This window comes from Streptomyces sp. CY-1 (assembly GCF_047218265.1).
Taxonomy (GTDB): Bacteria; Actinomycetota; Actinomycetes; order Streptomycetales; family Streptomycetaceae; genus Streptomyces; species Streptomyces niphimycinicus.
This window is the reverse complement of the sequence record NZ_CP178393.1, coordinates 11,256,013-11,313,683: the sequence shown is the minus strand read 5'-3', so window position 1 is coordinate 11,313,683 and position 57,671 is coordinate 11,256,013. Positions and strand designations below refer to the sequence as shown.

General features: G+C 67.4%; 41 protein-coding genes and 12 pseudogenes (2 of these 53 only partly in view). 28 read left to right on the top strand and 25 right to left on the bottom strand.

Annotation, left to right across the window (positions count from 1 at the left end; translation table 11 throughout):
* The 3 genes from ACK1X7_RS47560 to ACK1X7_RS47550 form a co-directional block, all read right to left on the bottom strand.
* Nucleotides 1-1,361, bottom strand: the 5' portion of a protein-coding gene (locus tag ACK1X7_RS47560; protein ID WP_385156431.1) for a sugar ABC transporter substrate-binding protein. The gene continues 301 nt to the left of window position 1, outside the view; only the first 1,361 of its 1,662 coding nucleotides appear in the window; its start codon is at nucleotides 1,359-1,361; the stop codon falls past the left edge of the window.
* Between the two features lie 201 nt (nucleotides 1,362-1,562).
* Nucleotides 1,563-2,426, bottom strand: a complete 864-nt coding sequence (locus ACK1X7_RS47555) for a carbohydrate ABC transporter permease (RefSeq protein WP_078646907.1) — start codon at nucleotides 2,424-2,426, stop codon at nucleotides 1,563-1,565.
* 62 nt (nucleotides 2,427-2,488) lie between these two features.
* Nucleotides 2,489-3,388, bottom strand: a complete 900-nt coding sequence (locus ACK1X7_RS47550; protein ID WP_398158873.1) for an ABC transporter permease — start codon at nucleotides 3,386-3,388, stop codon at nucleotides 2,489-2,491.
* A 327-nt stretch (nucleotides 3,389-3,715) separates the two neighbouring features.
* Here ACK1X7_RS47550 and ACK1X7_RS47545 point away from each other — a divergent pair.
* Nucleotides 3,716-3,881, top strand: a pseudogene (locus ACK1X7_RS47545) (IS5/IS1182 family transposase); the annotation flags it as partial.
* Between the two features lie 14 nt (nucleotides 3,882-3,895).
* Here ACK1X7_RS47545 and ACK1X7_RS47540 read toward each other — a convergent pair.
* The 4 genes and pseudogenes from ACK1X7_RS47540 to ACK1X7_RS47520 form a co-directional block, all read right to left on the bottom strand.
* The gene (locus ACK1X7_RS47540) at nucleotides 3,896-4,738 is read right to left on the bottom strand and encodes a maleylpyruvate isomerase family mycothiol-dependent enzyme (protein WP_390792442.1); all 843 of its coding nucleotides are present in this window, start codon (nucleotides 4,736-4,738) and stop codon (nucleotides 3,896-3,898) included.
* Between the two features lie 77 nt (nucleotides 4,739-4,815).
* Nucleotides 4,816-5,690, bottom strand: a pseudogene (locus tag ACK1X7_RS48325) (transposase).
* 71 nt (nucleotides 5,691-5,761) lie between these two features.
* A pseudogene (locus ACK1X7_RS47525) lies at nucleotides 5,762-6,616 on the bottom strand (transposase); the annotation flags it as partial.
* A gap of 79 nt (nucleotides 6,617-6,695) precedes the next feature.
* A complete protein-coding gene (locus tag ACK1X7_RS47520; protein WP_385148726.1) occupies nucleotides 6,696-7,574 on the bottom strand; it encodes an AraC family transcriptional regulator in 879 nt (292 codons plus the stop codon).
* A gap of 372 nt (nucleotides 7,575-7,946) precedes the next feature.
* Between ACK1X7_RS47520 and ACK1X7_RS47515 the strand changes: the two genes are divergently transcribed.
* The 6 genes and pseudogenes from ACK1X7_RS47515 to ACK1X7_RS47490 all read left to right on the top strand — a co-directional run bounded on the left by ACK1X7_RS47515 (nucleotide 7,947) and on the right by ACK1X7_RS47490 (nucleotide 15,640).
* Entirely contained in the window at nucleotides 7,947-8,930 is a 984-nt protein-coding gene (locus ACK1X7_RS47515; protein ID WP_390792439.1) for a hydroxyacid dehydrogenase, read from the top strand.
* Nucleotides 8,927-10,888, top strand: coding sequence for a DUF2264 domain-containing protein (locus tag ACK1X7_RS47510; protein WP_390792438.1), 1,962 nt, complete (start codon nucleotides 8,927-8,929; stop codon nucleotides 10,886-10,888). The genes ACK1X7_RS47515 and ACK1X7_RS47510 overlap by 4 nt, the downstream gene beginning before the upstream one ends.
* A gap of 85 nt (nucleotides 10,889-10,973) precedes the next feature.
* Nucleotides 10,974-11,381, top strand: a pseudogene (locus ACK1X7_RS47505) (transposase family protein); the annotation flags it as partial.
* A 440-nt stretch (nucleotides 11,382-11,821) separates the two neighbouring features.
* On the top strand, nucleotides 11,822-13,564 hold the full coding sequence (locus ACK1X7_RS47500) for a hypothetical protein (protein ID WP_413116777.1): 1,743 nt from the start codon (nucleotides 11,822-11,824) through the stop codon (nucleotides 13,562-13,564).
* Nucleotides 13,565-14,050: 486 nt separating this feature from the next.
* Nucleotides 14,051-15,214, top strand: coding sequence for an SGNH/GDSL hydrolase family protein (locus tag ACK1X7_RS47495; RefSeq protein ID WP_413116776.1), 1,164 nt, complete (start codon nucleotides 14,051-14,053; stop codon nucleotides 15,212-15,214).
* 288 nt (nucleotides 15,215-15,502) lie between these two features.
* Entirely contained in the window at nucleotides 15,503-15,640 is a 138-nt protein-coding gene (locus ACK1X7_RS47490; RefSeq protein ID WP_385148712.1) for a hypothetical protein, read from the top strand.
* Nucleotides 15,641-15,937: 297 nt separating this feature from the next.
* Here ACK1X7_RS47490 and ACK1X7_RS47485 read toward each other — a convergent pair.
* The 5 genes and pseudogenes from ACK1X7_RS47485 to ACK1X7_RS47465 all read right to left on the bottom strand — a co-directional run bounded on the left by ACK1X7_RS47485 (nucleotide 15,938) and on the right by ACK1X7_RS47465 (nucleotide 19,635).
* Nucleotides 15,938-16,602: pseudogene (locus tag ACK1X7_RS47485) on the bottom strand (phytanoyl-CoA dioxygenase family protein).
* 1 nt (nucleotide 16,603) lies between these two features.
* Entirely contained in the window at nucleotides 16,604-17,149 is a 546-nt protein-coding gene (locus ACK1X7_RS47480) for a helix-turn-helix domain-containing protein (RefSeq protein WP_413116968.1), read from the bottom strand.
* A gap of 291 nt (nucleotides 17,150-17,440) precedes the next feature.
* Nucleotides 17,441-17,602, bottom strand: coding sequence for a hypothetical protein (locus tag ACK1X7_RS47475; protein ID WP_385148706.1), 162 nt, complete (start codon nucleotides 17,600-17,602; stop codon nucleotides 17,441-17,443).
* Nucleotides 17,599-19,107: an arabinose isomerase gene (locus ACK1X7_RS47470; protein WP_413116775.1), complete on the bottom strand. Its 1,509-nt coding sequence runs from the start codon at nucleotides 19,105-19,107 to the stop codon at nucleotides 17,599-17,601. The genes ACK1X7_RS47475 and ACK1X7_RS47470 overlap by 4 nt, the downstream gene beginning before the upstream one ends.
* A gap of 120 nt (nucleotides 19,108-19,227) precedes the next feature.
* Entirely contained in the window at nucleotides 19,228-19,635 is a 408-nt protein-coding gene (locus tag ACK1X7_RS47465) for a hypothetical protein (RefSeq protein ID WP_390792433.1), read from the bottom strand.
* Nucleotides 19,636-19,898: 263 nt separating this feature from the next.
* On the opposite strand from ACK1X7_RS47465, the gene ACK1X7_RS47460 reads away from it, so the two are divergent.
* Together ACK1X7_RS47460 and ACK1X7_RS47455 are read left to right on the top strand one after the other, a co-directional pair.
* Nucleotides 19,899-23,924 (top strand): glycosyl hydrolase, encoded by a 4,026-nt coding sequence (locus ACK1X7_RS47460; RefSeq protein WP_413116774.1) that lies wholly within the window; start codon nucleotides 19,899-19,901, stop codon nucleotides 23,922-23,924.
* Nucleotides 23,925-23,929: 5 nt separating this feature from the next.
* Nucleotides 23,930-24,940: a LacI family DNA-binding transcriptional regulator gene (locus tag ACK1X7_RS47455; protein WP_385148697.1), complete on the top strand. Its 1,011-nt coding sequence runs from the start codon at nucleotides 23,930-23,932 to the stop codon at nucleotides 24,938-24,940.
* Between the two features lie 213 nt (nucleotides 24,941-25,153).
* Here the strand turns inward: ACK1X7_RS47455 and ACK1X7_RS47450 are convergent.
* Nucleotides 25,154-25,360, bottom strand: a pseudogene (locus ACK1X7_RS47450) (transposase); the annotation flags it as partial.
* A 344-nt stretch (nucleotides 25,361-25,704) separates the two neighbouring features.
* Between ACK1X7_RS47450 and ACK1X7_RS47445 the strand changes: the two are divergent.
* The 11 genes and pseudogenes from ACK1X7_RS47445 to ACK1X7_RS47395 form a co-directional block, all read left to right on the top strand.
* Nucleotides 25,705-26,099: pseudogene (locus tag ACK1X7_RS47445) on the top strand (site-specific integrase); the annotation flags it as partial.
* Between the two features lie 441 nt (nucleotides 26,100-26,540).
* Nucleotides 26,541-27,413, top strand: coding sequence for a carbohydrate ABC transporter permease (locus ACK1X7_RS47440; RefSeq protein WP_385148691.1), 873 nt, complete (start codon nucleotides 26,541-26,543; stop codon nucleotides 27,411-27,413).
* Nucleotides 27,414-27,529: 116 nt separating this feature from the next.
* The gene (locus ACK1X7_RS47435) at nucleotides 27,530-28,288 is read left to right on the top strand and encodes a carbohydrate ABC transporter permease (protein WP_385148688.1); all 759 of its coding nucleotides are present in this window, start codon (nucleotides 27,530-27,532) and stop codon (nucleotides 28,286-28,288) included.
* Between the two features lie 33 nt (nucleotides 28,289-28,321).
* The gene (locus tag ACK1X7_RS47430; protein WP_413116773.1) at nucleotides 28,322-29,617 is read left to right on the top strand and encodes an ABC transporter substrate-binding protein; all 1,296 of its coding nucleotides are present in this window, start codon (nucleotides 28,322-28,324) and stop codon (nucleotides 29,615-29,617) included.
* An 11-nt stretch (nucleotides 29,618-29,628) separates the two neighbouring features.
* Nucleotides 29,629-30,756, top strand: a complete 1,128-nt coding sequence (locus tag ACK1X7_RS47425) for an ABC transporter ATP-binding protein (protein WP_390792430.1) — start codon at nucleotides 29,629-29,631, stop codon at nucleotides 30,754-30,756.
* 11 nt (nucleotides 30,757-30,767) lie between these two features.
* Nucleotides 30,768-31,526, top strand: a complete 759-nt coding sequence (locus ACK1X7_RS47420; RefSeq protein WP_385153338.1) for a GntR family transcriptional regulator — start codon at nucleotides 30,768-30,770, stop codon at nucleotides 31,524-31,526.
* 1 nt (nucleotide 31,527) lies between these two features.
* Nucleotides 31,528-32,466: a TauD/TfdA family dioxygenase gene (locus ACK1X7_RS47415; protein ID WP_385153341.1), complete on the top strand. Its 939-nt coding sequence runs from the start codon at nucleotides 31,528-31,530 to the stop codon at nucleotides 32,464-32,466.
* A gap of 439 nt (nucleotides 32,467-32,905) precedes the next feature.
* The gene (locus tag ACK1X7_RS47410; protein ID WP_390792429.1) at nucleotides 32,906-33,520 is read left to right on the top strand and encodes an O-methyltransferase; all 615 of its coding nucleotides are present in this window, start codon (nucleotides 32,906-32,908) and stop codon (nucleotides 33,518-33,520) included.
* Nucleotides 33,513-34,337 carry a 2-phosphosulfolactate phosphatase gene (locus ACK1X7_RS47405; RefSeq protein ID WP_385153347.1) on the top strand — a complete coding sequence of 275 codons (825 nt, stop codon included), beginning with the start codon at nucleotides 33,513-33,515 and terminating at the stop codon, nucleotides 34,335-34,337. The genes ACK1X7_RS47410 and ACK1X7_RS47405 overlap by 8 nt, the downstream gene beginning before the upstream one ends.
* Before the next feature lie 106 nt (nucleotides 34,338-34,443).
* A pseudogene (locus ACK1X7_RS47400) lies at nucleotides 34,444-34,673 on the top strand (glutamate-ammonia-ligase adenylyltransferase); the annotation flags it as partial.
* A gap of 322 nt (nucleotides 34,674-34,995) precedes the next feature.
* Complete coding sequence (locus tag ACK1X7_RS47395; protein ID WP_385153350.1) at nucleotides 34,996-35,628, top strand: hypothetical protein; 633 nt, start codon at nucleotides 34,996-34,998, stop codon at nucleotides 35,626-35,628.
* Here the strand turns inward: ACK1X7_RS47395 and ACK1X7_RS47390 are convergent.
* Nucleotides 35,562-35,942, bottom strand: a pseudogene (locus tag ACK1X7_RS47390) (aromatic amino acid lyase); the annotation flags it as partial. The gene ACK1X7_RS47395 and the pseudogene ACK1X7_RS47390 sit on opposite strands and share 67 nt — an antisense overlap.
* Nucleotides 35,943-35,979: 37 nt before the next feature.
* Between ACK1X7_RS47390 and ACK1X7_RS47385 the strand changes: the two are divergent.
* Complete coding sequence (locus tag ACK1X7_RS47385) at nucleotides 35,980-36,129, top strand: hypothetical protein (RefSeq protein ID WP_385153353.1); 150 nt, start codon at nucleotides 35,980-35,982, stop codon at nucleotides 36,127-36,129.
* 243 nt (nucleotides 36,130-36,372) lie between these two features.
* Nucleotides 36,373-37,247, top strand: a pseudogene (locus ACK1X7_RS47380) (ISAzo13 family transposase); the annotation flags it as partial.
* A 525-nt stretch (nucleotides 37,248-37,772) separates the two neighbouring features.
* Here ACK1X7_RS47380 and ACK1X7_RS47375 read toward each other — a convergent pair.
* From ACK1X7_RS47375 to ACK1X7_RS47340, 8 genes and pseudogenes are all read right to left on the bottom strand, one after another.
* Nucleotides 37,773-40,472: a SpoIIE family protein phosphatase gene (locus ACK1X7_RS47375; RefSeq protein WP_413116967.1), complete on the bottom strand. Its 2,700-nt coding sequence runs from the start codon at nucleotides 40,470-40,472 to the stop codon at nucleotides 37,773-37,775.
* 557 nt (nucleotides 40,473-41,029) lie between these two features.
* A pseudogene (locus ACK1X7_RS47370) lies at nucleotides 41,030-42,255 on the bottom strand (cytochrome P450); the annotation flags it as partial.
* Nucleotides 42,256-42,538: 283 nt separating this feature from the next.
* Nucleotides 42,539-43,093, bottom strand: a complete 555-nt coding sequence (gene ssuE / locus ACK1X7_RS47365; RefSeq protein ID WP_385153356.1) for an NADPH-dependent FMN reductase — start codon at nucleotides 43,091-43,093, stop codon at nucleotides 42,539-42,541.
* Between the two features lie 28 nt (nucleotides 43,094-43,121).
* Nucleotides 43,122-43,583 carry an OsmC family protein gene (locus tag ACK1X7_RS47360; protein ID WP_078646894.1) on the bottom strand — a complete coding sequence of 154 codons (462 nt, stop codon included), beginning with the start codon at nucleotides 43,581-43,583 and terminating at the stop codon, nucleotides 43,122-43,124.
* 79 nt (nucleotides 43,584-43,662) lie between these two features.
* Nucleotides 43,663-45,027, bottom strand: a complete 1,365-nt coding sequence (locus tag ACK1X7_RS47355) for an LLM class flavin-dependent oxidoreductase (RefSeq protein ID WP_390792427.1) — start codon at nucleotides 45,025-45,027, stop codon at nucleotides 43,663-43,665.
* Nucleotides 45,028-45,085: 58 nt separating this feature from the next.
* Nucleotides 45,086-46,210, bottom strand: a complete 1,125-nt coding sequence (locus ACK1X7_RS47350; protein ID WP_390792426.1) for an NrtA/SsuA/CpmA family ABC transporter substrate-binding protein — start codon at nucleotides 46,208-46,210, stop codon at nucleotides 45,086-45,088.
* Between the two features lie 91 nt (nucleotides 46,211-46,301).
* On the bottom strand, nucleotides 46,302-47,051 hold the full coding sequence (locus tag ACK1X7_RS47345) for an ABC transporter ATP-binding protein (protein WP_385158230.1): 750 nt from the start codon (nucleotides 47,049-47,051) through the stop codon (nucleotides 46,302-46,304).
* Complete coding sequence (locus ACK1X7_RS47340) at nucleotides 47,048-47,959, bottom strand: ABC transporter permease (protein WP_398158752.1); 912 nt, start codon at nucleotides 47,957-47,959, stop codon at nucleotides 47,048-47,050. The genes ACK1X7_RS47345 and ACK1X7_RS47340 overlap by 4 nt, the downstream gene beginning before the upstream one ends.
* 497 nt (nucleotides 47,960-48,456) lie before the next feature.
* On the opposite strand from ACK1X7_RS47340, the gene ACK1X7_RS47335 reads away from it, so the two are divergent.
* Nucleotides 48,457-49,122: a GntR family transcriptional regulator gene (locus ACK1X7_RS47335; protein WP_385158226.1), complete on the top strand. Its 666-nt coding sequence runs from the start codon at nucleotides 48,457-48,459 to the stop codon at nucleotides 49,120-49,122.
* Nucleotides 49,123-49,189: 67 nt separating this feature from the next.
* Here the strand turns inward: ACK1X7_RS47335 and ACK1X7_RS47330 are convergent, their stop codons facing one another.
* Both ACK1X7_RS47330 and ACK1X7_RS47325 read right to left on the bottom strand, forming a co-directional pair.
* On the bottom strand, nucleotides 49,190-49,837 hold the full coding sequence (locus tag ACK1X7_RS47330) for an HAD family hydrolase (protein WP_078646889.1): 648 nt from the start codon (nucleotides 49,835-49,837) through the stop codon (nucleotides 49,190-49,192).
* 39 nt (nucleotides 49,838-49,876) lie between these two features.
* On the bottom strand, nucleotides 49,877-50,761 hold the full coding sequence (locus tag ACK1X7_RS47325) for a MurR/RpiR family transcriptional regulator (protein WP_385156614.1): 885 nt from the start codon (nucleotides 50,759-50,761) through the stop codon (nucleotides 49,877-49,879).
* 393 nt (nucleotides 50,762-51,154) lie between these two features.
* On the opposite strand from ACK1X7_RS47325, the gene ACK1X7_RS47320 reads away from it, so the two are divergent.
* The 5 genes from ACK1X7_RS47320 to ACK1X7_RS47300 all read left to right on the top strand — a co-directional run bounded on the left by ACK1X7_RS47320 (nucleotide 51,155) and on the right by ACK1X7_RS47300 (nucleotide 56,674).
* Nucleotides 51,155-52,276, top strand: coding sequence for a pyridoxal phosphate-dependent aminotransferase (locus tag ACK1X7_RS47320; protein ID WP_385156623.1), 1,122 nt, complete (start codon nucleotides 51,155-51,157; stop codon nucleotides 52,274-52,276).
* Between the two features lie 106 nt (nucleotides 52,277-52,382).
* Nucleotides 52,383-53,354, top strand: a complete 972-nt coding sequence (locus ACK1X7_RS47315; protein ID WP_078646886.1) for an amino acid ABC transporter permease — start codon at nucleotides 52,383-52,385, stop codon at nucleotides 53,352-53,354.
* A gap of 59 nt (nucleotides 53,355-53,413) precedes the next feature.
* A complete protein-coding gene (locus ACK1X7_RS47310) occupies nucleotides 53,414-54,169 on the top strand; it encodes an amino acid ABC transporter ATP-binding protein (RefSeq protein WP_078647936.1) in 756 nt (251 codons plus the stop codon).
* A gap of 29 nt (nucleotides 54,170-54,198) precedes the next feature.
* Nucleotides 54,199-55,170, top strand: a complete 972-nt coding sequence (locus ACK1X7_RS47305) for an ABC transporter substrate-binding protein (protein WP_385156617.1) — start codon at nucleotides 54,199-54,201, stop codon at nucleotides 55,168-55,170.
* Between the two features lie 55 nt (nucleotides 55,171-55,225).
* Nucleotides 55,226-56,674, top strand: coding sequence for an alkaline phosphatase family protein (locus ACK1X7_RS47300; RefSeq protein WP_390792423.1), 1,449 nt, complete (start codon nucleotides 55,226-55,228; stop codon nucleotides 56,672-56,674).
* Here ACK1X7_RS47300 and ACK1X7_RS47295 read toward each other — a convergent pair.
* Nucleotides 56,604-57,671 (bottom strand): annotated as a pseudogene (locus ACK1X7_RS47295) (serine hydrolase domain-containing protein) (it continues 52 nt past the right edge of the window). The gene ACK1X7_RS47300 and the pseudogene ACK1X7_RS47295 sit on opposite strands and share 71 nt — an antisense overlap.

The window sequence follows — 57,671 nt, the reverse complement described above, 5'->3', positions numbered from 1 at the left end:
CACATGGAATAGAACGGCAGGTTGACGACGTTCTCGGTCTTGCCAAGGGCCGTCGGTATCGGGTCGCCATTCTTGTTGTAAGTGAAATGCACGCCCTCCACGCCATACATGAGGAGCTGGTACTCCTCGGTCCCGAAGGGTGAGGCCAGAAAATCGAGCACCTTGAGGACCATCTTGATCTTCGACTTCGACAGCTTCTTGTTGATGACGGTGTAACCGGCGTACCCCGGGCCCGCCCATGGAGTGGAGTCGACTCCGTTCGCCGAGTAGGAAATCATCGGGGTCGCCTTGAAACCCCGCACCTGACCGAGGGTTGTCGGTAGGGCACCGAAGCTATCCGTGTAGGACTGCACAGTTCCATTGTAGAACTGCGTCTTGAGGTCGACTGTCGCGGTCGAGGCGGAGTCAGGGTAGTACTGCCTCTGCTTCCACAGAGTGTGCAGGTAGGCCAGCATCTCCTTGAAGTGAGGGCTCTCGTAGTAGGTATTGAACTTTCCGTCCGAGACCGACCATGCGTTAGGCACCCCGTGGAATTGCGCGTGGGCGCCAAACCAGTTCAGGCCGTTGTCCTTCGCCGCACCGATGCCGTACTGCCTGCCGTGGGTGAGTTCCTGGAGGAGGCGCGTGAAGTCCTCGCGACTGTAGCTACTGTTGTCGGGGCGGAAGCCCTGCTTTTCGAAGTTGGTGCTGTTGATCCACAGCGCCAAGCCCGGCCTGGCTCGCGGAACGGGGACACCGTAGATGCCGCCGTGAAAGCGACCTGCTGCCTTCCAGGAAGCGGTCGGGATGTTTGCGAGGTTGGGATAGTCCTTGACGGCGTCGCCAGAGACGAAATCCGAAATGTTGGCCATCGTCTTGAGGACAAAAGGAGCCTCGTGCGGGAGCGTGGCGCCGCTGCCGATGTTCAGGATGTCCGGCAGGTCGTCGCCGGCCATCAGGGTAGCCATCTTTGCCATGAAGTCCGCGGCCGGCACCGGGGTGAAGTCGATCTTCACGCCAAGTGCCTTCTCCATGGCTTGCCAATACTTGTTCTGGCCACGGGGGGTGGGAGCAGTGCCATAGGTGATGGTCATGACCTTGAGCGTGGAGCGGTCGCCCGGGGTCTCAGAGGTCCCCTTGGTGAGCTTGGTGGGGTACTTCAGGTAGGTGTCCTGGATGCCGGTGACGCCGTCACCCTTGAGGTCGGGGGTGATGGTGGCCTTGGGTACGTAGGTTGGCCACGGCGCCAGTTCCACCCCTCTGTTGGTGGCGTTGCCCGAGGAATTGGAGGTGCTGCAGGAGCTCAAAAGGGGAGGTACGGCGATCGCGGCGGAGGCGATGCCGATGGAGCGCAGCACGGAGCGGCGGGAGGGGGTGTGCATGGTCGTACATTCCCTTCACGAGGAGCGTTTGATGCCTGAACAGCCCATGAGTTCTGCAGCCGCCTTGTGGTGGGTGAAGCCCGGCGGACCCTGTCTCCACTTGGCGTTCTTCGCTACGGTGACCACCCCGGAGGCCAGCTTTCGAGGGTGCGGCGGTGCGGCCGCATGCCCGGGCACCAGGGATGGGGGCTCGGCTTGTATTCAGCTCTTGATGGCGCCGGAAAGCACGCCCTTGGCGAAGTACTTCTGCAGGAACGGGTACACCAGCAGGATCGGCACCGTTGCCACGACCAGGACAGCCATCTGGATGGTTTGCGGGGCGGCCATGGCCGCGTCGCCGGCACCGGTGGAGCTGGCGATCTGACCGCCGCTCAGGACATATGTGCGGAGCACCTGTTGCAGCGGCCAGTGGTCGTCGTCCATGTAGATCGACGCCTGGAACCATGAGTTCCAGTAGGTCACGGCATAGAAGAGAGAGACCATCGCGAGCGCAGCCTTGGAGAGCGGCAATACCACGGCTACCAGAACCCTGAAATTGCCGGCGCCGTCCAGCCGGGCTGCCTCGTAAAGCTCCTCCGGAACGGACTGGAAGAACCCCCGCAGGACCACCAGGTTGAAGACACTGATCAGCACCGGGAGGATGAGCGCGGCATAGCTGTTCAGCAGCCCAAGGTTCTTGACCATCAGATAGGTCGGGATCATCCCGGGCGGAAAGAGGAAGGTGAAAAGTACGAGCAGGAGCATGGGTTTGCCGCCGAAGACCTTAGGGCGGGCGAGCGCGTAGGCCAACATGACCGTACACACCATGCTGGCTGCCGTTCCGACGATCGTGACCCCGATACTCACCCACAGTGCATGGGTGACGATGCCACCACTGAAGATTTGCCGATAGGCCTTCAGGGACGGGTCACTGGGCCACACCACCCAGCCGCCGTTTTCAACGACGGACTCCGTGGAAGACAGCGAGGTGGCGATGACCACCAGGAAGGGCATGAGCACCAGGAGGACGATCACCACAAGGGCGGTACCTTTTGCGGCCAGCGTGATCTTTCGGGGCTTCTCCATCCAGATCGGGCGCACCTGCTTGGCCGGCCGACGGCTTCTGGAATGAGTCTGACTGAAGGCGCTCACTTGTAGACTCCCTGTTCCCCGAGGCGGTGCGAAATCTTGTTTGCGGCGTAGACGAGGATCGCCCCCACCACCCCCTTGAAGAGGCCGGCTGCGGCGCCGTAGCCGAAGTTTCCGCCGATGATGCCCTTGTAGTACACAAAGGTGTCGATGATTTCCGCCGCGTCGGGTCCCACAGTTGTGCGTTGGAGCAGGATCTGCTCAAAGCCAATGGACAGGATCTCCCCGATCCGCATGATGAGAAGAAGGATGATGATGGGCCGGATCGTTGGCAGGGTGATGTGCCAGAACCTCCGCCATGGGCCTGCCCCGTCGATGGCCGAGGCCTCGTAGAGCTGATCGTCGACTTGGGTCAGTGCAGCAAGGAAGATGATCGTCCCCCAGCCGCAATCCTTCCAAATGACCTGCAGCACAGTCAGTGGCTTGAACAGTTCCGGATTGCCGATGATGTCGACCGTGTGCAGCCCGGCTCCCGACAGGGCGGAGTTGAAAAGACCGGTACTGCCCAGCATCTGCTGGGCCATCGCGACCACGATCACCCAGGACATGAAGTGCGGCAGGTACACCACCGACTGCACAAACCGTCGAAGAGTGTGGGACGTGAGGCTGTGCAACAGCAGAGCCAAGGCCAGCGGGGCGGGGAAGTAGAAGATCAGCTGCAACCCGGCGATCTCGAGGGTATTGAGAGTCGCATGCCAAAAGCCGGGGTCGCCGAGAAGGTCCTTGAAATTCTGGACGCCAACCCAGGCGCTCCCCCAGAATCCATCGAAAGGAATGTAGTCCTTGAAGGCAATTACGTTGCCAAAGAGAACTGCATAGTGGAATACCAGAAAGTAGGCCAGCCCCGGGAGCATGAGGATGACGAACAACCGGTCACGTCGAAGGCGGCCGGGCCCCATGAATCGCCGTCGTGTCTGCCGACGGGGAGGTTCGTTCGGAGCGGCCGCGCGTTGAGGCTCGTCGCGCCCGGCCTCGCGGCCCGTCGAGCCGATCTCGGCGAGCCCCGCCTCCGGCCCGCTCATGCCGAGAATCCCGAGTGCCGAGATCTTCCGGCGGAGTTCACATGGGAGTAACGCTGCTCTGTCACGGACGCGACACTATTGGCCAAACTTGGCTGTCACCATGGCCTGAATTGGGCGAGAGTCGGACAGAGTTGTCCTGACGTGTCCTTGCAGAATGATCTTCATGTGGCACGGTGGAAGGGTAAGTGATCTCGTTCCTCGGGGGTGAGGATGACAGGCCGAAGCCGTGGGTTCCTGCCGCAGGAACTGGGGTTCGGGGCCCACCTGCTGGCGGCGGCCGGCCGAGTGGCAGGCGGCCGGTGTCTGGGATGAGCTTCAGCGGCTGGACGGCCGCGGAGAACGGGCGGAACTCAGGCACGGTGGAAGCCGGTGCGGCCAGCGTCGTCAGTAGATGATGGACACAATCTGGCACGCGGCTTCGGCGAGCTGACGATCTCCTTGCACATGGGCGCGGGACAGGGCATCCGCAGGATCGATGTTCCGCGTAGACAATCGCCAGACGGTTTCTGTGTCCAGCAGCACGGCTGCGGTTGGTCGGCCGCTCGGCGCTTCGGCCAACGACCATCGGTCCGCAGTGGCAGTCGCCGTCCAAGTGCCGCCGGCAGGGCCCTCGGCGATCACCTGGACCTGCGCCCCGATTGGTGCTGACGTGCGCCGGAGCGTGTGGGGCAGGGCCCGCATGAAGGTATCGAGGACCACGGTCAGGGCACGCGGCTCCGGGTCGGTGTTGCGGCCGATGGCGTGGCGGATCTGCTGGCGGTGAGTCCAGTGCTCGGTGAACTCCCGGGCGATGTCCAGCCATGCCGGTGCGGGGTCGACGCCTGCCCACGACACGCCCAGGACGGCCGCGTCAAGGTGGGATGTGGCGAATCGCTGGGCGAGCTGGGTGCCTGCCGCTGCCAGGGCGTCGATGAGCGAAGCAGGGCTGTCGTCCGCGTGCAGTTCGACCCATTCCTGGTTCGTGCGGTGGATGAACGCCTCGAGCGTCTCGCCATCGGCGAAGCCGTTCCGGTAGTCGTGGCCGAGGCGGCCGTAGTAGTCACCGAGGAGGTGGGCGGCAACGTCGTGCACCGTCCAGTGCCCGGCTGCCGTCCTGCTCCAGTCGGAGGGAGCCAGGCCACGCAGGGTATCGAGCAGCGACCTGAGCTCCGGACCGAACAGTGCACGCGCGTCGATCGGGCTACCCAGCCAGGAACTGCCGGACATGCCGTTGGACTCGGGACTCATGGCCACAGCCTGTCAGCAGGAACCGTGGTCTGCCATCGAATACTCCCCGCCCGGGAGCGTCCGGGTGGCCCACTGCGTCAGCCGTCCGCGATCAGTCCGGTGGCGGCCAGGCAGGCGTCTACCAGATCGGGGCGGTACCGGATCTGCTTGAGCTACCGGATCTGCTTGAGCTACCGGATCTGCTTGAGCCGACGCTTGACGGCCTTGGCGATCTGGGCGAGGTCAGCGGCGGCGAGGTTCCCGATCCCGCGGTTGACCAGTGACCAGATGCCCCCCTGCGGTTGATGTCCGGCGCGTAGGCCGGCATCTGGAAGACGGTGAGCCAGTGTGCGTTCGCGGCGATGAACGCCCGTATGCCGGCAGTCAGGTGCAGGCGTACGTTGTCCCACACCAGCACGATCGGCCCGCCGAGCTGGATGCGGGCGCGCACCAGCAGGTTGCGCAGATCCTTCCAGCCGAAGCGCTTCGGCTCGTCCTTGCGGCCGTGGTACTCGCGTGCCGCGTAGATCAGCCTGGAGCGCTTGCCGGGTTTGTAGCAGACCATCCCGGCCATCGACACCCGGCCGGAGCCCCGGCCGCGCACCCGCACCACCGGCGTCCGGCCGACCCGGCCCCAGGTCCTGGCGCGTGGCGGCGTCATCGACTGCCCGGCCTCGTCCTGGAAGACGATCCAGGCGCCCCGAGTGCCGCCGTGGTGCTCTTACCCGCAACCAGACCTCCTTCTTCCCCAGGTCCACCGCCGCATCGGCGCTCGATCGCCCACCGAGCAGGCTGCTGCCAGGACCGGCCAGGCCCGGCGCCGCCGCTCCACCGACCGCTCGCTCACCCGCAACGCGGTCGCGACCTCGCGGTTCTTCTCCTCGCGCTCGAAGCGTTCCACGGCCTGCAGCCTGATCCGCTCTCGCACGGCCCTCACGGCGTCCGTCAACCCGCCGCCCTGCGCATACCTCACGCCCAGAGGGCTACCGACACCGACCACCCCGCGTCAGGCGAACCGGCCCGACATCACCCGATCAAGTTCAGTAGCAGGTCGAGAGCAATCTGGACGATCTCCAGCCAGACCTTGTTCTGCGCGGAGTCGTGCAGGGGAAGGTTGCGCAGCCCGGTGGCCCGGGCGGCCCGGCGCCGGTCCTCCACCCGGCGCGCAGCCGGTGACGGAACTCCAGCTCGGCGATCGGACAGTCGGCGGCGTTCGTGGCGAAACACGTGATCCGCATGCCGTCCGCGTCCCTGATCCTCAACTGGGCACCGGGGTACGGCCGTTCCTTGCGAACGATCAACCGCATCCCCTTCGGCCAGCCGTCGAGGACGTCACCGGTCAGTTCGGCGACCCAGGCACCGTCCCGGACCTCGTTGATCACCAAGCCGACCGAGTAGGACAGCCATCGGCCGCGCTGCGCGAGCCAGGACAACAAGCCGTGGGTGCCGCCGGCGGAGTCCGTGCGGATGAGCGTCTGTCTTCCTCGCCGGTACTTCTTCGGCAACTGGGTCAAGGCGAGTGGGGCGGTGGTGATGTGGTCGGCGGCCGTGTTCGAGCCCGCGTCGCCCGGTCTGAGGAGGGCGGCGACCGGCCCTCCCGTTCCGCCTGGGCCGTGGTCGACGAAGGCCATGCGTGGGTGATGGCCGTAGGTCTTCTTCCAGGTCGCGGCCGCGTCCTCCTTGTCGGAGTGCGCGATCACCAGGACGCCGTAGAGGAGGATCTTGCCGGGTCGTGGACGGCCCGCGGCTTCCGCACGGAGCCAGAGCCGCGGATACGACGTGGTCAAGACCGGCCTTGCGGACTGGTTCGACGGGCAGGACCGACCCAGCCTGGGAGACGACCTGACGGCCGTCGCCCTGAACGCGGACACGGGGGTAGGACCCGATAGGGCGCGTCACCTGGGAAGTGCCTCTTCCAGCGGGAACAAGGACCTCGACAACATTCATTCTTGCTGCTCAGAGGCGCTTTCTCTCTTGGTTACTGCTCTGTGGACTCCGAGCCGGTCGGATAGTGGTCCCAGTCCTGGCCCTTGAGGGCGCGCCTGCGGTAGGCAGAGGGCGTCAGCCCGTAGGCAGCTTTGAATCGACGCGCGAAGTAGCCGGCGTCTCCCCAACCAAGCTGCGCGCCGATCTTTGCGACTGCCTGATCCGTTTGCACCAGAAGCCGGGCCGCGGCCTGCTCCCGCAGTTGGTTGAGGTAGGCGATCGGCGAGACTCCGAGATCGCGCTGAAACAACCGGACGAGGTACGTACGCTCCATCGAGGTCAGAGCACCCAGTTCCGCAAGGGTCCACGAGCGACCTGGGTCTTCCTCCATCGCCTTGACAGCGCATGACACCGCAGGGTGGAGCTTGGCTCGCCGACGACACCCCACAGAGCCCTCCGCGACCCACGAGCGACTCAGAAGATCGAGGTAGATCAAGAGGTGCCCGATGATCTGGACACGGGAGCGCGGCCCAGAGGTGATGTCGCTCATGCTGTACAGCTCTGCGATCGCCGCGCTCAGCGCGCCCGAACCAAGCTGCACCCGCTGGGGAAGCGGCAGGGTCGAGGCGTGCAGTCCGGCCATCAAAGGCAACTCGGCATCGAGGAATGGCAGTGTGGCGTGTACCAACTCCGGCGCCACGAAACAGTCGAAGACCACCAGATCCTCACACTCTCGGTAGGCGTGCCACTGATTCGGCGGGATCACTACGACGCTCCCTGGGCGAACGGGGTGGTCGCCGTCGACGGAGACATGGAGGGCACGCCCCTGGGTGACGAGGGCAATCTCCAAGAAGTCGTGGTCATGGGCGGCCACGTCAGCGGTGATCTCATGACGATCGGCCCAGACAGGCAGCCCGTCCGAGCGGAACACGGTTGCACGCTCATATCTGTATCGCGACCCACGAGGCAACTTCGTCCTACTTCCGCACAATCCAGCCCTGTATGACATCTACACCCACTTCAATAACATCACATTCGTGACAGAGCAATGGCCCAGGTTCATATACCAAATTCCACACCCAGTACCCGTGATGAGCAGTGTCACCGAGAGGCGCTCCTTCCAACGGGAAATCGGAGTCCTCCCCAATCCGCCATCCGAAGCTCTCGGGCCGCCCACCACTTCAGGTCCGCTTCCGCCTGCGACGGCCACGTCCTTGGGCAGGGGGCTGTGATGCACAAACATCCAGCGCACGAACCTGTCGTGGGTGAGCCCCATGGACGCCGCCCGGAAACGCTGTTGGCCATGGCGCGCGACTCCCTGCACCTTCAGTTCGGTGAACCCGAGCTCATACGTCTTCGTGCTGCGGCAACGGTTGCCGAGCCCCTGGCGACCGACGAGTTGACATCTGCTGACGTTCGCTCCCGGCTGGCGAAGGTGGAGGTGCTGATCACCTCGTGGGGATGCCCGCCGCTCGACGCCGACGTGCTCAATGCCGCGCCGCGGCTGCGTGCCGTCTTCCACGCCGCCGGCAGTGTGCGGGGGCACGTCGACGAACGGGTCCTCGACCGCGGAATCGTGGTCACCACTGCTGCCGATGCCAACGCCGAGCCGGTCGCCCGATACACGCTGGCCGCCGTGTTGTGGTCCTTCAAGAAGGTTCCCTTCCTGGCCCAAGACGCTCGCAAGTACCGGGAAGACGTGGCCTACCGGGATCGCCGGGGCGAGCTGAGCGGGCACAACCGCACGGTCGTGATCGTGGGCTTCTCCAGGATCGGACGCCGCGTAGCAGCCCTCCTGCGGACGCTGCACGAGGGACCGATCCTCGTGGTGGATCCGTTCGCGGATCCCGCGGAGGTGCACGCAGCAGGTGCCGAACTGCTCGACATGGCCGAGGCGTTGCCGCGCGCCGACGTCCTGTCACTGCACGCCCCGTTGCTGCCTGAGACCCGGCACATGATCGGCGCGGCGGAACTGGCGAAGCTTCGGCCGGGTACCACTTTGATCAACACAGCCCGCGGGGCGCTGGTGGACACCATGGCACTCGAGCATGCCTGCGCGTCGGGCCGGTTGGACGCCATTCTCGATGTCACCGATCCCGAGCCGCTTCCCGCAGGCTCCCCCCTCTACGATCTGCCCAATGTCTTGTTGACCCCGCACATAGCAGGATCCCAGGGGACAGAGACACACATCATGGCGCGTACGGCACTCACCGAACTCGAGCGGTATGCGGCGGGACTTCCCCCGTTGCACCCCGTCACCCGACAGAGCCTGGCGGTACAAGCATGACGAGTCCACCCGACTTCACCCTCTCCCCGTACACCGGATGGACACGGAAACACTGGGAGCTGCTGGCGGACCGTATGCTGACCGCCATCGAGCCCTACCGCTCCCCCGGCGGCGCCCGGATAGACCTTCCCGGCCCGGCCAGCGGAGCCGGCCCCACCTCCGACGGGTTGGAGGGGTTCGCCCGCACCTTTCTGATCGCGGGCTTCCTCGTGGCCGGCCGTGGCGGCGACGATCCACGGAACTACCTTGAGAGATACGCCAGGGGTCTGGCCGCGGGCACGGATCCGGCGTCGCCAGAAGCCTGGCCACGTCCCGACGACGGGTTGCACCAGGCGAAGGTGGAGGCCGCTTCCATCGCGCTGACCCTGCAGGCGACCCGCCCCTGGCTCTGGGACCGCCTGGACGAACGCGTTCGCGAGCAGACCGTCAACTGGCTGTCCGCCGTACTCGGACAGTGGTACCCGGAGAGCAACTGGACATGGTTCCGCATCATCGTGGAATCGTTCCTCCGCGAGGTCGGGGGCCCTTGGTCCGCCACAGAGATCGAGGAGAGCCTCGCCGTTCACGCCTCACTACGGCGAGGCAACGGCTGGCTGGCCGACGGGCACGGACGGGGGTTCGACCACTACAACGGCTGGGCGCTGCACCTCTACCCGATGTTGTGGACGCGCATGTTCGACGTCACCGGAACGCTGTGCCCACGGCCGCTCCGTGATCAGTGGGCCGCCGATCTGGGTCGCTACACCGATGACGTACTGCGCCTCATCGGCGCCGACGGCTCACCCCTGCTGCAGGGCCGCAGCCTCACCTATCGCTTCGCCGCAGCCGCCCCGCTGTGGGTGTCCGCGATCACCGGTTCAGGTCAGTACCCGCCGGGGCTGCTCCGACGTGCGGCCAGCGGAATCATCTCGCATTTCGTGAAGCACGGCGCGCTCGAGCCGGACGGCCTGCTCAGCCTCGGATGGCACGGCCCCTGGCCCCGGATACGCCAGTCCTATTCAGGGCCGGGCTCTCCGTACTGGGCGGCGAAAGGCATGCTCGGCCTGCTCCTTCCGTCCGACCACGCGGTGTGGGCCGACGTCGAGCAACCGCTGCCCGTCGAGTCAGGCGACATCGCCCGTGTGGTCGAGGCACCCGGCTGGTTGGTGTCCGCCCGCCAGTCGGACGGCGTCGTCACCGTGCTCAACCATGGCACGGACATTTCGCGGCCCGGAGAAGCCACCACTGACTCCCCGCTCTACAGTCGGCTCGGCTACTCCACGGCGACTTTGCCCTCGCTGACAGGCCCGTCGGTTGCCAATCCAGTCGACAACACCGTGGTACTACTCGACGCCGCCGGCAGGGCGAGCCATCGAAGCGGGTTCCGTACGTTGTTCGCGCAGAAACTGGCGGACGGTGTGCTTGTCGCTGCCTCACAAGGGCCTGTGCACTGGGTAGATGCATCCGACGAGACCGGCCCGAGCCTCGGAACGGGCCCAGTCGGTGCTACCACTCGTGGCCCGGTTCTCACTATCGCTTCCGTTGTTCGCGATGGCATCGAGGTACGCCTGGCGCGAGTCGACAGCCCAACATCGTCCGTCAGGCTTCGCATCGGAGGTTGGCCCATCGCCTCCTCCAGCCCACTCCGGTCGGACTCGGACACATGCAAGAAGCCCGTGTTCGCCAAAGCAGCCCGCGACGATCTGTGCTCCTTCATCCACGGAGTGCGTGGACTGGACGAAGCCGGGGTCGCCATCGAGCAGGGAACCAGCCCTCTCGGTGAGTACACCGGCGTGCCTTGGCTCGCGACACAGACGGTATCCGCCGGTGACGTCGTCGTCGCTGTGGTCGGGCTGTCCCGCCAAGCCGACCACGGCCCCGCTCCCCTGGTGACAGTGGAGGATATGGCCGACCGAGGAGACCGGATAGTCGTCTCCTGGCATCAAGGCGAGCCCACGACGTTCATGTTGCCCATCTGACGAGCCAGCGGCGAGGCGCAGACCGCTACCGGTGGTTTGTTAAGGGCTGTCCCGTAACTGCTGGCCACGGTGAGATGATCTTGTTGTGTCTGGTGTGATCACGGCGTCGGAGCCTTCCTGGACAGCCCCGTACACCGGGCTGAGCCCGCGTCAGTTCGACAAGTTGATCAGCGCGCTGCGGCGCGAGGGTGCGGATCCGGTGCGCAAGGGCCGGCCGTGGAGCCTGCCGCTGGAGGACCGCGTGCTGCTGGTCGCCGCGTACTGGCGGACGAACCTGATTCTGCGCCAACTGGCTCCGCTGTTCGGGGTGTCCAAGTCCGCCGCCGACCGCATCATCGACCACCTCGGACCCGCGCTCGCCCTCCAGCAACGCAAGCGGTTCCGCAAGGACACCGTGCTGATCGTCGACGGCACCCTGGTCCCCACCCGCGACCACACCGTCGCCGAGCAGTCGAAGAACTACCGGTACTCCACCAACCGCCAGGTCGTCGTGCCTCGCATGGGCGGGGCCGGCCACGCTGCCGGCCAGATCACGTGATGGCGGACAAGGCTTACGCCTCCCGCGGCTTCAGGCGCCTACCTGCGTAAGCACGGCATCGGCCACACGATCCCGGAGAAGCGGGACCAGGAACGCCACCGCCGCAACTGGAGCCGAGCCGGCGGCCGTCCGCCTCGGCTCGACCGGGATACCTACCGCAAGCGGCAGCTCACTGCCAACACCTGCTGAGCCACCGCCGCGCTCAACGGTCGGCAAGATTGTCCAACAACTACCCAACATGATCCCGGCGTCAATCTCTCCAGCAAGGGATATGGTCTGCCGCGGGTTTGCGGACAGGCCGCCGGCAATAGGCACCGACATAAAGCTGCCGACCTTCAGCTCCGCGGAAGAGATCGTAAGCGTCGTAAGGCACATCTCAGCTCTCAGGGGAATTCATGGTGACAGCAAATAATGCAAATTCCACTCCTGCCGGCAAGCCGAGTCGCCGGGACATCCTCAGGGTGGCGACCGCAGTGTCGGGTGGTGCCGTCCTCGGCCTCGCCGTGCCGACTGCATCTGTAGCTGCCGGGCGAGGACCGCACGCCACCAAGACCCTGGTCGGGGCGATTCGATGGGACGCCTGGGTGGGCGGAGATTCTCACTACGGAAGCGGCGTGAACCGCACACTGTCGCCGGACAAGTACCACTTCCGGCTGCCCTTCTATGCCGACATCACGGTTCCGCGGCCGGTGTTGATCGACCAGAGCTTCGACGGCGAGAAGACCGGTACCGCTCCTGCCGGTTGGGACGTAACGGCCCCTCCGGGTGCCGATGCGTCGGTCGTTGAGGTGTCCGGAAAAGCAGGCAAGTCTGCGCGTCTGCGGAGCTCGTCCGAGTCAGCGGCGACGACGATGGCCCACACATTCTCCGCTCAGGAACGTGCCGTCACTGCGCAGTGGCAGTGGAAGGAGACAGCAGCCAGCAAGGGGTCCCTCGCAAGGCTGAGCGGCGGTTCGTCTGTCGCCGTCGATCTGGCAACCCGAGGCGACGCCGGCGCCAAGGAACTTGTCTATCGCGCATCTGACGGCTCTTGGAACGTTGTCCAAGCCATTGAGGGCGATACGTGGTATTCGATCAAGATCGTCATCGATCCCGCTCCACCCGAAGGTGCCGCACCATTTGTCGATATATTCGTGGACGGAATACGGAAGGTGCGCAATGCGGCGTTCCGCGACTCCACGACAGTGCTCAACACTCTCGCCTTTGGCACCAGCGAGGGCTCGCCTTGCGAGCTCTACGTCGACGACGTCAGTGTACGGGTGACCGAGTCAGTCAATAGCGATGCGACACTCCAGGGCGTCATGGATCAGGAGATCCAATACGCCAAGAATGCCGGAATCGACTACTGGGCCTTCGTCTATTATCCGCAGCAACCGCTGAAGCGAGCCAGGGAGTTGTACCTTTCCAGCGAAAACAAGGGTGACGTCAACTGGTGCGCCATATTGGATGGCAACTTCACCGGCAGCTATGCCACGAATCTTCCACACCTCGTGTCACAGTTCAGTGAGCCGAATTACCAGCGAGTGCTTGGTGGACGGCCACTCGTGTACTTCTTCACTACTGCCACGGCGGATTGGGTAGCCAAGATGAGGGCCGCTTGTTCACAGGCCGGTCTACCTGATCCGTACATCGTGGTCATGGCGTGGACCGCGCAGGGCGCAGCCGACACCAAGGCTGCGGTGGGCGCCGATGCGGTGAGCCGCTACGCGACTGGCGAGCAAAATGGCCAGCCGTATTCTAAACTCGCCGACGCGGAAACCAGTCTGTGGGATCAGTATGCAGCGGCGGCGGGAAACGTCGTCCCGACCGTTTCGACAGGTTGGGACAAGCGTCCACGGTATGACTATCCACTTGCCTGGGAGCCCAATTATACGGGGTTCAAGGATGAGTGGACACAACAGGCGACACCTCAGGAAATCGCAACACACCTGCAAGAAGCCGTGAGCTGGAACAATACTCATCCAGAGAATGCGTCGGCCAACACGGTCCTCATCTACGCCTGGAACGAATTCGACGAAGGCGGCTGGATCTGCCCGACGCTGTTCGAAATCAAGGACGCAGGCAGGCCGCTGCGCCTGGACGCCATCGCAAAGATACCTCGAACCAGTGCCGGAACACCAAGGCGACCGACTCTCTAGCGGCGACTACGGCCCGCTGACCTGACCAGCCACTACGCAGAGGCGGGCGGAGTTGGTCGGCAGGACATTGATGGTTTCCCGTGAAGTGGTGCAGCCATGGGCTGAGTTGATCCGGTTGTGCTTGGCCGGGGATTCGCTGCTGGCGGTCGGGGGGTTCCCTCTTGAAGAGCTCGGTCACAGACCCTTCTGAGAAAGCAGCGCCGGTCGAAGACGTGCCATTCCCCAGCGGCCACCGGCTTCGGCCTCGGTGGCCGCTGGGGCCAGGCGGCAGCATTGGTTCGATCCGTGTCCACAAGTCATTGTCCACGATCCACGGCCGAGTCGTCACACGACGCGAGCGGTCGAATCATCATATCGGGCACGCCCGACCAAGGCACCTCAACAAGATTCTTTATACGAGCTCATAGTCCGCGGGCTTGGTGAGATCGATGACGGACCTCTGACCAGATCACTGTCCAGCTAAAACGCATCAAAGGAGACGGCGGTATGCCTGAACGGGATTATGAGCTCGAAGAGAGAGGCGTCAGCGGGATCAGCCGGAGGGCGCTGCTTAAAGCGACACCAATGGCAGTGGGCGGGATTGTTCTGGGTGCGCCCAACTTCGCAGTCGCAGCGGGGCGCCCCAGCGACATCCCCTCAGCAGCAATGCTTGACACGCAACCGACTTACCACGCAGATGGTTCCGTGTCATACGCTAAGGGTTTGATTCCGATGAGTGATAAAAATATCCAGTACCGTGGCCGCTGGAAGGAACAGGCGAACGGATACGTTCATGGGTACTACGAAAGCGGTCTTGAATTTGACTTCACCGGAACGTCCCTTTCCGTCGCACTCGAAGATGCTTGCAGGCTCCTCTATAGCGTAGATGGATGCGCATTCCAGCGAAATATCCACGCGAAAGATACGTTGACAATTGCATCAGACCTCAAAGGGGGGATGCACTCGGTGAGAATTTACTCGGAGTACCAGCAATCCTTCCCAAAAATGAAGTATTTTCAGATTGACCATGGCGCAAGCACAAAGCCTTGCACCAAAAGGCCGACAATGGAATTCATAGGGGATTCCATTTCGGTAGGATACATTGGTCCAGGATTGGCCAATTCGCTCGGGAATTCATTCAGCTTCAAAACGCCTGAACTGCTAAACTTCTCACATAATACCGTTGCATTTGGCGGGATAGCGATGGCGGCGGGGTCCGGCGGGCCAGACACGACAGGAATGGTGAGCCGCTACTCCAAGCTATCGGAATACGTCCCAGGTGAATCAGGTGTGCCAGAATGGGATACGTCAAAATACGTGCCTGACTATCTCGTGATAAATCTTGGTACGAACGATCCTTCAACCGGGGCAAAGGCGCCGAATTTCAAGCCTGCATATATGACATTCCTTGAAAATTCGAGAATGCACTATCCTGGTGCAGTGATTTTTGCAATGTCGCCATTTAATGGCGCTCACGGAAAAGAGATATCCGAAACGGTAAGCGCAAGAAATGCCGCTGGCGACGCGATGGTAATGCACATTGACACGTCCGGCTGGATTGATGTTACGACAGAGACAACCGATGGTACGCATCCAACGATCGCCGCCCACGATAAGATTTCCATTAATCTGGCGACATCGATTCAGAACTACTTGACTGCGCGGCATTGAGCAAGGTTTCGGCGTTGGCCTGCGCTATGAGTTCGTAACGCGATCATGATCCCCGGCCTTCTTGAGTCGGCTCCAGCCGATGAGGCCGCAGGCCAACGAGGCGAGAGCGGCGTGGAGTTCGAGGGCGTCGCTCCCAGCGCACGGCCAGGCGCTTGAACCGGTGAAGCAGGGCGAAGGTCTGCTGGATAACGTAGCGGAGCTTGCCCAAGCCCTTGATGTTCACGGCGCCCGCACGGGAGATCACTGGCAGGATCCGGCGGCCCTGCAGACGGGGTTTCCGCCCCTGACGTGGCCAGTGTCCGCTACGGCAACTCGGCGCCTGCCAAACTGGTGCTGACCCTGCGCAACGCCGACCCGGCGACGGTGGAGCGCGGTGCCGCCGCCGACTTCCAGGTCGACGGCACCACGGTGAACTCAGTCAAGTGACAGTCGGGCACCCTGGTCCTCAACCTCCGCACGGCACCGACCGCCGGAGGCGCGGCGCGTTCCCTGTGCCACATCAAGTCAGGGCCTGGGGTCATGACCCCAGGCCTGGCCGGCAGCCAACGCCTACCACGTACACCTCCACGCTGGACGCCGGCCCTGAACGGGGCGGAGAGCTGGGCAGTTGCCGGACTGAATCACCCCGGGTCATCAAAGTGCGGACGTCGAAGTAGTCGCACCTGGGCATTTGCGACCTCGACGGCAGCCGTCGGTGGAACATCGGACGCCGTGTCACGTGGCTCAGCAGGTGACGTGCTTGCCGTCCGCGCCGAAGACCTCCAGCCGGTCCTCCTGCGGAGTCCGCATGGTTCCGGCGGGCACGTAGTGCATCTGCACGGCGCGGCGGCGGGTGTCCGTCAGATTGGGCGAGGTGCCGTGGTGCAGCAGGCCGTCGAAGAACAGGGCGCCGCCGGGTGGCAGCGGGACGGCGGTGTCGCGGTGGGTCTGGACTTGGGTGTCGCAGATCTGGAAGTCGCGGCGGACGAAGTGGACTACCGGGCCTTCGGTATGGGTGCCGGGCAGGATATGCATGCAGCCGTTGTCGATCGTGGCCTCGTCCAGGGCGATCCACACGCCCACGACGGGGCCCCCAGCGGGATGTCGAAGAATGCCTTGTCCTGGTGCCAGGGCTTCTCCCGTCCCCCGCCCGGCGGCTTGAGCAGGGCCATGTCCTGGATGAGGACGGGCTCGGCGTCCAGGAATCGGGCGACGGTGGCCAGAATCGCGGGATGGCGGGCGAGTTCGGCCAGGCGCGGCTCGTGGGCGCAGAAATGCTGGAGCTTGCGCACGCCGTCCAGCAGCCCGTCGCGGTCCCGTTCCTCCGGGCGCGCCCACTCCTCGAAGTCCACGCTTGCGGGGGACGGTGGGCGGGCGACGACGGCGAGGCCGTCCAGGACTCCCCGCACGTCACGGTCGGTGAGGAGGCTGCGCACGGCCAGGAAGCCGAGACTGCGGTAGGCGTCGGTCTCCGCGGCCCCGATCTCGTTGATCGAGTCCAGCAGCGGAGCGAGGCGGTCGGCGCGATACAAGTCGGCCGGAACGATGTAGGTCATGGGCCGACGGTAGGCCCGGGCGAAGGCGGCCGGGGAGGGCGCGAGTCGTGGATTGCGGGGCACTGGACCGGTCTGGAGTCCGTTCACGCGGAGCGCCTCCAGACGCCGGGGCGGTGCCGGTATGGTCCTTGAACTGGCGGGCGAACAGGCGGTGATCGGCATAGCCGAGGACCCTGGACACCTGACTCACCGTCATGCTGCTTTCGGCGAGAAGCTCGCGGGCTCGGTCGATCCGGACTGCGATCTGGTAGGCGCGGAAGGACTGACCGGTCTCGCGTCGGAAGAGGCGGGAGAACTGATCCGCCGACAGTTCGGCAGACGCGGCGGCTACGTGCACGTCCAGGCGGCGGGCCGGGTGGCGAGTCAACCACTCCACTACGTCGTGGACGCGCCGGTCCATCAGCGCAGGCAAGTCGCCGGCGGCTCTGGCGGCCTGGGCGTGGATCTCCAGCAGCAACGCCGCCAGTGCAGCGGTGGTTCGCGCGGAGGCGTCCGGGCCGGGGCGGCGCCTGAGGCGCGCGAGGCCGTCGAGGTGGCGGCGGACCTCGGGCAGGTCGTCCAGGTGCACCAGGCGCGGGGGCAAGTCGACGTATCCCTGCCCGGCCTTGTGCGAGAAGTCCACTCCTCGCACAAGGCGGTCCAGCTCATGCCTGACCGCACCGCGATCCGGGTTGCCGGCACCGTGCCTCCGTCACAGCGGCGCACTGTCCAGCACTTCGTACACGCCGAGCCGCCAGGCGGCGAAGTCCAGCTCACGCGGCATCATCCGGTGCAGACCGAGGCCGACCGGTTCCGGGTCGCAGGCCACGCTGCCATGCAGCCGACGGTGCAGCTCGTGCGCTGTCCGAGTCACACTTGCCGGAAGGGCACCCCCATCAGGTGGGCGGCCGCCTTGTAGTCGGCAGCTCGGTGGCCCGTGGACAGGGCCCAGTGGTGGCCGATGCCCGTCTCGCTCCAGGCGTCCACCCATTCGCCGGGGTCCCGGCCGAAGTCGACCCGACTGGTGGTGTTGCCGATCTCCAGCAGAGGTCCGGGTACGGTCTCCCCCTCCGAAGCGATGAACACCAAGGTGCCGTCCTGGTCCTGACCGATACCGAAAGCGGTGACCGGGCCGTGTTTGACGTCGAACTCCACCGAGACGCCCCATCCGCGCTTGCCGTGGTAGACACCCAGTCCCCGCAGCAGCGGGTCCCGTGCGCTCACTGCCAGATGCCCGGGGCCATCGTGTCCCATTTCGACCACGCCGTCGGTGAAGTTGAGCGCCTGGATCTCGGTGAACGAGCCTCCCGCACCCAGGCTCTCCGACACCATCTGCGCGACCGATGTGCGCAGCTCGAATTCGCCGGCGGCCGGAATGCCGCGTGCAGTGAGCAGCGATGCCCCCAGGATCATTCCGGCGCCGAGTCGTTCGTGCTGCTCGCCGCCGAGTCCGCGGTGGTAGTAGGCGAGCGTGGTCAGCCCGAAGTCCTCGGCCAGTCGGTCGAGTCCGACGGAGACCCTGGCCGCCCAGGCGAAGTCCTCCGTTACCACGGAGTCATCGAGGGTGAAGATCTCCCGGGCCAGGCCCATGCGCTCCTCGGCCTCCGCGTCCGTGACATCGGCGACCCGGACCCGTAGATCGTCGAACTCGAGAACCTCGACATGCGAGCCGAACTGCGCGGACAGCAGCGTCATATCCGTCGAGACATCGAGCATCCCGGGGTACAGGTGGCCCATCAGGCCGTGGCGCGCGTGCCGCAGCGCCGCTCGGACCTTCGCCGCTGCGACCCACTGCTCGATGCGGCGCCAGGCGTTGGGGTCACGGAGCCAGCCCGACACGGAACGGAACGGGATGCCCGCACGGCGGAAGACATTGCCCACCTCGGGAACGGGGCACTGTCCGCAGTAGGCCAGCCATGAGCCGGTGTCGAAGGACGCGTGGTCCATCCGCTCTGTCGGTTGGAGATCGATCACCAGGATCGGGCTCCCCGAGCGTTGCGCGATCGGCAGGACCATCGACGACGTCAGATAGGTGGTGAGGAACACCACGATCAGGTCGCAGTCCGCTTGGCGCAGCCGTTCGGCGGCGGTTTCGGCCTCGCGGGCGTCCGATATGAAGCCGACGTCCGTCACCTCGGCGTCCAGTGCCTCGAACCGCTCGGTGACGTAACGGGCCGACTCTCGCAACTGCGGGAGCAGGTCCGGGAACTGCGGCCAGTAGGCGCCCAGGCCGCCCGCCACCAGGCCGATCCGGGCCGCCCTGCGCGGTGCAGGCGGGAGGAGTCGGTGCAAGGCTGCCAGCCGATCCGCCGCATCCGGGTCGGCGGCCTTGTCCCGCTCGGTCGCATCGGTCCTGAGCGCGGAATCCTTCGGCGTCATTGGAGCTGCCTTCTTTCTGTGTAGGTGCGACCGCGATCTTCTTGTCGGCGGTTGCATGGAGGTGTTCGGGCGCTGTCTCCCGGCCTCAGTCCGATGCCGGGACGGGCTGAACCGCGATACTCACCTCGGTCGGAGAGCCCGCGCCTGCGACTGCCGCGGCCTTGGGGACCAGGACACGGACGATGTAGACGCCGACCACCATGGAGATCGCCGCACAGGCGGTGATCGACCACAGCAGCAGCCCCGCGCTGTACTCCAGAGCTGGTACAGGATGAAGTACGCAACCATCCCGGCCAGCGACGTGCCACCGGTGAGGCTGGGGATGGCGAAGGCCACCATCTGCACGACCCCCGCGACCAGGAACAGCCGGTCCCGCCAGGGCGTGTCGGCATAGCGGACGAAGACGACGGCCCAGCGAGGTCGGCAGGTCGGCACCTGCGGTGAGGCCGCGCTGTCCCGCCAGATGGCGAGGCTCACCGAGATGGCGCTGAGCAGGCCCGAGTTGAGGTACGAGGCCATGCCGGTCATGTCACGCATCCTTCGGCGGGGACGTGAACGTACGAGAGCGGTGACGCTGAGCGATGGGAGTGACCGTAGGGCTGGTTGGAACGTTTTTCAAGACGGTTGCAGCATGTCCTCATCGCCGGGTGCGGCTGCACAGCAAGCTGGCAAATCACGCATAAGGGGCGCAACTGAGGACTGGTGCAGCCTGCCCCCGACGCGTACGGTGACATCTCTAAAAACGTTCTACATCGTGGGGCATCCGAAGTCGGCGAAAGGACCGCGGCACTGTGCTCTCCCGCACCCTCATCGAGTTGTTCCAGGACCCGCCCCGCGACTTCGGCCCGACGCCGCTGTGGTGGTGGTCGGGAGCCAAGGTCACCCGGGAACGGCTCGAGTGGCAGATGCGCAAGTTCGCTTCAGGCGGCATCCACAACCTTGTCGTGATCAACCTGGCCCCGGCAGGGCCCACGTTCGGCGCCAAGGCCGACGACCCGGCCTGGTTCAGCGAGGAGTGGTGGGCACGCTTCACCGACGCCTGCGAGATCGCGCAGCGGCTCGGCATGCGGCTGTGGTTCTACGACCAGGTGGGCTTCTCCGGCGCCAACGTCCAGGGCGGCATCACCCACCGGCACCCCGAGGCGGCCGGCCAGGCGCTGCGCTGCCGCGATGCCGTCGTCACCGGCGGTCGCGTCGACCTGCTGGGCACCGAGACACTGATCGGCGCCTACGGGGCGGACGGCAGCCGACTGCATCTCCCGGACACCCCCGATGGCACCGAGGTCCTGCTCGTCACCTCTGTCCCTACGGCCTTCGACTACTTGGACCCGCACGCCGTCGGTCTCCTGATGGACACCATCCACGGCGAGTACGACCGCCGCGTTCCGCAGCATCTGGGCAACGTCATCGCCGGCAGCTTCCAGGACGAGCTGCCCGCCACCAACTCCTGGACGTCCCGCTTTCCCGCGGAGTTCAAGGCCCGCCGGGGCTACGACCTCCTCGACCACCTGCCCGCGCTGTTCCGGCACGGTGGCCGGCAGGCCGCCAGGGTGCGTACCGACTACTTCGCGGTCCGCGCCGAGCTCACCGAAGAAGCGCTCTTCAAGCCGCTCGGCCAATGGCACGACAGCCGCGGCATGCTGCTGGGCGCCGACCAGAGCAACCCGGCGAGGGCGGGATACCCCACGCAGTCCACTCAGCTCTACACCGACTACTTCCGCACCCACCGCTGGTACAGCGCCGCGGGCAGCGACCACGAAGGGGACGCCAAGGTCCACTCGTCAATGGCCCACCTCTACGGCCACGAGCGGGTGTGGATCGAGGCGTTCCACTCCTCCGGCTGGGGCGGGACGCTGGAGGATACGTACGACTGGCTGCTGCCCTTCCTGCGCAGCGGCGCCAACCTCTACAACCCGCATGCCAGCTACTTCGGCACCGCGGGCGGTTGGTTCGAATGGGCGCCGCCGTCCACCGACTGGCGCCAGCCGTACTGGAAGCAGTACCCGGCCTTCTCCCGGGCCGTCTCCCGCATCGCATCGATCATGTCGTGGGGCAGGTACAGCGCCGGCGTCGCTGTCCTGCACCCGACCACCACCGCGCAGGCGCTGCTGACGCTGGACCTGCCCGTCGACCACTTCGGCGACGGGCAGGCCGGCGGAGCGCACACGGAACTGGATGAGACGCAGCGCCACTATCTCCATCTGTGCGGCACCAACAACTGGTTCCACACCCGGATCGGTGAACTGGACCGGCAGCAGGTGGCTTTCGACGTCATCGACGACGACTCCGTCCAGCGTGCCGACGTCGCCGACGGTGCGCTACAGGTGGCCGGACTGCGGTTCTCTGCGGTTCTGCTGCCGTCAGCGAGCGTGCTGGAGACCGCCACGGCACGACAACTCATCGCGCTGCTCGACGCCGGCGGCCGGGTCGTGGTCGTCGGCCGGCTGCCGGCCTTCGCGGCCGGTATCGACGGAGACGATTCCGTGGTCACCGCGCTGTCCACCCACCCCCGCCTCGAACGCGTCGCCGACCCCGAGTCCGGCGCCAAGTCCGTGGCCGGCCAGTACGACTACGCCACCGGCGAGGTCCCGCTCCTGGTCCGCCGCCAGGGAACCGAGGCCGTCGCCCTGGTCACCGGGGCGTTCCCGAACGCCAGCGGTCATCCGCTGCGCGACGCCACGACCCGGCGATGGCAGGACTTCGACTTCGACCCGGCGCGCTATGCCGGAATGTCGTCGGTCGAGGTGAACGCCGTCGTGGCGGAGGCGGAGGTCTGGGACCCGGCCACCGGCGTACGCCGGGCCGCCCAGGTCACGGTTTCCGGGCAACGCTCCAGGATCGAGGTGCCGCTGAACGGCGCGCCCGCCGCAATCATGGCCTGGCGGGAAGGCGAGGCGTCGACCGCGGCCCCTACGCCTGCACCACCCACTCCTGCGGTCGTCACGACTGACCTATCGACGGGCTGGCGCGGTCGACTCGTCGCCACTATGGACAACACCTGGGGTGATATGGCGCTGCCCGCCGCGTCGTCCGTCGAGGACTTGCAGATCTGGAACTTCCACTGGTCCGAGGGGACCGCCGGTCACCCGGCGCAGACGGCGCAGACGGTGCGCGCGACGTACGGCAACCGCGTCCGAGTTCTCTCCCCGATCCCGGTCGCGCAGGCGCCGGACCCGCTGGACCGCGACGCCGTCGCCCGCGTCCTCGCCGGGCAGACGCCGCTGGCCGACGACGCAGCCGGATGGGAGGTCTCGCTCCACTCTTCCAGCCGGGGAGTGGCTGATCCCGGTTACGGCATACTCGGCCACAAGGGGTTCGTCGGCGAGGAGTTCGTGCGCCTCCGCATGCCGGCGGACGGCACGGTTGCCCGGGTCCGGGCCATCGTCGAGGCGGACCGGCTCGGCGCCGCCGACCTGCACGTCGGCGCCGCGGCCGGCAAGCGGCTGTGGTGGAACGGCGTGAAGCTCCCCACCGGCAGCGGTTATCTGACCACGGTCCGCGTCGACGTCGACCAGCCGCTGAACGTCATCGAGTACGAGCTGTTTGATGCCGACGTCCGTGCCGGGTTCGTCGCGGACGCCGACGCCGAACCGCTCGGCAGCTACTTCTGTCTGACCCGGCCCGGCGAGTTCTCCCCCCGGCCCCAGTTCATGCGCCTGCCGGATGGGGTACGGCCGTCGGGCAGGGCCGTCTACCGTGCCCGGGTGCGCCTCGACGACGACGCTGCCGAGGCCGTCCTCGTCGTCGGCGCGGCCACCGGCGTCACCGTGCTGCTGGACGGCACCGCCGTGGCCCGGCAGGAGAAGGTCGAGTACTACGAGTCGGCCTGGGGCGCGACCCCGATGTTCTTCCGCCACGAATTGCACCTGACGGCGGGTGAGCACCTGCTGGAGCTGGTCGCCGACAGTAACCACGCCGGGGACGTGCTCTACGCCGACCTGGTCGCCCGTACGCAATCCGCGGTCATCGCCCTCGTCAGCGGCGCCGGCTGGGAATCCGAAACGGGCGACTGGCGGGGCACGGCGCTCGAACACCGGGGCCGCTGGACCGAGTTGCAGCCCTGTTACGCCGCCACCCGGCCGCACCCGCTGCACGGCACCGCATGGCTGCACGGCGTTCCGGCCCTCGGCGCGACCGTGGACGCGGTGCGTACCACCGACAACGCCGTGCCGGCGCCACAACGCCTGCGGGCCACGCTGCCCGCCGGCACGATCGCGGTGAATCTGCCCCTACGGCTCGCCGCCGCGGTGACGCTGGACGGCACCGAGCGGCGGCTCGACGGCAGCGCACTCCACCTGGACCAGCCGCTGCAGGTACCCGCGGAACTGGAGATCGTCACCGAGCCCACGGCCACTCTCCGCGGTGGTAGTGCCCTGTCGGGACCGGTCACCGTCCGCATCGCCGAAGCCCCCGTCCTGCTGGCCGACTGGCACGGCATCGGACTCGCCGGCTGGAGCGGAGGGCTGCGCTACTCCCGTACGGTGACGATCCCGCCCGGCTCCGACCCGGCGGTGACGCCCGTGCTCGACCTCGGCCGGGTACGCGGCTCCGTCGAGGTGGCCGTCGACGGCGAGAAGACAGGCGAGGCCTTCTGTGCCCCGTACCGCTTCCCGCTGCCGGGCACCGCCGGCCGCACGGTACGCATCGACGTGACGGTGTACAACACGCTGGCCCCGTACTTCAGCGAGGCCACCCCCACCGCCTGGACCTTTCCCTCGCATCTGGTCTCGGGTCTGCTGGGCCCGGTCACTATCATGACCGCACCGCCACCGGCGGAGACGGCACACACCGGCGAGACCGAGGCGATCGGAGGATGAGCGGCGTGACGACCACCAGGCCCCCCGCGCGTATCCAGGACGTCGCGGCCGCGGCAGGCGTCTCCGTATCCACGGTCTCCAACGTCCTCAACCGCCCCGAGCGCGTCAACGCCCGCACTGCCGACCGGGTTCGGTCCGTGATCGCCGACCTCGACTATGTGCCGCACCCGGGGGCGGCCGGCCTGCGTAACGGCCGCGCGTCGTCGATCGGGCTCGTCCTCCCGGACATCGTCAACTCCTTCTACGCACGCATCGCCCGGGGGGCGGCCGAGGCAGCGTACGAGCACGGCTTCTCGCTCGTCCTGTGCGACAGCGGCGATCACCCCGACCGGGAGCGCGACTACTTCGACATGCTCGCCGAGCAGCGCGCGGTCGGTGTCGTCGTCGTCCCCCTCGGCGCCGACCCGGAGCGCCTGACCAGGCTGCGCCAGCGCGGCATCCCGCTGGTCCTGACCGACCGGAAGCTGCCGCCGCAGGAAGGCTGTTCGGTCGCCGTCGACGATGTCACCGGCGGCCGTCTGGCCGTGGAGCACCTGCTGGACAGCGGTGCGCGGCACGTCCTCGTCGTCAACGGCGGCCGCGGGATCCGGCAGTGCGCCGATCGGTACCAGGGAGCCCGCCAGGCGATCCGCAGCCATCGCGGCGCCCGGCTCGACCAGGCCGTCGCCGCGCAGATGACGGTCGCCGCGGGCGCCGCCATCGCCCGCGACCTGAGCACTCTCCCGGACGCGGTGTTCTGCACGAACGACTTCCTTGCGGTGGGCGTGTGCCAGGGGCTGGCGGAACGCCGTATCCGTGTGCCCGGCGACATACAGATAGTCGGTTACGGCGATCTGGACGTCGCGCCGCTGGCAGCACCTCCTCTGACCACCATCCAGCAGCCGGTGGAAGACCTGGGCCGTACCGCCGTACATCTGCTCATGGACGAGATCGAAGCCATTGACGAACACGTCCACGAGACCCGCGTCTTCGGCCCTCGGCTCGTTCCACGGGACTCGACCCGGGTCGCCCCGTGACGAAGTCCGACATCGTGTCCCGATCGTGCTCGGTTCGTCCTGCTGTCCACCGCGGCTTCACCAAACCGTCCGCTGACACCCCGCCAGCCGGATAGGCTCGAAGGACCACCTCTGACCAGCGGAAATGGTGAAGTCCCGCTGGAGTACCAACTGATTCCCAATGCCGTCTGCCAAGCCGCACGAGCGCCGGGAGGTGCGAGTTCGTAGCGGGGCGAAGTCGTGCGGCAGGTAGCACCATGGGATCCCGGCGCGGTCCACGTACAGGATCGCGTTCAGGATCTGGCGCAGGTCGTGCTCGGGCGGGTGGCCGATGTCCAGGGCGTTCCGGCGGCGCCGGGCACGCCAGGCGGTGAGGACCGGCTCGATCAGTTCCCAGCGTTCGTCCGACAGGTCGCTGGGAATCCCGTCGTGCGGGGTCATGCTTCCGATGCACCGCGTGGCGGCTGAAGACATCACGCCATGAAAAGGCCCTAAACGGTCAGCAAGTCATGCCCACCACTTCGCCCCCTTGGCGAAATGCTGGGCCGCCCGGGACAGAGCCTCCTGCTCCAGCTCTCGGTTGTCCTTGGCGGGCGGGCCGGCTCGTCCTGCCCGCCCGCGACCAACCTGCCCGAGGCCGCGTCCGCCCGCCCGAACTCCGCCACGACCGACTCGACGTCCGACCCGCGAAAGAACCAGTGTTACCGCATCGCGCTTGAACTCGTCGTACCTCGGAGTCATCTGTCTTATCCGTACAGGGAGGAGATCGTACCCGCGATCGTGCATCTGCCCGCCGGAAAGGCGTTGACCGTCCGCTCGCCACCATGGCGGACGACGAGATCGGCGGAGCCCTCGAACATCTGTGGGGCGAGGCGGCGGTCAACCTGGAACGCCCGCCGGGCGGCGGTGCTGTCGTGGCTGAGCTGGTGTGCTGAGCGCGGGTACGACGGCCCGGCGGTGCCGACGTGGGTGAAGCGGATGCCCCCCACCGGACTCGGAGCCCCCGGCCCAGTCGAAGATGGCGATCGACCGGCTGATCGACCGCCGCGACGTCCACCTGCGGGAGAAGACGCTGTGGCGGATGCTGCACGAGACGCTCGCGCGGTCGGAGGAGATCCTCGGCGTCAACGAAGAAGTACCGCTCCAGCTCCACACGAGACAGCGCCCCGTTGAACGCCGCGTATTGGGCTGCCTGTTGATCCGACAGGGACTCGACCGCCACCAGGGCCTCCGAAGATCGACAACATCAATCCGCGAAGGCCGCGCCGCACGATCAGCCCAGGTCAAAGGCCGCGAGGGCTTAGCGCACGATCTGACACGGATGTTCCTCAACCCCCTTTCCATGCTCAATGGGCAACCTCATCCCGGACAGCGTCCGAAAGACGTGTTGTGTGGGCCGGGCTGCGAGCGACGAGTCCCCCGTAGGGCTGCGGCCACCGGGCTCTATGGCGATGGTCGCCGACCTCCGCCGGTGAAACGACCACACCAAAGCTGTAGTAACAGGTTGTTCATCTGATAGTTCAACCATGTTGGCTGACATGGCTGCCTCACTATTTGTAATGTCAGGGCCGTGACTACCACGACAGTTGTGCCCCCGGATGAGAGACCAAGGCGTCTGCGGTTGCGCGAGGCCGGGGTGACTGCGACGTTGCTGGGACCGGCTTTTGTCTTCCTGGCCGCGTTCGTCGTGCTGCCCGTCCTGACCGTGGGTGTGCTGGCGATGCTGAATTTCGATCCGCTCAGCCAGCAGACGAGCTTTGCCGGTCTGGACAACTGGCGCCGCGTGCTGGCCAGCCGGGAGTTGTGGCAGGCGACCGGGAACACGCTCCTCTACGCCGCTCTGACCGTGCCCGTCGAGGTCGGGGGCGGCCTGCTGATCGCGCTCGCCATCCGGGCTGCCGGCCGCGGCGCGGGACTGTGGCGGACTGCCTACTTCGCACCGACGGCGGCCACGCTGGCCGCGATGTCCGTCGTCTGGCGGTGGCTGTACTACCCGCAGGCGGGTGTTTTCGACACAACACTCGGCCAGCTCGTCGGGCACGAGGGCTGGCTGGGGTCGACGACGCTGGCACTGCCCGCGGTCGCGGTCGTCGGAAGCTGGGCGGGGATCGGGTCGTGCGTGGTGATGTTCCTTGCCGGCCTGTCAAATGTGCCCGCTCACCTCGAGGATGCTGCCCGGATGGACCGGGCTGGTGCCTGGCATCGGTTCTGGTCGGTGATCTGGCCTGCGATCGGGCCGGCTACGACGTTCGCGCTGGTGATCACCACGCGTGACTCGCTGCGCGTGTACGACCAGGTCCGGGTCATGACCGACGGCGGGCCGCAGCAGAGCACCAGCACACTGTCGTTCCTCGCATGGCAGCGCGGAGTGAGCTATCTCGACATCGGCGGCGGCTCCGTGATCAACGCTGTGTTGCTGGTGCTGGTCCTGATCACGGTGGCTGTGCAACTGCGCCTCGGCGGGCGCCGCTGGGATGAGGACGGACGCCGATGAACACGACAACGGTTGCCACAGTGCGCCCACGGCTCGCCCGCCGCTGGGCAGGCGATAAGCGCGGCATGTGGGTTCGCTGGAGCTTGCGTGCCGGACTCGCCGCGGGTGCGGTGTTCATGTTGACCCCGTTCGTGCTCATGGCACTGGCCGCCATCACCCCGGACCGCCGGCTCAAGCCCGGGTCGGTGAGCCTGTCGGGTTTCACGCTGGCCAACTTCGGCCAGGCCTGGCATGACGTCGACTGGCCCGGACTGTATCTGCACACGGTCGTGGTCGTCGCCGTGGTGTTCGCCGCACAGGTGCTGACCTCACTGCCAGCCGGGTACGCGCTGGCCCGGCTGAGGTTCCGCAACCGCCGGCTGTCGTTCTGGATGGTCATGCTGTGCCTGGCGATACCGCCGCAGGTGACCGGGATCCCAGTCTTCTACGCCCTGTCCAAAGTGAACCTGCTGGATAGCTACACCGCGCTGGTACTGCCGAGCGTGGGCAGCGCCTTCGGAATCTTCCTGTTCCGCCAGTTCGTACTCTCCCTGCCACAGAGCGTCTTCGACGCCGCCCGGCTGGACCGGGTCGGCCCGGTCGCCATGGTGTGGCGCATCGTGCTGCCCAACGTGAAGCCGGCACTGGCGGCCTTCGCCGTCTTCACCGTGGTCGGGCACTGGAACGATCTGTACTGGCCCTCGATGCTGCTGCGCTCGGACCGCGTGGCCACGGTGCCCTACGGCATCACTCGCTACGCCGCCCCGGACAGCCTCAGCACATACGGCACCCAGATGGCCGCGGCAACGCTGGCCACGCTACCGCTCCTGCTCTTCTTCCTCCTCGTCCAGCGCCAGTTGGTGCGCGGCATCGCGCTGACCAACGGCGGCGAATGAGCCCGCGCCCGCCCCACTCGAAACGGAATCCCGATGAACGTCACGATCACCCGGCGGCAGGCCCTGATGGGTGCTCTCGCCGTCGCCGCCGCGGGCACTGCCACCGCCTGCGGCAGCAGTAGCAGTGCCGGCAACACCGACGCCAAAACGATCAACCTGCTCACCTCTTCCGATCCCAAGATCGTGAAAAACGTCAAGCGCACTCTTGGGCCGGAGTTCACCCGCCGGACCGGCATCACAGTGAAGATCGAGCAGGCCGGGCCGGCGTGGACCGAGGTCGACACCCGTCTGCAGGCGGACCTCACTGCGGGCCACCGGCCGGACGTCGCGCTCGTGGGCATCAACTCGGTGCGCACCTATGCTGATAGCAAGCTCGCGCGGCCACTGGACAATCTCATGGCGCAGGCGAAGTTCGACGCCTCGCAGTACTCGCCCTCCTTGCTGAACGTCGGCAGGTTCGATGGCCGGACGATGGGCGTTCCCTACTCCGTCAGCACGCTCGTGCTGTACCTCAACGTGGATGTGCTGCGCAAAGCCGGACTCGACCCGGACCGGGCACCGGCCACGTTCAGCGAGCTGAAGGCATACGCGGCCAAGATCGTTAGCAGCAAGGCCGTCCGGTACGGAGTCGCCTGGGCCTACAGCACCGATTCGAACTGGGCGCTGCAGGCCATGCTCGATTCTGCGGGCGGGTCGCTGATGGACCCGGCCGAGAAGCACGTGACGGTCAACCAGCAGCCTATGGTGCACCTGCTGCAGTACTGGCGGGATCTCGTCCAGGAGGGCACGAGCACCGTCATCACATCGGCCGACCTGACCGCGGCCTTCCTCCGTGGTGACGTCGGCATGATGTTGCAGAGCTCATCGCAGAGCACCGCCGTCGCCGCCGGTGCGTCCTTCCCGATCCGTATAGATGTCCTGCCCGTGCCCGACGGCGGCCGCCGCCGCACGCCGGCCGGTGGTGGATCCGCGGTGATCTTCGCCAGAGACGAGAAGGTGCAACGTTCGGCGTGGAAGGTGGCCCAAGAACTGATCGGGCCTGCCGGGCAGACGCAACTGGTGAAGACGTCCGGCTACACATCGGTCAACCAGCAGGCTCTCACCGATCCCCGGTATCTGGGGAACTTGCTGCCCAAGGAGCCGCTGCGCTCCGCAGGTGTCGCCGAGATCAAGACGCTGGTGCCCTGGTACCAGTTTCCTGGCGCACACGCGGTCGAAGCGCAGAAGCAGCTTCAGAACGCGGTCGTCGCGGCGATGAGCGGCACGAAGCCAGTCCAGAAGGCACTGGATGACGCCGCCCAGTCCATCTCCGGTCTCCTCATACGGTGAAGCGGGTGCCCATGACCATGACCACAGTGCGCGGCGAGCAGGCCGAGCAAGCGTCCTCCGGCCGGTCGGTCGGCGTCGAGAAAATTACGAAGGTCTACCCCGGCGGCAGGCGCGCGCTCGACGGGGTGGAGCTGGCGGTCGAGCCGGGGACGTTCGTCGTCCTGCTTGGGCCCTCGGGGTGCGGCAAGACAACCCTGTTGCGTTGTATCGCCGGCCTGGAGCGGATTTCCGCGGGCGCCATGCTGATCGGCGGCGATGATATGACCCACCGCGAACCGGGTGACCGAAGTGTTGCGATGGTCTTTCAGAACTACGCCCTATACCCGACCAAGACCGTGCTGGAGAACATTGAATACCCCTTGCGCATGGCCAAGGTCTCACGCCAAGCCCGTCGCCAGCGAGCGCGTGAGATGGCAGAGCTGCTACGCCTCGGGCCGGTAATGAACTCCCGACCCGCCCAGTTGTCCGGTGGTCAGCGGCAGCGCGTCGGTATCGGACGGGCACTGGTACGCGAGCCGGACGTGCTGCTGATGGACGAGCCGCTGTCCAATATCGATGCCGAGTTGCGCGGTGAGCTCCGGGCGGAGATCCGGCGCCTGCAGCGCCGCAGCGATACGACAACGTTCTATGTCACGCACGACCAGGCCGAAGCTCTCGCACTCGCCGACCGGCTGGTGGTGATGCGCGATGGGCGGATCGAGCAGGACGGCCCGCCGGAGCAGGTCTACCAGCAGCCGGCCACCCGGTTCGTCGCCTCCTTCCTCGGCGGCATGAACATCCTCGACATGAAAGGATCACAAGCCGTCCTGCCCGCGCCACTGCGCGCCACGCTCGCCGAGGAGCGGATCGGCTGGCTCGGAGTCAGGCCGGAAGACCTCCGGGTGGTGGCCCGCCCCGGGGATACCACTGGCGCGGACCTCGTGCTGCACGGCACGGTCGAGGGACAGGAACTGCTGGGCCGGGAACGGCTCGTGCACTTCCGTACCGGCGGTGACCAGCGCGCCCGCGTACGGATCCATGCCGACCAGACGGTGCCCGCCGACATCACGGTCATCGCGAACTTGGCGGACATCCACCTCTTCGACTCCGCGGGCCGGCGGCTACCCGACACGCTGCCGCTGTCGAGCGGATCACGATAGGAAAGCTACCGATGCTGAACGGGACCGTGCCGAACTATCTCGCGCTGGCCGACTTGCTCGAGACCTCGATCGCCACCATGAAGGGCGGTGATCGGCTGCCGAGTGAGAACGAGCTTGCAACGCTGCACGGGGTAAGCCGAGTGACCACCCGCGCGGCTCTCCAGGAGCTGGAGCGCAGGCATCTGGTGCGACGCAGCAAGGGCTCCGGCACGTTCGTGGCCCTGCGACTGGTGTTCACCATCAGGCCCGACCTGCCACCGAGCTGGAGTCAGACGGTTCGCCGCGCGGGCGGCGAACCGTCCGTGAAGTCCGTGGACGCCGTCCTCGCACAACCCGATCCGGAGACTCGCGAGCGGCTCGAACTGGGCCCCAGCGACGAGGTCGTCCGGCTGCGCCGTGTCGGCCTGGTCAACGGCCTGGTCGCCAACACCACGCTGACCTGCCTTCCGGCCGATCTCGCACCGGGCTTCCGTGACCTCCTCGCCACCGGTGGCTCGCTCCACACCATCCTGACCAGCCTCGGCTACCACCCCCAGCGTGAGTGGACGCGCGTCGACATGCAGGTCCCGGGCGAGGAAATCGCGACCGACCTCGAACTGGAGGGCCGCCCCCGAGTCTGGGGCCTGACCAGTCTGGTCGTCGACGAGCGCGACGGCCGTCCCCTCGAATACGGCCGCGGCTGGCACAGGCCGGACGTATTCGACATGCGCATGGAGTACCAGAACAAGCGCCACGCTCAACGTGCAGGCGCACCAGAAACAAGGAGTTGACATGGAAACCACCCGTCCGACGGCTGGTCGCAGCGCCCCACCCACGCTGGAGTCGCACGCGGTTCACGACGGGCTGCGGGAGGCCGCCGAACGCATCGGCCTGACCGCGGTCGAGCTGGAGACGCCCACGGTGCAGCAGACGGTGCTCGAAGAGTTGAAGCAGGCGGTGCCCGCACTGCCGGACCTCATCCGACAGGCTGGCGAGCAGCTCGACGTCCACGGCGCGGTCCGCTTCACCGGGCTGCCCGTGGCCTGCGACGTCGCGCTGATCGGGCTGCTCGCAGCGTTCGGGCAGCCGACCAGCAGGGGAAACGGCGCTCCCGCTGAGCGCCTCATCTACGAGGTTGCCCCCGACGATGCCGCCACCGGTCCGACGAACTTGTCCAAAGGGCGCGCCGCCCAGAACCCGCACACTGACTCACCCGTCCAGCATCGACCCCACGAGTTCCTGGCACTGGCGTGCGTGACCGGCGATCCCGCCGGCGGCGGACTGTCCACTGTGGTCCGAGCCGATGACGTGGCAGCCGCGCTCGATGAACGTGACGGGGGCGCGACGACGGCACTGCTGCGAGAGGAGAAATATCCCTTCCTGGACACACCGCTGGGCTTGGACGAACCGCCGGTGATCGCACCCGTCCTGCGGCGGACCTCGCAGGGGCGATGGCGGGTTCGGTTCCGGCGCGACGCGCTCGTCGCGGGCTTCCAGCGGCATCCCAGCGTCACCAGCGCCGCACATCGCGCGGCTGTGGACGCGTTCACCACCATGGCCACCGACCCGGCGTTGACCGCGACCTTCCAGTTGGCCCCCGGTGACATGGTGCTTCTCGACAACACCCGTGTGATGCACGGGCGCACCGAGATCACCGGCACCGCGGAGCGACGACTGAAGCGGATAAAGCTGTTCGGCGAAGGGCGTCCGCGTGACGGCAGCGGCAGGTGAACCCACGAGATCGTCGGCCTGCTCGACATCGGTGCGCTACTTGTCTTCGACGACCTCACCCCGCCCGGTGGTCCGGCATCGTTGGACAACGTCCTCGTGGCCGCGCGTCATGTATGAGTTCGATGCCTCGGATCTGCCGAGCGTGTCCCGGGCGAGGAGATCGCGATCGAACCCTAGCTGAAGGGTCGGCCCCGATTCTGGGGCCTGACCTGCCTCGATAGACACGCCCACCGTCCCGTCGAATACGGCCGCGGCTGGAGCGGTCCGGACGTGTTCGACATGCGCATGGAGTACCAGAACAAGCGCCGCACTCAACGTGCAGGCGCACCAGAAACAAGGAGCTGACATGGAAAACACCCGTTCTGCGGCAGGTCTCAGCGCCCCACCCGCGCTCGAGGCGGCTGAAGCGAATGAAGCTGTTCGGCAAGGGGCGTGCGGCGTGACGGCGGCGACAAGTGAACCCGTACACCTCGCCGGTGCGCTCGAGCTCGCTGCGCGGTTCGATCTGCCTCCCGTGCGGCCCGAGAACAGGGTCCCGACGTCCTGCCTGCCCGGGGTCGGCCGACTGCTGGCGACGCTCGCCGCGAGCACGAGTGTGCGACCGGAGGCTGTTGTCCTGGAGCTCGGTACAGGAGCGGGCGTCGGCACCGCCTGGCTCGCGCACGGCCTGGCTCCGGGCGCGCGGCTGATCACGGTCGAGGCCGAAGCCGAGCGGGCCACCGCGGTCGGCGCGCTGTTCGCCGGGGACCCCCGGGTGAGCGTCGTCCACAGCGACTGGCACACGGTCGAGCCCCCGCGTGGCGGTGCGTGCCTGCTGTTCGCCGACGCCGGGCTGCGCCGCGAGATCCACCCACCGGCCTGGGACGAGATTGTCGATTTGCTCGACATCGGTGGGCTGCTCGTCTTCGACGACCTCACCCCGCCCGGCGGTCCGACACTGTTGGACAACGAAGAGGACAAGCGGCGGTTCGTCTTCGGACATCCACGACTGCGGGGCGTCGAAGTAGCCGTGTCCGGGGAATCGAGTGTCCTCGTGGCCGCGCGCCATGCATGAGCTCGGCGCATCCGACCTGCCGAGCGCTCCGTTCGAGCCCTGGCCGGCCGCGCACCTGCACGTCGAGTGGGGAAGCCAAGCCGCCCAGCTCGCAGCCGACCGCGGCGACGCCGTCGTGGTCGTCGACACGCTCACCTTCTCCACCACGGTGACCATGGCGGTCAGCCGGGGCGCGGCCGTGCTGGCTTTGTCCCGCGCCGAAGTGGCGCGGCTGGGCGGCCCGGACCGCGTTGCGCAGACCTACCAGGTGGCGCCGCCAGCGCTCACCCAGGGCGGAACAGACGCGAAGCTCACGCTGTCTCCCAGCAGTGTCGGCAACGTCGCCCGTGGCGACCAGGTCGCGCTGACCTCGATCAACGGCGCCGACATCGTCCGCAGCGCCCGGCACGCAGCAGTGCTGCTTGCCGGATGCCTGCGAAACCGATCGGCAGTCGCCCGCTGGTGTGCCAGTGCCTTGACCGACGGTGTGATCCCCCGGGTGACGGTCATCGCGGCCGCCTCACGCTGGTCGTCGATGCTCACTGTCCCCGAGGGGATGCGTCCGAGCATCGAGGACTGGCTCGGTGCCGGAGCGATCGCGGCCGCGGCGGAGACACTCGGTGTAAGCCTGTCGACCGAGGCGAAGGCCGCCGCGTCGACCTACGCCATTGCCGAGCGCGACGGCCTGGACCAGTGGCTGCGCGGTTCGATCACCGGCCGGGAGATGATCCAGAAGAACTTCGGGTCCGATATCGACGAAGCCGCCCGCCTCGATCACCACGACACCGTGCCTCGACTCGACGACCGGGGATTCTTCGTCATCTCTGACCGCCCGTGACCAGTTCTACCAGGAAGGACACCATGCCCACGCCTTGTCCCTCTCATCCGTTGAGGAACCACGCAGGTCCAGCGAAGTCGTGACCGTCGATGCGCCAGGAGCTAGCGGCGCGACCGAACCGGGACTGCGCACCACCCGCACCCGCCGGGCCCTGACCGCCGCGCACGAGGCCGGTCTGCTCGGCGGCGACGACGCCCAGACCCTGGACAAGGCCCGGGTGCTGGCGACCCGGTGCGCAACGCGGTGATGCTGGTGCGCGGCCGCCCGGGCGACACCTTCCCCAGAGACTCCCGCGAACTGGCCGCGATGGCCCGCTACCTGGGCTACGGCACGGGAGCTGACCGCCTCGCCAGGCCGGTCGGCCCCCGGGCTCAGTGCACGCTTCTCACCGCTCCAAGGCCGATCAGGACCCCAACGAGTGGCTTCCCTCCTATCCGGGAGCCCACTGCCGATACATCCAGGAGTGGACCGTGGTGAAGTCCCGTTGGGGCCTGTCGGTAGACCTGGGCGAAGTCACCGCGCTCACCGACCTCGCGGACAGGTGCCACGATGCCCGCATCACCTACACACCTGCGTGGAAGTCAGTAGCCACGTAGCCGTCGCGCAGAGGTACCATCCACCACCAACATGAAACGGCGCCCAGACGAGGGAGCTTGTGATGGACACCTCTGCCGACAACACCAGCCTCAAAACCCAGTACACGGCACAGATCACCGCCGACCTCGAACGCAACGAGGCCGAACACGAACGCCTCAGCGCCGACATCGCGACGCTGCGACAACAACTGTCGGAGTTGGAGAGCAACCGGGCGCTCCTGCTCAGCATGCGGCAGACCCTCGACAACGAAGCCACTGGTGACGCACCGGAGGACGCCAACGTCAGCGGCTCTGACAATGGCTCGTCCGCCACACGGAAGTCCGCGTCACTGCCAGCAACACGCAAGCCGAAGAAGGAGGCCGACACAACCAGCGGCAAGCGGAAGCGGGCGGAGTCAGGCGGAAGCCGTCCCAAGCGGGTACGAAACGCGGGTGTGCCCACGCTTGGGGACCTCATCCGCGGCGACCTCACTCAGCACGGTGAACCGCGCTCCGCAGCCGAAGTCACCACCGCCCTCACCCAGACCCTCCCGGACCGCGAGATCAAGACCACCGTCGTACGCAGCACCCTCGAGTCACTCGTCGCCAAGGGCCAAGCACACCGCACCAAGCGACAGAGGGCCGTCTTCTACTCATCTGCCGCCCCGGACGCGGCCCCTGGTACGGCTGAGCCCAGCGAAGCAACCCCCTCCTGAGATGCCTCGACATGATTCGGCATCGCTGCGGGGGGGCGCTCTGACATGTGGCCAGAGGCAACGCTGGCGTGAACGGCGCCCGGCGGCTGCCTGACCGTCACCGCCCACGCTGACGGCTCCCATATGAAGGCGCGTCTCTCCAAGGCAGGGCCTTGGACCTGGAGGAATGCGCGCACTCCGTGCGGGTCCTGGATGCGGCGGCTGGGCGCGGGCCGCGTGTCCAGGGCGAGGAACCCGCGCATCTCGGCCGCGCAGTGCGCCTGCCCCGGATGGGCGCGGGCCCGGTGCACGGTTGCCGCATACGCCTCGGTGTTGCCGCCGAGGGCGAGGAAAGGACAGGGCTGTCACCCTATGGTTGGCACGCAGCATCTGCCGCTGCTCGGAGCCGGCGTGCACCGATCCGGCCAGGGTGAGGGCGATCTCGGCCAGGGCCGTGAGGTCGCCCGTACCCAGGGTGCCGTACTGGTGCACCGCGGGCAGCGCGCAGCGGTGCAAGGCTGAGCGGCCGGGTGTCGCATCGGGTGTGCGCCGGTTCCGCGGGTTGAGGACCGCCCTCGTGGGAGCCACTGGTCTCAAAGAGCGATCAGCCCCGCCTTCGTCTGCTTGAACCCGCGGGAGTCGAAGTAGGGGGCCGTCAACCAACTACTTTCTGATTCGGACCAACTGCTTTCTGTGACGTGGTAGGGGAAATCCGTGGGAATCACGGAAGCCGTCCTGGCAGTGCTGGACGTGAAGTTCGCGAAGATGCCGCCGCATTGGGACGAGCGGCAGCGCCGCCTGTATCTGGCCCTGGAGGCCGATGCCCTCGGGCATGGCGGAACCGCGGCGATAGCCAGGCCGGCCGAGGTATCGGAGTCGACCATCGCACGGGGACGCGACGAACTCGCGGGCGGTGCTGCGCTGGACCACGACCTCGCTGCGCGACCTGGCCCGGGAACTGACCACGGCAGGCCATCCGGCCAGCGCCCCGGCCGTGGGCAAGCTGCTGCGCTCGATGGGCTTCAGCCTCCAGGGCATGGCCAAGACCCGCGCCGGAAGCCATGTCCCCGACCGCGACGCCCAGTTCCGGCACATCAACGCCACGGCCGAGCGGTTCCTGGCCCAAGGTCTGCCGGTGTGTGAGCGTGGGCACCAACCGCGACGCCGCGGCCTTCGCAGTGGAGTCCATCCGCCGCTGATGGACCCAGCAGAGCCAGCCAGACTACCCAGACGCATCCCGGCTGCTGATCACCGCCGACTCCGGAGGAGCGAACTCCGCCGACTCCCACCTGTTCAAGAAGGACCTGGCCGCCTTCGCCGACGAGTGCGAACTGACCATCACCGTCCTGCACTTTCCACCCGGAACATCGAAGTGGAACAAAGGCGAGCACCGCCTGTTCTCCCGCATCACCCACAGCCTGCGCGGACGGCCCCTGACCAGCTACGAAATACTGCTCAAGAGCATCTAGGCCAGCCGCACCAGCACCAGACTTACCGTCAACGCCGCCCTCGACGAGAACGACTACCCCACGGGCCGTACGCTCACCAAGGACGAGCGCGAGGTGATCCCCCAGCGCATCCAGCGGGACGACTTCCACGGGGAGTGGAACTACACCATCGCCCCCTACGATCCCCAGATGGCACCGCCACCCGAGCCGGACCGGGCGAAGGCACCGCCGATCCCGGCCGAGGCCACCCACCTGCTCACGCACCCCGCCCTGACCGGCATGTCCCGCGAGCCGTTCGACCGGCTCGCGGAGGAACTCGAACCCTGTCGCCGGGTCCTGGCCGAGGCGGAGCGGGAGAAGAGGAAGGGCCTCAACCGGCGCGGATACAACCCCGGGTTCGGCTTCCTCGACCACCGCCACCGCGTCCTGGCCGCCGTCCTGAGCCGCCGCAACACCGTCACCCTCACCCTGACGGCCCGACTGCTCGGCCGGGACCGCAACACCCTGAGTTACCACGCCCACCGGACCATGCCCCTGCTGGCCTTCGCCGCGGTCCCCGAGATCACCACAGTGTCGTGCCGATCCGGATGTTCTACCGCCAGTGGGGGTGACCGTGGAAATCGAGCTGCATCCCCGGACAGCCGAACGGCTGCACGCGGCCGAGGCCGCCATGGACAGCGAGGACGCGGTCGACCAAGCGAGTCTGCTCGGTGTCGTTTACTCTTCCCATTGGTCCAGGGGGGCGTCGGTCAGCGCGGTGGTGGGGGCTGCGCCGTCGTCGTGGAGGGACTGTTCAGTCCAAATGATTTTGCCGCGGGCCGTGTAGCGGGTCCCCCAGCGCTGGGCGAACTGGGCAACCAGGAACAGACCTCGCCCGCCCTCGTCGGTTGTGGCCGCCCGGCGCAAGTGCGGCGAGGTGCTGGAGCCGTCGGCGACCTCGCAGATGAGGGTGCGGTCGTGCAGCAGGCGCAACCGGATGGGTTGTGTGCCGTATCGGATGGCGTTGGTGACCAGTTCGCTGGTGATCAGCTCAGTGGTGAAGCCCAGTTGTTCCAGGCCCCAGGTCTCCATCTGGCGGGTGACCTCGGAACGGATACGGGAGACCGCTGCGGAGTCGGAGGGAACGTCCCATTCGCGGACTTGGGCGGGGTCCAGGATGCGGGTGCGGGCGACGAGCAGGGCGACGTCGTCGGTGGGGCGCTCGGGCAGCAGGGCGTCAAACGCCGCCTGACAGGTCTGTTCTGGGGTTCGGTGGGTTTGGGCAAGGACGTCTCGCAGAAGCTCCAGGCCCGTGTCGGGGTCGCGATGGCGGTCCTTGATCAATCCGTCGGTGAACAGTGCTAGTCGGCTGCCCTCTGGCAGGTGCAGTGTGGCGGTTTCGACCGGGAGACCGCCACCGAGGCCGAGGGGCGGTGAGACAGGGGTGTCGGGGAACGAGACGGCGCCGTTGGGATGGATCAGGGCAGGACCCAGGTGGCCGGCGCGGGCGATGGTGCACGCTCCGGAGACCGCGTCGTAGATCGCGTACAGACAGGTGGCCCCAGTGACCTCCTGCTCGGCCTCTTCTTCGCTTTCGTCGGCGTCCATGTGGGCCACCAGCTCATCCAGGTAGCCCAGCAGTTCGTCAGCCGACAGGTCCAGGGCAGACAAGTTGTGTATCGCGGTGCGCAGCCGTCCCATGGTCGCCGCCGCATGCAGACCGTGACCGACCACATCGCCCACCACCAGTGCGATGCGCGCCCCCGGGAGCGGGATGATGTCGAACCAATCCCCGCCGACCCCAGCCTGCGCGGGCAGGTAGCGCCACGCCACCTCCAGGGCGTTCTGCTGCGGCAGCCCTCGCGGCAGCAAACTGCGCTGCAGCGTCACGGCCATCGCATGCTCCCGCGTGTACCGCCGCGCATTGTCGACGCAGACAGCAGCCCTCGTCGCCAGCTCCTCCGCGAACGAAAGATCGTCCTCCACGAACGCCGGTGAATCAGCCGCCCGCCAGAAGTCCACCATGCCCACAACCACTCCCCTGGCCTGCAACGGCACGGCGATAAGGGAATGCAATCCGCACTCCAGCATCCTTCGGGCCCGGTCGGGATCCTGCTCCCGCCAACCTGTGGTCCCTAGCAGGTCCGCCTCAACCAGCGCCCGCCGCGTCTCCAGCGCCCGGGCCTGTGGTGTTCCCGGCCCGAACGTGATCAACTCACCCTCCGGATACAGGGGCGACCTGTCGAGGTGGCCGCTGATCGCCGTGCGCCGCATCTGCCCCCACGGCTCCCGGGCCGGTTCTTCCCCCTGTACCACCGCATCCAGAAGATCCACGGCAACGACGTCGGCGAACCGTGGCACCGCCACCTCTGTCAGTTCCTGTGCGGTGCGGACGACGTCCAGTGTGGTCCCGATCTTCATCCCGGAGTCATACAGCAGCCTCAGCCGCTCCCCCGCTTGTTCCGCCCGTCCCGACACCGCCGCAAGCTCCGTGGTGTCCCGCAACGTCACCACACTGCCCGCTTGTCCGCCGAAGGGGGCGGTCGGTCGCTTGTTCACCGCGAGAAGCCTGTCCCCCGCCAGATGCACCCCATCCGAGACCGGGTCTCCCGACGCCAGCAGCCGCACCGTCTTGCTGTCCAGACCTATGTCGTCCACATACCGACGCTCCGCGTCGGTCGGCAGATCGAACAGTCGCCGTGCTTCGTCGTTGACCAGCAGCAGCCGCCCGTCGGCTCCGATGATGAGCACGCCCTCCCGGACCGCGTGCAGCACCGCATCATGGTGCTCGTACATCCGTGTCATTTCCGTCGGCCCCAGCCCATGCGTCTGCCGCCGCAGCCGCCGGGAGACCAGCATCGTGCCGGCCGTCGACACTGCGAGCGCGCCCGCGCCGGCGCCGAAGACGATCGGCAGCTGCTGCTCGGCCAATCTGGTCACGTTCTGGATCTTGACCCCCGCGGCGACCAGGCCGGCGACCGAGCCATTGTCGCGGAATACCGGGACAATGGCCTCGATAGCCGGGCCGCTGCCCCCGGGCAGCCGCGGCCCCCCGCGCGTTCGCTCAACGGTGACGCGACCCGCCAGCGAGGGCCCGATGATGCCCCCGAACTTCTTCCCGATCGCCCCCGGGAAGGGATGCGTATAACGGATCCCGTGCGTGTTCATGACGACGAGGAAGTCAACATCCGCCCGCTGCCGGGCCGCCTCCGCGCGCGGCTGTAGCACCGCCGTCGGATTCCGGCTGTCCAGCGCCGCCACTACACCTGGCGAGTTCGCAAACGCCTCAGCGGCGGTCACCGACTGCTGCCGGGCCTCGCGCATGCTGTACTGCCGCGCGAACAGCACGAGGGCCAGTGCGCCAGCCGCGACCAGCAGCACCACGATGACGACCTGCGCAACGAACACCTGCCCCGCAGCGGTGCCCAGGTTCAGCAGGGAGCGGAGTCCCGAACCGGCACCTGGGTCCGATTCTGTGCGCAGTGGGCTGGCGACGAGACGGCGGACCGGCCGGTTTCGACGGGAAAGCCCCTTCACAGTTCATTCATAACACTGCTTTGCACCCTGAGGGGAATATTCAGGCTATCGGGACCATGCAGGACAAATGCGGGATATGGGCGAGCCACGGCGGTGAGCGGGAGACACTGCTAGTCCAGCGGGCAGCTCGTGAGCGACCGGCACGATCACCGCGCTGCTTCTGCTGCTACGCCGCACCGTGGCCGAAACCGAGAACCGCGTGCGTGGCGAACTGCTCACAGACCTCCTGGACGGAGCGGGGCCCCAGTCGTCCACAGCCATGTTCTCTCTCCGATTTCCTCGGCCCACGTTTCACCTGCCGCGTCCCGACGGTCTGCCCGGCGTTCCTGCCCTGCCGCCCGGCAGTGAGGCGCCGGGCGGTGCCAGGGCAAGGTCGCGAAACCGGACTGGAGCGCCGTCAGTGACGGGACTCGGTGCATAGGCGTGCCGTTGCACCGTCGAGGGCCGGCCATCTGGCTTACCGCCGGCGTCGGGGTGAAGTGCGCGGGCAGTGTCGTCATGCCTCGCGCCCAGGGTGAGGGACGGCGGGTGAGTCCTTCGGCCGGGATGACGAAGTCGATGTCGGGCAGCCGGTCGAGCAGCACTTCAATGGCCGTACGGGCGATGGTCTCGGCGATCTCCTGCGCCGCGACCGGGCAGCGGTGCTCCCCATGCCCGAACGAGAGGAACGCGTTGTTGCCGCTGGTCAGCTTCGAGCCATCGGGGCGCATCTGCGGATCCGTGTTGGCGGCGGCGAGGCCGAGGCACACCATGTCGCCCGCCTTGATCCGGCGGTTGCCGAGCATGGTGTCACGGGACGCCCACCGGCCGACGCCATTCTCGGCGGGAGTGTCCTCCCAGAGCACCTCGTTCATGGCCTCCGAGACACTCTTGCGCCCGCCGACCAGGGACATGGTGAACCGTTCGTCCGTGAGCATCAGCCGCAGCGAGTTGCCGATCCAGTCGGCGGTCGGTGTGTGGCCCGCGATGACCAGGACGATCAGGTCGTGGAGGATCTCCTCCTCCGTGAAGCCGAGGGTGTTGCCGACCAGTTGGGCGGCGACGTCCCGGGGGCCCGTTCCCTGCCCTCCGCTCGGCCATCAGGGCCGCCGTGGCTTCGGCGCGGTGGACCTGGGCCGCCTGGGCCAGGTCGCCACCGTCGGACAGGTCGATGGCCGCCGCGGCCAGTCCGGGCCCCTGCTCGTCGGGGGAACCGTAGATCTTCGCCAGGACACGCACCGGGAAGGGCATCGCGTACTGGGTGATGACGCCCGCCCTGCCCTCGGCACAGAGGTCGTCGATCAGTTCGTCGGCCAGTCGCTCGGCGTGCTGCCGGATCTCGAAGAGGTCGACCGACTCCAGCGCGTCGCTGATCATCGCGGCCCGTACGCGGTGCCGCTCACCTGTCGTGTACAGGACGGACGGCTGCCCACGGCCGATCAGCGGGGCCAGCGGCCAGTCCTCGGGGACGCGGTGCCACTGGTTCCAGAATTCGGAGTCGCGGGTGAAGAGCACGGGGGTCGGCGGTGACCTGGTGCAGTTCGCGGTAGCCGAGAACCAGCCACGCCGGGATGCCGCCCTCGAGGACGATGGAGGCGACCGCAACGTGTTCGCGCCGCATCTCCTGGTAAAGACGGTTGGGTTCGTTATAGAAGCGCGGGGCGAGTGCTTCGGACCTCTGAGCGGTGGGGTCGGTCGGCGTCATCGCCGTGGTACCTCCGAGGTCGGGTAAGAGGGTCCCCACGGATCCCGGCCCCCGGAATCACCCTGGTCGTCGCAGTCGAGCATGGTCTCGGCACCATAACGCAGGCCATGACCTGCGCGGGCGTGACGGCCGACGTCGGGCTGATCTTCGCCGGCGGACGCGGGACCACGTGCGGGCATCGCTGGGTCCGTCGGGCGGAAGAGCAGCCGGCGGGCAGCCGCATAAGCGATCGGGCGGCTGACTTCAGGAAGCAGATGAGCGTCTCACCGCACCGGCTCCGACCTCATGCCGTAGATGCCAGGATGTTCGCGGGGCCGGGCAGCGCGGTTGAGAAAGCGTCGGTGACCCGGTCCAGCGCATCGGCCGCCGCCGGATCGATATCGGCACGCTCGTCACCGACGGAGATGTCCTTGTCCAGTGTGAACCGCCCTTGCACGATGTGCGCGGCCCCCATGGAGTTCAGGACGGGGCGCAACGCATAGTCGATGGCCAGGACGTGGGCGGTGGTGCCGCCCGTGGCAAGGGGCAACACGGTCTTGCCGGCGAGTGCGTACTGCGGGAGGAGGTCGAGCAGGGCCTTCAGTAGACCGCTGTAGGCAGCCTTGTAGACGGGAGTGCCGATCACGACCCCGTCCGCGTGCTCGAACCGGGCCGCCGCCTCGACGATCGCCGGGTGGTGGAAGTCGGCGCCGAGAAGGGCGTCGGCCGGCAGCATCCGGACGTTCAAGGTGGCCACCTCGTGGCCGTGGCGCGTGAGTCGACTCGTCACGTGGCGAAGCAGATGAGCCGTGCGTGAGACGGCGGACGGGCTTCCCGAGACGGACAGAATGGCAGCCATGAAGGACCCTCCAGGTTGGCGCGCGAGGTCACACCGACAGTGCTCGTCCCGTGGGAACGGAGGAGGCGGGGGCGGAGACTTCGGTGCGGACGTCGATCAGCACGTTCCCGCCCCGCCGCAGCGTGTTGTAGATGGGACAGCTATCGGTGAAGAGCCCGGTCAAGGCCTCGGCCTCCTCCTGGGTGACTCCGCTCAGCCGCAGTTCGAGGCGGATGCAGGCATACCGGGTGGGGTCCTCGGGATCGCGTTCGTAGCTGACGTGAGCCTGCCCGCCGGTCAGGCCCGATGCCCGTTCCTGCGCGTGGAGTTGGATGTTGCTCAGGGAACAGGACGCGAGCGATGCCAGCAACAGCTCCCCCGCCTGGACCGCCTCCCCCGGCCCGGTGCGCGCGTCGGAGACGAAGTGGTTGCCGCGTGCGGTCACCAGGAACCGGCCCAGGGTGTCCGTGCTTCGGCCGCTGATGCTTGTGGTCTGGCCTGCGGTCGTCATCGTCCGTGGTCTTCCTTATCGTCGTCGAAGAGAGGCAGGGCGAGCGCGACTCGGGGATCGCGCCCACACCGGTCGCGAGTCATACGCCGTGACGGCGGCTGCGCCACGCTCCGGCCGCGGGGCGCTCCAGGCCCAGGTTGTCGCGCAGCGTCCTGCCTTCGTACTCGGTCCGGAACACGTCCCGCCGCTGGAGTTCCGGCACCACCTGACGAACGAAGTCCTCGAAGGCGCCCGGCGTGTGGACGGCACCCAGGGTGAAACCGTCGCAGGCGCCTTCGGTGAACCATCGCTCCATGCCGTCGGCGACCTCGGCGGCGGTGCCGACGAAAGTGCCCTCGATGCGGCCGCCATAGCGCTTGCCCAGTTCCCGCAGCGTCAGGCCCTCGCGCCTAGTCATCTCCACGACCTCCTTGTAGTGGCCCTGGACACCGGGAACATCCACATCGGGCAGCGGCTCGTCGAGCGGGAGACCCGAGAGGTCGACGTCCAGGTGGTAGGACAGAGTCGACAGCCCCGCCAGCGGCGGTACCAGGTCGGCCAGTTCATCCGCGGACCGCTGTGCCGCCTCGGTGGTGGGGCCGATGACGGGGGTCGCCATCGGCAGGATCTTGACGTCCTCGGGGCGACGGCCATGGCGCTCGGCGCGGCCCTTGATGTCCTGGTAGAACTCACGGGCCGACTCGAGCGAGGCGTGGCTGCAGAAGATGACGTCCGACCAACGAGCCGCGAAGTCACGCCCCTTGGGCGAGGCGCCTGCCTGGATGATCACCGGGTAGCCCTGCGGCGGACGCGCCACGTTGAGCGGGCCCCGGACGCTGAACCACTCCCCCTCATGGTCGATGTGGTGCACGCGCTCGGGTTCGGCGAACAGCGGGGTGTCCGGGTCGAGGACGAGAGCGTCGTCCTCCCAACTGTCCCAGAGCTTGCAGGCCACTTCGAGGAACTCATCGGCCCGCTCGTAGCGCTTGTCCCGGTCGATGTGACGATCGTTGCCGAAGTTGCGTGCTTCGGAGTCCTGGAAGGAAGTGACCACGTTCCAAGCAGCCCGGCCGTCGCTGATGTGATCGGTGGTGGCGAACGAACGTGCCACCGGGAATGGTTCCAGATAACTGGTGGAGACGGTGGCGGCCAGGCCGATGTGGTCGGTGACGGCCGCGATCGACGCCAGGATGGGGGTGGGGTCGAGGCGCAGGGACCCGAGCGATCCGTACCGGAGCTGGCTGTCCATGCTGTCGCCGAGGCGGTCCGGTACGGACAGGATGTCCGCGAAGAACATCAGGTCGAACTTGCCCTCTTCGAGCACCCTGCCGATGTGTTGGTAATGGGACGCGGACAGCCAGTTCCGGTCGGCACCCGGGTGGCGCCAGCCGCCGGGCCGACCGGGACCCGCGGTCACGAAGGCGGCCAGATGCATGTGGTTCGTGTGGTTCCGGGAGCTGTTCATCGAGGTCTTTCTGCCTGAGAGTTACGCGGCCGTGGACTGTCCGAGATCGGTGCTGAGGTCACTTCGCCAGTTCGGCGGCGACCGTCTTCCTGATGGAATCGAAGCGGGTGTCCCGCAGGAACCCGGCCACATCGATCTTGGACGGGTAGACGCCCAGGGCGTGGAAGTTGTCGGCGAGATCCTGGGTGCTCTCGATCGCCTTGCCGTCGACCGCCGCGAGGGCATCGGCGTTCGAGTCGGACAGAAGCTTCTTGCGGGTCAGGTCCAGGTAGACGTCGCGCTCCACATCCGTCGAGCCGAAGCCGCCGATGCGGTCGAAGAACTCGACGCTCTTGTCGGGCGAGCGGTTGATGCCGCGCTGCGCGTCACGGACGGCGCGCACGGTCTTCGCCACCGCTTCGGGATAGTCCTTCACAAAAGACTCGCTGGCCACGTAGAAGCTGTAGTCGTACGTCTTGACGCCGGGCAGGCTGCGCGCCTTGTGCCGGGCCTTGGCCAGGCCGATCGCGGGCTGCCAGCTGATCCAGGCGTCGACCTTGCCGTTGGCGAACGCGGACTCCGCGTCGGCTGCGGGCAGGTTGACGTAGTCGATATCGTCCAGCCGCAATCCGGCGGTCTCCAGGTACTTGATGAGGCTGTAGGTGCCGGTCGTGCCCTTCTGGTCGGCGATCCGCTTGCCCTTGAGGTCCGCGGCGCCGCGGATGGCCGAGCCGCGCGGCACGAGGATCTCGACCTCGGTGCCGGGCAGCGGGTAGGCGGCGAGCGGCACGATGGGGACGTCGCCGCCGACCGCGTAGGCGACGGCGGTGGCGGTGGCGAAGGAGAAGTCGACGCTTCCGGCCTTGAATGCCTCCATGACGGGCAGGGAGGCGGTGAACCCCGACGGCCAGGAGACGGTCGTGCCGCCGAGAGCCTTACCGAGGTTCACGCCGTTCATCTTGTAGCGGAGGGTCGCGGGTATGCCGGTCTTGCCGCTCCCGATGACCGCGAAGCGGAGCTTTTGGGGCACTCCGTCCGCGAGCGGCTTGATCTCCGGTGCGCCTGGCTTGTCCGCACCGCAGGCCGCGAGGGCGGGGGTGAGGGCGGCGAGGCCGCCAAGGGCGAGGAGTCCACGGCGTGAGAGCCCGTCGGCAGGAGTCGCGGGGGTGGCAGAGCGGGAGGTGATACGGCGGAGTCTGGGCATGGTGAGGTCCTTGGCATTCCGCGGGGACGCGGATAAAGGGGTACGTGGGTGGGCCGGGGACGGTGGGTCCGCAGCCGGTGTCCGGGCTGATTCAGGCGGCTTCGGTGCCGGCGGACGCGGGTTCGAGCAGGTCCTGGAGGATCTCCTCCTTCCAGGCCACGAGGCGCGGGTGCCCGCGCCGATCCCCGCGGGGAAGGTCGACCCTCAGGTCTCGTCCGATCGAGCCGGCCACCAGGACCAGTACGCGGTCGGAGAGCACGAGCGCTTCCTCCACGTCATGGGTGACGAGCAGGACGGTGCGCGGCTGATCCAGCCACAGCCGCTCCACGAGTTGCTGCATTTTGATCCGGGTGATGGCGTCCAGTGCGCCGAACGGCTCGTCCAGAAGCAGGAGCTCGGGGTGGCGCAGCAAGGCACGGGCGAGGGCGACTCGCTGCTTCTGCCCTCCGGACAGTTCGGCCGGCCAGGCGCTTCCTCGGCCCTCCAGGCCCACGGCTCGCAGCAGCGAACGCGCCTCGTGCCTACGGCCGTTGACGCCAAGCTGGACGTTGTTCTCGACGCTGCGCCAGGGCAGCAGGCGGTCCTCCTGGAACATCATGCGGGCTGTGACGGGCTCCGGCCCGCTTCCGTGGAGGGTGACACTGCCTGTGCTCGGCTGCTCGAGGCCCGCGATGATCCGCAGCAGTGTGCTCTTGCCGACGCCACTGGGGCCGAGGAAGGAGACGAAGGAGCCGGGCTCGATCTCCAGGTCGAGGTTCCGCAGAACCCACCGATCGCCGTACTGCCGACCCAGTGAGTCAAGCGAAAGCCTGGCGCCCGCCGAAGCTCGAGGACGCGTCACGGGGACGGGCGGCGGTAGTTGGGGTGCCATCGCAGGACCCTTCGTTCGATGAGCCGGGTGAGGAGATCGGCGAGCAGGCCGGCGCAGGCGTACAGCACGATGGCGAGCACGATCTGGTCGGTGCGGAGCATCTGGCGCGCGTCCTGGGCGAGGTAGCCGATTCCCTCATCGGCCGAGATGGTCTCGGCGATCACGAGCGTGATCCAGGCGACGCCCAGGGAGTAGCGGATGCCGGCCAGAATGGTGGGCATCGCGCCGGGAACCGCGATCTCCCGCACCAGGGCCCATCGCCCCAGTCCGTATGAGCGGCCGAGCTGGAGCAGTTTGGGGTCCACCCCGCGGATACCGGTGACGGTGTTCAGGTAGATGGGAAAGAACGTGCCCAGCGCCACGAGAAGGATCTTGGGCTCCTCGCCGATGCCGAACCACGCGATCATCAGCGGCACCAGGGCCAGGTGCGGGATGGTGCGGACCATCTGCAGTGAGCGGTCCAGAAGTACGTCCGCAATTTTGGACATGCCCACCAGAAACCCGAGCACGAGGCCGGTGACCGCGCCGAGCCCGAACCCCTGCGCGATGCGACACAGGCTGGCGAGGATGTGCCGCTGGAGTTCGCCGGTGGCCGCGAGATCGGAACCCGCCTGTACCACCACCTCGGGAGCGGGCAGGACGGAGGGCGAGAGGACGCCGATCCGAGCCGTGACCTGCCAGACCACGAGAGCCAGCAGCGGTACGGCCCAGGGGCCGACCGCACGGCCGACGGCAGGTAGTCGGCTGACGATCCGGCGCAGGACAGGGGATCGGGACGAGGGTGGCACCGGCCCGCGCCCCGCTTCGGATCCGGTGCTCTCCACCGGATCCGAAGGGAGCGGACCCCCTTCTTTTGTGAGCAGTTGCCGCTCGGGCATGGGTCTCCCTTTCAGGAGTGATCGCCTCGGTCCTCACCCGCACCGGAAGTCGACACAGGAGCCGAAAGAGCGTGAGGCCGTGGGAGGGTTCCCGCGCGCAGCGGGTGGCGTGAAGGACACATTGCCCGGGTCTGAGCCAAAGGCGACGTGCTGGGGGAAACGCTCACGTGTGAGAGCCGAGCCGGCCAGACGCGAGGCTACGAAGTGATCAAGGTCAGCGACAGCGTGCGCTGGCACTACGCATGAGGTCGATGTGCCGACGGCACGTCAACTCGCTCCGCCACGGGAAGGCGATCACGACGGCCACGCGGGCAGGACCCCGCCGTGACTGGGCATCGCGATGCATCTGGAACTCCCCTGGGCATGGAGGACGGCCGTCTACCGTGCGCTCCGAGCCTTACGGAGCACTTGCGGGAATCATAACGGCCGCTGCATTTACGTGCAAACATCTGTATACACTTGTATCGAGGGGTGGACTAGATGACAGGGAAGAGGACGTGACCGCTTCACAGGACGATGGACACACCATGAGCCACTACGCCCGCATCCGGCAGAGCATCGTCAACGGGCAGTCGGGGCCGGGGACCGTACTGATCCCATCGGCTCTGAGTGCCGAGTACAACGTGTCGCGCACCCCGGTGCGGGAGGCCCTGATCAGGCTTGAGCAGGACGGGCTGGTCCAGCAGGCGACTCGCGGCTACGTGGTCCGCACCCGTACCCCGGAGGAGATCCTGCAGATCTGCGAGGCACGCATCGCCCTTGAGTCGACGATCGCCCAAGCCGCCGCCATGCGACGGACGGAACTCGACCTCGCCCGGCTCGTCCACGTCCACGAAAGCACGGCGGACACCACCGATCCCGCCGAACTGCGGGACCTCAACAGCGAGTGGCACGTGGCGCTGCGCGAGGCCGGGCACAACCCCACCATCGCCGAACTGATGGACCGTCTGGACGCCCAGTTGAAGACGTACGACGCACACACCTCTTCAGCCACCGATCTGCCCGACAACCTCGAGCAGATCCTCACGGAGCACGCCGGGATCCTGGAGGCGGTACGACACCGCGACGCGTCCGCCGCGCGCGACCTCATGATCGCGCACCAGAGCCGCACCCGTGACCTGCGCCTCGGCGCGCTGGCCCGGTCGGCGCGGGGCACGTCGTAGTGTCGGCCTTCTGTAATCCGCTCTAGTCGGGTAGCCGGGTCACGGCAACATGACCCGGCTACCCGACTTAGTCGAAGTTCACGAGCACTTCTCCCAGGTTGTCGGCGATGGCGGTGTGCGGTGCGGCCTCGAGCTGCTCCCTCTCGTGTGCTCCGCCGAGGACTCCGATGACGTGTCCGGCTCCGGAGCGCGTGCCGGCGAGCAGGTCGTTGGCTGTGTCGCCGGCGACGAGCACGCGCTGCACCGCGTCGATCCCGAGGCCGATGACCGCGGTGAGGATCAGGTCGGGGTAGGGGCGGCCACGGAGTGTTCCGGACTGGGCAACGGTGAGGTCGACAAGGTCGCGCCAACCGAGCGTGTCGAGGAGCGCGTCCTGGACCGCGGCGTCGAAGCCGGTCATCAGACAGGTCTTGACTCCGCGTTCTCGCAAGGCGACGAGGACTTCCTCGGCGCCGTCTCTGGCGGGCAGCTCACCGGCCAGCACGGCCTTGAGCATGAGGTCCACGAAGTTCTGGTGGGCTTGGGCAGCCTTGTGCGGATCGGGGGCCAACCGGTTGAACATGTCTGTCTTCGCCATACCGCGCAAGGGCCGGAGCGTTTCCGGGGTGATCGCGTCGAGACCTGCGAGCGACAGGGCTTTGTCCACCGCCCGTTCGACGATGCCGTTGTCGGCGATGGTGGTGCCGGCCATGTCAAGGACGGCCAGGTCGATCACTGGGGAGTGGTCGTGGTGGGGCACTGGGGTGTGTTCCTTTTACAGGGAGTGTTCGATCGTGGTGTCGGCCATCACGTCGAGTGCTTTGGTCGATGCTTGGGGACGGCGGACCGCGATGCCGACGAAGAGTGCGTCGACGATCCCCAGGTGGGCGAGGCGGCTGGCCATCGCTTCGAGGCGGAAGCCGTATTCGGGTCCTCCCGCGATCAGCGCGGCGTCCACGACGCGGGTCAGGGGGGAGTTGGTGAAGCTGGTGATGGCGACGGTGAAGGCGCCTGCCGCCCGCGCCGCCTCCGCGGCCCGCAGCGACTCACGGCTTGCACCGGTGTGGCTGACGACAAGGCATACACAGGACTCGTCGAGGTGCCGTGCGGCCAGGTGCTGGGCCATGACGTCGGTGGGAAACATCGCGACGAGGCCGAGTGCGGAGAGCCGGTAGGCGGCGTCGTGGGCCGGCGCCGCGGAGGTGCCGTTGCCGACGACGAGGACGCGGCCGGCCGCGGCGATGCGGTCGATGGTGAGTGACAGCGACTGAGGGTCGACGGTCTGTGCAGCGTCGACCAGGGCCCTGCCGCTGCGGCGCAGGACGCGGTCGAGGATGTCGCCGGCCGGTGTCCGGCCGTCGATTCCCTCTTCGTGGGCGAGTTCCTGCTCCTGCTCTTCCTGCTGGGCGAGGTCGCGTGTGATGGCGAGCTTGACGTCCTGGTAGCCCCGGTACCCGATGCGCTGGCAGGCACGGACCGCCGAGGACTGTGCGACGCCGGCCCGCTGGGCGAGCTCGGTCACCGAGCCGCGCACTACCGCTTCGGGGTCGCTGAGGATCAGCTCGATGAACCGCTTGTCCGTCGCGCCCAGGCCGGGCAGCGCGGCTTGGGCACGCGTGACGAATTCGCCGCTCACCAGGGACGACTTGGCCGCAACCACGGAACCTCACTTCGCTCGCCATGCACGGATCGACTGTTGATGCGAGCAGGACGCTAGCACAGGATGGATTATCCATCCTGACTTCCAAGCTGTATCTGGATAGTTCATCCTTCGGTAACCCAAGCTTGGTTCGCGCGCCACCCCCGACTCCGAGCCTGGCACCACCGACGCAGGTCGGCAGGTATTCGAACGCCCCTGCGCCGAGCGGCCGCACGGGACGGCGACACCGACCCGAAGTGACCCCAGGAGCATGGAGGGTCACTACAGATTCCAGGTGGCCTGTCGGGCCCATCTACATCGGCACGGCACCAAGACCCCGCACCAGGGTCTTGCGTCCGCCGCCTCCGGGCGGCCGATCAACTCCGGAAACGAGGAACAACCCCCGTGATCACCATGTCGCCGACCGCCACGTTGCGCCAGCGCGCCGCGAGACTGCGCAGTGAAGGCGTCCAGGTCTTCGACTTCTCGGCAGGCGAACTCGACCTGCCGACCCCCGCCCACATCGTCACCGCGGCCATCGACGCCGCGCGCAAGCCGGAGAACCATCACTACGGGCCGACCGGCGGCGAGGCCCGCCTGCGTCAGGCGATCGCCGACCGGCTCATCCCAAGGGCCACGACCCCCCTCGACGACTCGAACGTGCTGGTCACCCATGGTGCGAAACAGGCGTTGTTCAACACGTTCATGGCGCTGATCGAGCCCGGGGACGAGGTCCTGATACCAGCGCCGTACTGGGTGACCTTCCCGTCCTCGGTCCGGCTGGCGGGTGGCAGTCCAGTGATCGTCCAACCGTCCGCCGGCGAGCTGAAGATCACCCCGGACAACCTGGAGGCGGCTCGGACCCCGTCCACCCGGGCGATGGTGCTGTGCTCGCCGAACAACCCGACGGGACTGGTCTACGACGCGTCGGAGCTGCGCGCACTCCTGACGTGGGCGGCGAAGCACGGCGTCTGGATCGTCTCGGACGAGACCTACATCGACCTCGGCTTCCGGCCCGTCCCCGCACCGGGCCAGGTCGAGCCCGGAGTGAGCGACCGACTCATCACTGTCGGCAGTGTGTCCAAGTCCTACGCCATGACGGGCTGGCGGGTGGGCTGGATGTCGGGCCCGAAGCAGGTCATCGACGCGGCTGCCGCCGTCCAGTCCCACACCACCTCGAACGTCAGCCGCATCGCGCAGGCGGCCGCTCTGGCCGCCCTGACCGGCCCCGATGTGACGGCCGGATTCCGGGCGATCCTCGGCGACCGGCTGAAGGCGTGCCAGGCCGTGCTGGAACCTCTCGGGCTGTTTCGGACGCCTCCCGACGGCGCGTTCTACGTCTTCCCCGACATCCGCGGGTTCGCCCCCGACGACGTCACCGTGGCGGACCGCCTCCTGGACTCCGGCGTCATCACGGTGCCCGGTGCCTCTTTCGGTGCTCCCGGGCATCTGCGGCTGAGTTTCGCCATCGCGGAGGAACACCTGCGCAGTGGACTGTCGACCATGGCCGAGCTCCTCGACGGCTGGGCCGCTTGATGTCCTCGTCCGACCGGCAGGCGATGCGCACCGTGTTCCACCGCTTGCTCCGCCTGTCCGGGCTCCCCGAACTCACCGCTGAAACCGCTGAATCGGAGACGTCATCATGACCGCTGCCACTGACGGCAAAGCGGCGCTCGCACCACCAGGCAGCGGTGCCGGGCAGTCCAGACCCCCCAAGATCGTCCCCGTCCGGCACCCCGGCCGATGGGTGGCCGTGGCCATCGCCCTCGTCCTGGTGGCGCAGTTGGTGCATGCCCTGGTCACCAATCCCGGCCTGGAGTGGGCGACCTTCCGGCAGTACTTCTTCGACCACAGCGTTCTGCACGGCGTATGGCTGACCATCGAGCTCACCTTCTACGCCGCGTTGGCGGGCTTCGTGGGCGGCATGGTGCTGGCCTTCATGCGGCTCTCCCCCAACCCCCTGCTGCGGGTGACCGCCTACGGCTACGTCTGGGTCGTGCGCTCCGTGCCGCTGCTGGTGCAGGTGCTCTTCTGGTTCAACATCTCCTATCTGTACTCGCGACTGAGCATCGGGGTGCCCTTCGGGCCGGAGTTCTTCTCCTTCAGCACCACCAATCTGGTCAGCTCGGTGAGTGCGGCCGTCATCGCGCTCTCGGTCAACGAGGCCGCCTTCGCCTCGGAGATCGTCCGTGCGGGGGTGCTGTCCGTCAGCCACGGTCAACTGGAGGCCGCCGCCGCGCTGGGGATCCCCAGGCGCCGTCAGCTCATGCGCATCGTGCTGCCGCAAGCCATGCGGACCATCGCGCCCAACGCGGCCAACCAGATGATCTCGCTGTTCAAGAACACCTCGATCGTCTCCGTGATGGCGATCATGGAGCTCTTCTACACCGTCCAGGTCATCTATGGGCGCACTTCCCGCATCGTGCCCATGCTGCTCGTCGCGACCGCCTGGTACGTCCTGCTGACCACCCTCCTCTCGATCTTCCAGTACTACGTCGAGCGGCGCTTCGCCAAGGGCACGACGCGAGCGCTGCCGCCGACCCCTGTCGAGCGGGCGCGCCTCGCCATCCGCAACCTCCGCGCGGCTGCCGCGGATGAAGGGACCCCGCGGTGACCACGACATCGCCTTCCGCCGGCCGCCGTCTCCACAAGGCCGCGGCCGATCCCGCCCGGGTGGTCGTCGACATACGCGGCGTCCATAAGAACTACGGCCTGGTCGAGGTGCTCAAGGGCGTCGATCTCCAGGTCCGCGTCGGCGAGGTGACCGTTGTGCTGGGCCCATCCGGATCCGGCAAGTCCACCCTGCTGCGCTGCATCAACCACCTGGAGAAGGTCAAGCGCGGCACCGTCACCATCGACGGCGAACTGATCGGCTACCGGCGGGCCGGCGCCAGGCTGCACGAGCTGCGCGAGCGCGAGGTGCTGCGTCAGCGCACCCACATCGGCTTCGTCTTTCAGAACTTCAATCTCTTCCCGCATCTCACGGTGCTGGACAACCTGGTCGAGGCACCCGTCTCCGCCCTGGGGGTGCCGCGTGCCCGGGCCCAGGAACGCGCCGAGCGGCTGCTGGAGCGCGTCGGCCTGCGCGACAAGGCGACCGCCTACCCCGGGCATCTGTCCGGCGGCCAGCAGCAGCGCATCGCCATCGCTCGCGCGCTCGCCCTGGAACCCAAGGTGCTGCTCTTCGACGAGCCCACCTCCGCCCTCGACCCGGAACTGGTCGGCGAGGTGCTGGACGTGATCAAGGATCTGGCACGTGCCGGCACCACCATGATCGTCGTCACCCATGAGATCGGCTTCGCCCGTGAGGTCGCCGACACCGTGGTCTTCATGGACGACGGCCGGATCGTCGAGCAGGGGACACCGTCCGACGTGCTCGACTCCCCCCGGCACGAGCGCACCCGCGCCTTCCTCTCGAAGGTCCTCTGACCCCACTTCTTCCGAAAGGCAGGACCACCATGTCCGTACTTATCCGCCCCAAGCTCACCGCGTTCACCACCCTGGCCATCGCCGCCGCGCTCACCCTGAGCGCCTGCGGTGGCCCCACCAAGGACGCATCCGGACCGGCGTCCAAGAAGCGCTTCAACACCAGCCCCGACCAGAACCGCTACTCGGCACCCAAGGTCGCCTCCATCGCCGCCGAAGTGCCCGCGGCCGTCCGGTCCCGGGGCACCCTCGAAATCGGCAACTCCAAGGGGAGCACCGCACCGCTCACCTTCTTCGCCACGGACAACAAGACCCTCATCGGCGTGGAAACGGACATGGCGTACGCGATCGCCTCGGTGTTCGGCCTCAAGGTGCACTACAACCCGGTCTCCTTCGAACAGATCTTCGTCGGTCTGGACAGCGGCAAGTACGACGTCGGCGTCTCCAACATCACCGTCACCGAACTGCGCAAGCAGAAGTACGACATGGCCACCTACCGCAAGGACGCGCAGGCATTCGAGGCCAAGAAGGGCACGACATGGCGTGTCACCGGCCCCAAGGACGTGGCGGGCAGGACCATCGCCGTGCCCACCGGGACCAGTGAGGAGAAGGTCCTGCTGGACTGGAGCGCCCAGAACGTCAAGGCGGGCCGCAAGCCCGTCGACGTGAAGTACTACCAGGATGAATCGGCCTGCTACCTGGCCCTCCAGTCCGGCCAGATCGACGCCTATCTCCATCCCAACCCCGAGGCCCAGTACCACGCCGAGACCTCCGGCCAGACCCAGGTCATCGGCGCCATCATCGGCGCCGGGGAGCACCTGCAGGGCCTGATCGCCGCGACCACCAAGAAGGACAACGGCCTCGGCAAGCCGCTCAACGACGCGATCAACTACCTGATCAAGAAGGGCACCTACGGGAAGATCCTGGCGCGCTGGGGTCTCACCAGCGACGGGGTGAGCACCTCGCGGCTCAACCCGCCCGGCCTGCCGATCGAGGGCAAGTGAGCGCCCGAACACGGATCGTCGGACCCGGACGCCGTCCCGGCCCGGGTCAGCCCTCATGGACAGAGCCTCGATCGGAGAACACGGAATGGTGAGCACGCTCCTCGTGGTCATCGACGGACTACGGGCGACCGATGTGCGGAAGATGCCGTTCCTCACGGAACTCGTACACCGCGGCGTGTCCTACCGGCAAGCACGCTCGGTCGCACCGTCGCTGACTCGTCCCGCCGCGGCGTCCCTCGCCAGCGGAGCACCCCCCGGCGTCACCGGAATTCAGGGCAACCGCCTCTGGGCCGACGGACACCTCATCGACACCGGCCGCCCCGACCATCTGGAGCTGCTCCGCTCCCTGCGGGGTGATCGGCTGCTCCCCGTGCCGACTCTGGGTGAACACCTCGCCGACCACGGGCGCAAGCTCGTCGCCGTCGGAACGGGTTCGAACGGCTGCACACTGCTGCTCAATCCGGGAGCGGTCGACGGGCACGGGGCCGCGATAGGCGCGCGTCCGTTCGGTCATGATGCCTTCTACGCGCAGCCCGAGAGTGTCCGGCGTCGTCTCGCGGACAGTCTCCCCCGGGCCGCGGACGGCCCGTTCCCCGAATTGGACTGGGCAACCGACCTGATCGTCGACTACGTCATTCCGGAGCTGGCGCCGGATGTCCTCGTCCTGTGGTCGGGCGAGCTGGACGACGTGCAACACGACAACGGCGTCGATGGCCCGGCCGGGGACGCTGCTCTCTCCGAGATCGACCGCCGACTACGTCGGCTGATCGACCGGGTCCGTGAGCAGGCACCGCACACCGATGTCATCGTGACGGCCGACCACGGCTTCTCGAACGCGACGCACACGGTCGACGTGGCCGACATCGAGTCACTGATTCCGCCGTCGCTCGCCGATGCCGTGCGACTTGTCGACAACAACGGTGGGTTGTTGGTGTACGCGCGGCGGCGCCTCCGAACCACGCAGATCAATGCGATCCTCGACGCCATCGTGTCGGCGGGATGGTCCGGGCCGGTCTTCGCCGAGGGCGACGTCCCGGGGGTCCTTCCGCCGGCCGGCCTGTGGTCCACCCGAACAGCCGCCGACGGCCTGCTCGCGTATGTGTCGCTCACCTACCACGACCGACTCGGCAATCCGCGCATCGGTCACAGCGTCCGAGACAGCACGCGGCTCGCGGGTGGCCACGGCTCCACCTCAGCCGCCGACATGCGCATACCACTCGTACTGAACGGGCCGAGCTTCCGGACTGCCCATGAATCCTCATTCCCGGCCGATCACCTCGACATTCCCACCACGATCTGCCGGCTCATGGGGCTACCGGTCCCGCCGACCATGTCCGGACGGGTGCTGAGCGAAGCCGGCCTTCTTGGTCCGGGAAACGCACCAGCGCTTCCGGAGGACCGACGGGTCGTCGCGGAGCGCGGCGCCGCAGATGTCACCACGGCCCACTTTCAGCATCTCGCCGGCCGGCAGTACTTCCTCTCGGCCGACAGGCACCGAAGCTGAGCCGGACTCCGGCGGGCGAGGCCGCCGCGTGGTGGTGGAACGCGCGGCGGATCGCCGGGAGACGGCGGGGATCACGGCTGGGGTGGACGCGGCTGGTGAGCAGGACGTAGTAGCGGCCTCCCGCCCCCGCCCCGTCCACTGCCGGCTCCACCCACAGGCTGGTCCCCGTGAAGCCCGTGTGGCCGTACGAGGACGGGCCCATCGCCGTACCGACCGGCGACCCCACCGCGTCAAGCCCCTGCCGGCCGAGGCAGCGGCGCAGCGGGAGGCCCTCCGTATGGCAGGCGGTCATCCGGGCGAAGCCGGGCGCGCTCAGCAGGCCCTCGCCGCCCGCCGCGAGGACCCGGCCCAGCCGGTCCATGTCGGTCAGCGGTGCGAACAGACCGGCGTGGCCGCAGACTCCGGCGGGCACCACCGCGTTCTCGTCGTGCACCTGGCCGGTCACCAGGCGACCGCGCCAGGTGCACAGCTCCGTGGAGACCGCGCGTTCACGGGCCGCCGGGCCGGGTGCGAAGACCGTCTCGCGCATGCCGAGCGGCTCGCACACCTGCTTGGCCACCAGCTCGTCCAGGCCGGTTGCGGTGGCCTGGCCGAGGATCAGGCCGAGGAGGACGAAGCCCGCCGAGGAGTACTCCACCACCGTGCCCTGCGCCCCGCGCAGCGGTAGCCGACGGAGGGCGGTCAGCAGCCCGTCCCGGTCGGAGTGCGCACGCCAGAGCGGGGTACCGCCGGGCAGGCCGGAGGTATGGGTGAGCACGCGGCGGTACTCCGGCAGATACGCGCCGACCGTGTCGTCCAGTCGGAGCGCTCACGTTTCCACCAGCCGCAGTGCGGCCAGGCCCGCGATCGGTTTCGTCACCGAGGCCAGATCCCACAAGCTCGGTGCCGTTCAGCTCCGGCCCGTCCCAACGACGTGTGCCCAGGTGCCCGTGGGTCTCCCGCCCGGCCGCGGTGCCGACCGAACAGGCGGCCGCGGAGTAGATCCCGGCCTGGCGGC

Excerpts from the sequence above, each read along its gene's own strand:
- ACK1X7_RS47385 (WP_385153353.1), top strand. The coding sequence starts at position 35,980 with ATGGTTGGCACGCAGCATCTGCCGCTGCTCGGAGCCGGCGTGCACCGA.
- ACK1X7_RS47515 (WP_390792439.1), top strand. The coding sequence starts at position 7,947 with ATGGCGCGCGACTCCCTGCACCTTCAGTTCGGTGAACCCGAGCTCATA.
- ACK1X7_RS47430 (WP_413116773.1), top strand. The coding sequence starts at position 28,322 with ATGAACGTCACGATCACCCGGCGGCAGGCCCTGATGGGTGCTCTCGCC.
- ACK1X7_RS47415 (WP_385153341.1), top strand. The coding sequence starts at position 31,528 with ATGGAAACCACCCGTCCGACGGCTGGTCGCAGCGCCCCACCCACGCTG.
- ACK1X7_RS47405 (WP_385153347.1), top strand. The coding sequence starts at position 33,513 with ATGCATGAGCTCGGCGCATCCGACCTGCCGAGCGCTCCGTTCGAGCCC.
- ACK1X7_RS47550 (WP_398158873.1), bottom strand. The coding sequence starts at position 3,388 with ATGGGGCCCGGCCGCCTTCGACGTGACCGGTTGTTCGTCATCCTCATG.
- ACK1X7_RS47470 (WP_413116775.1), bottom strand. The coding sequence starts at position 19,107 with ATGACGCCGAAGGATTCCGCGCTCAGGACCGATGCGACCGAGCGGGAC.
- ACK1X7_RS47320 (WP_385156623.1), top strand. The coding sequence starts at position 51,155 with ATGTCGCCGACCGCCACGTTGCGCCAGCGCGCCGCGAGACTGCGCAGT.
- ACK1X7_RS47435 (WP_385148688.1), top strand. The coding sequence starts at position 27,530 with ATGTTGACCCCGTTCGTGCTCATGGCACTGGCCGCCATCACCCCGGAC.
- ACK1X7_RS47350 (WP_390792426.1), bottom strand. The coding sequence starts at position 46,210 with ATGCCCAGACTCCGCCGTATCACCTCCCGCTCTGCCACCCCCGCGACT.
- ACK1X7_RS47305 (WP_385156617.1), top strand. The coding sequence starts at position 54,199 with ATGTCCGTACTTATCCGCCCCAAGCTCACCGCGTTCACCACCCTGGCC.
- ssuE (WP_385153356.1), bottom strand. The coding sequence starts at position 43,093 with ATGGCTGCCATTCTGTCCGTCTCGGGAAGCCCGTCCGCCGTCTCACGC.
- ACK1X7_RS47315 (WP_078646886.1), top strand. The coding sequence starts at position 52,383 with ATGACCGCTGCCACTGACGGCAAAGCGGCGCTCGCACCACCAGGCAGC.
- ACK1X7_RS47425 (WP_390792430.1), top strand. The coding sequence starts at position 29,629 with ATGACCATGACCACAGTGCGCGGCGAGCAGGCCGAGCAAGCGTCCTCC.
- ACK1X7_RS47340 (WP_398158752.1), bottom strand. The coding sequence starts at position 47,959 with ATGCCCGAGCGGCAACTGCTCACAAAAGAAGGGGGTCCGCTCCCTTCG.
- ACK1X7_RS47360 (WP_078646894.1), bottom strand. The coding sequence starts at position 43,583 with ATGACGACCGCAGGCCAGACCACAAGCATCAGCGGCCGAAGCACGGAC.
- ACK1X7_RS47500 (WP_413116777.1), top strand. The coding sequence starts at position 11,822 with ATGGTGACAGCAAATAATGCAAATTCCACTCCTGCCGGCAAGCCGAGT.
- ACK1X7_RS47355 (WP_390792427.1), bottom strand. The coding sequence starts at position 45,027 with ATGAACAGCTCCCGGAACCACACGAACCACATGCATCTGGCCGCCTTC.
- ACK1X7_RS47540 (WP_390792442.1), bottom strand. The coding sequence starts at position 4,738 with ATGAGTCCCGAGTCCAACGGCATGTCCGGCAGTTCCTGGCTGGGTAGC.
- ACK1X7_RS47300 (WP_390792423.1), top strand. The coding sequence starts at position 55,226 with ATGGACAGAGCCTCGATCGGAGAACACGGAATGGTGAGCACGCTCCTC.
- ACK1X7_RS47395 (WP_385153350.1), top strand. The coding sequence starts at position 34,996 with ATGGACACCTCTGCCGACAACACCAGCCTCAAAACCCAGTACACGGCA.
- ACK1X7_RS47480 (WP_413116968.1), bottom strand. The coding sequence starts at position 17,149 with ATGGACCGGCGCGTCCACGACGTAGTGGAGTGGTTGACTCGCCACCCG.
- ACK1X7_RS47510 (WP_390792438.1), top strand. The coding sequence starts at position 8,927 with ATGACGAGTCCACCCGACTTCACCCTCTCCCCGTACACCGGATGGACA.
- ACK1X7_RS47465 (WP_390792433.1), bottom strand. The coding sequence starts at position 19,635 with ATGACCGGCATGGCCTCGTACCTCAACTCGGGCCTGCTCAGCGCCATC.
- ACK1X7_RS47495 (WP_413116776.1), top strand. The coding sequence starts at position 14,051 with ATGCCTGAACGGGATTATGAGCTCGAAGAGAGAGGCGTCAGCGGGATC.
- ACK1X7_RS47555 (WP_078646907.1), bottom strand. The coding sequence starts at position 2,426 with ATGGAGAAGCCCCGAAAGATCACGCTGGCCGCAAAAGGTACCGCCCTT.
- ACK1X7_RS47420 (WP_385153338.1), top strand. The coding sequence starts at position 30,768 with ATGCTGAACGGGACCGTGCCGAACTATCTCGCGCTGGCCGACTTGCTC.